Source organism: Shouchella oshimensis (assembly GCF_004375095.1).
Classification (GTDB): domain Bacteria; phylum Bacillota; class Bacilli; order Bacillales; family Bacillaceae_D; genus Shouchella; species Shouchella oshimensis.
The window spans coordinates 173,015-229,373 of record NZ_SNUX01000001.1; the positions used below are offsets into that span (position 1 = coordinate 173,015).

At 39.5% G+C, this 56,359-nt stretch carries 64 protein-coding genes, 3 riboswitches and 1 other annotated feature (2 of these 68 cut by a window edge); of the genes, 13 read left to right on the forward strand and 51 right to left on the reverse strand.

Annotation, left to right across the window (positions count from 1 at the left end):
• The 9 genes from E2L03_RS00875 to E2L03_RS00915 form a co-directional block, all read right to left on the reverse strand.
• On the reverse strand, nt 1-456 hold the start of the coding sequence (locus E2L03_RS00875) for a Glu/Leu/Phe/Val family dehydrogenase (protein WP_038485691.1). Its footprint begins 807 nt before the window's first position; the window shows 456 of its 1,263 coding nt (coding positions 1-456); the start codon lies at nt 454-456; its stop codon lies beyond the left edge, outside the window.
• Between the two features lie 197 nt (nt 457-653).
• Nucleotides 654-1,277 (reverse strand): hypothetical protein, encoded by a 624-nt coding sequence (locus E2L03_RS00880; protein ID WP_038480325.1) that lies wholly within the window; start codon nt 1,275-1,277, stop codon nt 654-656.
• Nucleotides 1,274-2,722 carry a sensor histidine kinase gene (locus E2L03_RS00885; RefSeq protein WP_038480328.1) on the reverse strand — a complete coding sequence of 483 codons (1,449 nt, stop codon included), beginning with the start codon at nt 2,720-2,722 and terminating at the stop codon, nt 1,274-1,276. The genes E2L03_RS00880 and E2L03_RS00885 overlap by 4 nt, the downstream gene beginning before the upstream one ends.
• The gene (locus tag E2L03_RS00890) at nt 2,719-3,408 is read right to left on the reverse strand and encodes a response regulator transcription factor (RefSeq protein ID WP_038480331.1); all 690 of its coding nucleotides are present in this window, start codon (nt 3,406-3,408) and stop codon (nt 2,719-2,721) included. Before E2L03_RS00890 ends, E2L03_RS00885 begins: the two co-directional genes overlap by 4 nt.
• Before the next feature lie 153 nt (nt 3,409-3,561).
• Nucleotides 3,562-4,164, reverse strand: coding sequence for a genetic competence negative regulator (locus tag E2L03_RS00895; RefSeq protein ID WP_134258444.1), 603 nt, complete (start codon nt 4,162-4,164; stop codon nt 3,562-3,564).
• Between the two features lie 102 nt (nt 4,165-4,266).
• Nucleotides 4,267-5,163 (reverse strand): MerR family transcriptional regulator, encoded by an 897-nt coding sequence (locus tag E2L03_RS00900; protein WP_038480335.1) that lies wholly within the window; start codon nt 5,161-5,163, stop codon nt 4,267-4,269.
• 271 nt (nt 5,164-5,434) lie between these two features.
• Nucleotides 5,435-6,637 carry a M20 family metallopeptidase gene (locus E2L03_RS00905; RefSeq protein WP_166740160.1) on the reverse strand — a complete coding sequence of 401 codons (1,203 nt, stop codon included), beginning with the start codon at nt 6,635-6,637 and terminating at the stop codon, nt 5,435-5,437.
• A gap of 269 nt (nt 6,638-6,906) precedes the next feature.
• Nucleotides 6,907-7,746 carry a helix-turn-helix domain-containing protein gene (locus tag E2L03_RS00910; protein ID WP_051667526.1) on the reverse strand — a complete coding sequence of 280 codons (840 nt, stop codon included), beginning with the start codon at nt 7,744-7,746 and terminating at the stop codon, nt 6,907-6,909.
• A gap of 178 nt (nt 7,747-7,924) precedes the next feature.
• Complete coding sequence (locus E2L03_RS00915; protein WP_038480343.1) at nt 7,925-8,128, reverse strand: helix-turn-helix transcriptional regulator; 204 nt, start codon at nt 8,126-8,128, stop codon at nt 7,925-7,927.
• A gap of 157 nt (nt 8,129-8,285) precedes the next feature.
• On the opposite strand from E2L03_RS00915, the gene E2L03_RS00920 reads away from it, so the two are divergent.
• The gene (locus E2L03_RS00920) at nt 8,286-8,582 is read left to right on the forward strand and encodes a type II toxin-antitoxin system RelB family anti-toxin (RefSeq protein ID WP_038485697.1); all 297 of its coding nucleotides are present in this window, start codon (nt 8,286-8,288) and stop codon (nt 8,580-8,582) included.
• Between the two features lie 14 nt (nt 8,583-8,596).
• On the opposite strand, the gene E2L03_RS00925 is transcribed toward E2L03_RS00920, so the two are convergent.
• The 4 genes from E2L03_RS00925 to E2L03_RS00940 are packed head-to-tail and all read right to left on the reverse strand — an operon-like array spanning nt 8,597 to nt 11,797.
• Entirely contained in the window at nt 8,597-9,010 is a 414-nt protein-coding gene (locus tag E2L03_RS00925; protein ID WP_038480346.1) for a DUF2663 family protein, read from the reverse strand.
• A 43-nt stretch (nt 9,011-9,053) separates the two neighbouring features.
• Nucleotides 9,054-9,248 (reverse strand): hypothetical protein, encoded by a 195-nt coding sequence (locus E2L03_RS00930; RefSeq protein WP_055737635.1) that lies wholly within the window; start codon nt 9,246-9,248, stop codon nt 9,054-9,056.
• Nucleotides 9,241-10,758 carry a RecQ family ATP-dependent DNA helicase gene (locus E2L03_RS00935; protein ID WP_124742158.1) on the reverse strand — a complete coding sequence of 506 codons (1,518 nt, stop codon included), beginning with the start codon at nt 10,756-10,758 and terminating at the stop codon, nt 9,241-9,243. Before E2L03_RS00935 ends, E2L03_RS00930 begins: the two co-directional genes overlap by 8 nt.
• Nucleotides 10,745-11,797, reverse strand: coding sequence for a YpbB family protein (locus tag E2L03_RS00940; protein WP_166740161.1), 1,053 nt, complete (start codon nt 11,795-11,797; stop codon nt 10,745-10,747). The genes E2L03_RS00935 and E2L03_RS00940 overlap by 14 nt, the downstream gene beginning before the upstream one ends.
• 115 nt (nt 11,798-11,912) lie before the next feature.
• Between E2L03_RS00940 and E2L03_RS00945 the strand changes: the two genes are divergently transcribed.
• Together E2L03_RS00945 and serA are read left to right on the forward strand one after the other, a co-directional pair.
• Nucleotides 11,913-12,167, forward strand: coding sequence for a ferredoxin (locus E2L03_RS00945; protein ID WP_038480357.1), 255 nt, complete (start codon nt 11,913-11,915; stop codon nt 12,165-12,167).
• A 146-nt stretch (nt 12,168-12,313) separates the two neighbouring features.
• Nucleotides 12,314-12,521, forward strand: a binding site (T-box leader).
• A gap of 57 nt (nt 12,522-12,578) precedes the next feature.
• Nucleotides 12,579-14,165: a phosphoglycerate dehydrogenase gene (serA, locus tag E2L03_RS00950; protein ID WP_134258446.1), complete on the forward strand. Its 1,587-nt coding sequence runs from the start codon at nt 12,579-12,581 to the stop codon at nt 14,163-14,165.
• A 45-nt stretch (nt 14,166-14,210) separates the two neighbouring features.
• Here the strand turns inward: serA and E2L03_RS20170 are convergent, their stop codons facing one another.
• The 17 genes from E2L03_RS20170 to E2L03_RS01030 form a co-directional block, all read right to left on the reverse strand.
• Entirely contained in the window at nt 14,211-14,384 is a 174-nt protein-coding gene (locus E2L03_RS20170; protein WP_158318527.1) for a hypothetical protein, read from the reverse strand.
• Between the two features lie 53 nt (nt 14,385-14,437).
• Entirely contained in the window at nt 14,438-14,989 is a 552-nt protein-coding gene (locus E2L03_RS00955; RefSeq protein ID WP_134258447.1) for a cob(I)yrinic acid a,c-diamide adenosyltransferase, read from the reverse strand.
• A 4-nt stretch (nt 14,990-14,993) separates the two neighbouring features.
• Nucleotides 14,994-15,788 carry an ABC transporter ATP-binding protein gene (locus tag E2L03_RS00960; protein WP_055737630.1) on the reverse strand — a complete coding sequence of 265 codons (795 nt, stop codon included), beginning with the start codon at nt 15,786-15,788 and terminating at the stop codon, nt 14,994-14,996.
• Nucleotide 15,789: 1 nt separating this feature from the next.
• Nucleotides 15,790-16,779, reverse strand: coding sequence for a FecCD family ABC transporter permease (locus tag E2L03_RS00965; RefSeq protein ID WP_307188698.1), 990 nt, complete (start codon nt 16,777-16,779; stop codon nt 15,790-15,792).
• A 160-nt stretch (nt 16,780-16,939) separates the two neighbouring features.
• Nucleotides 16,940-17,069: riboswitch (cobalamin riboswitch) on the reverse strand.
• A gap of 53 nt (nt 17,070-17,122) precedes the next feature.
• A complete protein-coding gene (locus E2L03_RS00970; protein ID WP_124742161.1) occupies nt 17,123-18,898 on the reverse strand; it encodes an ATP-binding protein in 1,776 nt (591 codons plus the stop codon).
• Complete coding sequence (locus tag E2L03_RS00975) at nt 18,898-19,614, reverse strand: response regulator transcription factor (protein WP_038480367.1); 717 nt, start codon at nt 19,612-19,614, stop codon at nt 18,898-18,900. The genes E2L03_RS00970 and E2L03_RS00975 overlap by 1 nt, the downstream gene beginning before the upstream one ends.
• A 178-nt stretch (nt 19,615-19,792) precedes the next feature.
• Entirely contained in the window at nt 19,793-20,983 is a 1,191-nt protein-coding gene (gene ccsB, locus E2L03_RS00980; protein ID WP_038480370.1) for a c-type cytochrome biogenesis protein CcsB, read from the reverse strand.
• Nucleotides 20,976-22,634 carry a cytochrome c biogenesis protein ResB gene (gene resB / locus E2L03_RS00985; RefSeq protein WP_055737628.1) on the reverse strand — a complete coding sequence of 553 codons (1,659 nt, stop codon included), beginning with the start codon at nt 22,632-22,634 and terminating at the stop codon, nt 20,976-20,978. The genes ccsB and resB overlap by 8 nt, the downstream gene beginning before the upstream one ends.
• A 15-nt stretch (nt 22,635-22,649) precedes the next feature.
• Nucleotides 22,650-23,177 (reverse strand): thiol-disulfide oxidoreductase ResA, encoded by a 528-nt coding sequence (resA, locus tag E2L03_RS00990; RefSeq protein WP_236702484.1) that lies wholly within the window; start codon nt 23,175-23,177, stop codon nt 22,650-22,652.
• An 80-nt stretch (nt 23,178-23,257) separates the two neighbouring features.
• Nucleotides 23,258-23,986: a pseudouridine synthase gene (locus tag E2L03_RS00995; RefSeq protein ID WP_055737626.1), complete on the reverse strand. Its 729-nt coding sequence runs from the start codon at nt 23,984-23,986 to the stop codon at nt 23,258-23,260.
• 141 nt (nt 23,987-24,127) lie between these two features.
• Nucleotides 24,128-24,661, reverse strand: a complete 534-nt coding sequence (locus E2L03_RS01000; protein WP_038480380.1) for a spore maturation protein — start codon at nt 24,659-24,661, stop codon at nt 24,128-24,130.
• Complete coding sequence (locus tag E2L03_RS01005; protein ID WP_206698930.1) at nt 24,662-25,234, reverse strand: nucleoside recognition domain-containing protein; 573 nt, start codon at nt 25,232-25,234, stop codon at nt 24,662-24,664.
• A 20-nt stretch (nt 25,235-25,254) separates the two neighbouring features.
• The gene (locus E2L03_RS01010) at nt 25,255-26,400 is read right to left on the reverse strand and encodes a D-alanyl-D-alanine carboxypeptidase family protein (protein ID WP_134258448.1); all 1,146 of its coding nucleotides are present in this window, start codon (nt 26,398-26,400) and stop codon (nt 25,255-25,257) included.
• A gap of 210 nt (nt 26,401-26,610) precedes the next feature.
• The gene (gene spoVAE / locus E2L03_RS01015) at nt 26,611-26,961 is read right to left on the reverse strand and encodes a stage V sporulation protein AE (protein ID WP_038480388.1); all 351 of its coding nucleotides are present in this window, start codon (nt 26,959-26,961) and stop codon (nt 26,611-26,613) included.
• On the reverse strand, nt 26,958-27,977 hold the full coding sequence (spoVAD, locus tag E2L03_RS01020) for a stage V sporulation protein AD (protein ID WP_038480391.1): 1,020 nt from the start codon (nt 27,975-27,977) through the stop codon (nt 26,958-26,960). The genes spoVAE and spoVAD overlap by 4 nt, the downstream gene beginning before the upstream one ends.
• Nucleotides 27,977-28,447, reverse strand: a complete 471-nt coding sequence (spoVAC, locus tag E2L03_RS01025) for a stage V sporulation protein AC (protein ID WP_038480393.1) — start codon at nt 28,445-28,447, stop codon at nt 27,977-27,979. Before spoVAC ends, spoVAD begins: the two co-directional genes overlap by 1 nt.
• A 12-nt stretch (nt 28,448-28,459) precedes the next feature.
• A complete protein-coding gene (locus E2L03_RS01030) occupies nt 28,460-28,888 on the reverse strand; it encodes a YhcN/YlaJ family sporulation lipoprotein (protein ID WP_051667529.1) in 429 nt (142 codons plus the stop codon).
• A gap of 158 nt (nt 28,889-29,046) precedes the next feature.
• On the opposite strand from E2L03_RS01030, the gene E2L03_RS01035 reads away from it, so the two are divergent.
• The 4 genes from E2L03_RS01035 to cls all read left to right on the forward strand — a co-directional run bounded on the left by E2L03_RS01035 (nt 29,047) and on the right by cls (nt 33,356).
• Nucleotides 29,047-29,730, forward strand: coding sequence for a DUF421 domain-containing protein (locus tag E2L03_RS01035; RefSeq protein ID WP_038480395.1), 684 nt, complete (start codon nt 29,047-29,049; stop codon nt 29,728-29,730).
• 122 nt (nt 29,731-29,852) lie between these two features.
• Nucleotides 29,853-30,182: a phasin family protein gene (locus E2L03_RS01040; protein WP_241741925.1), complete on the forward strand. Its 330-nt coding sequence runs from the start codon at nt 29,853-29,855 to the stop codon at nt 30,180-30,182.
• Nucleotides 30,183-30,204: 22 nt separating this feature from the next.
• Complete coding sequence (locus E2L03_RS01045) at nt 30,205-31,866, forward strand: ABC1 kinase family protein (RefSeq protein ID WP_134258449.1); 1,662 nt, start codon at nt 30,205-30,207, stop codon at nt 31,864-31,866.
• 29 nt (nt 31,867-31,895) lie between these two features.
• Entirely contained in the window at nt 31,896-33,356 is a 1,461-nt protein-coding gene (cls, locus tag E2L03_RS01050) for a cardiolipin synthase (RefSeq protein ID WP_124742166.1), read from the forward strand.
• Nucleotides 33,357-33,453: 97 nt separating this feature from the next.
• Here cls and E2L03_RS01055 read toward each other — a convergent pair whose 3' ends face one another.
• From E2L03_RS01055 to E2L03_RS01065, 3 genes are all read right to left on the reverse strand, one after another.
• Nucleotides 33,454-34,314: a superoxide dismutase gene (locus E2L03_RS01055; protein WP_243839497.1), complete on the reverse strand. Its 861-nt coding sequence runs from the start codon at nt 34,312-34,314 to the stop codon at nt 33,454-33,456.
• A gap of 118 nt (nt 34,315-34,432) precedes the next feature.
• Nucleotides 34,433-35,017, reverse strand: a complete 585-nt coding sequence (gene scpB, locus E2L03_RS01060) for an SMC-Scp complex subunit ScpB (RefSeq protein WP_055737618.1) — start codon at nt 35,015-35,017, stop codon at nt 34,433-34,435.
• Complete coding sequence (locus tag E2L03_RS01065; RefSeq protein WP_038480407.1) at nt 35,007-35,768, reverse strand: segregation/condensation protein A; 762 nt, start codon at nt 35,766-35,768, stop codon at nt 35,007-35,009. Before E2L03_RS01065 ends, scpB begins: the two co-directional genes overlap by 11 nt.
• Nucleotides 35,769-35,852: 84 nt before the next feature.
• Here E2L03_RS01065 and E2L03_RS01070 point away from each other — a divergent pair, with 84 nt between their 5' ends.
• Complete coding sequence (locus tag E2L03_RS01070; protein ID WP_078440107.1) at nt 35,853-36,335, forward strand: DUF309 domain-containing protein; 483 nt, start codon at nt 35,853-35,855, stop codon at nt 36,333-36,335.
• Between the two features lie 17 nt (nt 36,336-36,352).
• Here the strand turns inward: E2L03_RS01070 and E2L03_RS01075 are convergent, their stop codons facing one another.
• The 4 genes from E2L03_RS01075 to ribE form a co-directional block, all read right to left on the reverse strand.
• Nucleotides 36,353-37,147 carry a formate/nitrite transporter family protein gene (locus E2L03_RS01075; protein ID WP_124742168.1) on the reverse strand — a complete coding sequence of 265 codons (795 nt, stop codon included), beginning with the start codon at nt 37,145-37,147 and terminating at the stop codon, nt 36,353-36,355.
• 147 nt (nt 37,148-37,294) lie between these two features.
• A complete protein-coding gene (gene ribH, locus E2L03_RS01080; RefSeq protein ID WP_038480412.1) occupies nt 37,295-37,765 on the reverse strand; it encodes a 6,7-dimethyl-8-ribityllumazine synthase in 471 nt (156 codons plus the stop codon).
• A 13-nt stretch (nt 37,766-37,778) separates the two neighbouring features.
• Complete coding sequence (locus E2L03_RS01085) at nt 37,779-38,972, reverse strand: bifunctional 3,4-dihydroxy-2-butanone-4-phosphate synthase/GTP cyclohydrolase II (protein WP_124742169.1); 1,194 nt, start codon at nt 38,970-38,972, stop codon at nt 37,779-37,781.
• 14 nt (nt 38,973-38,986) lie between these two features.
• Nucleotides 38,987-39,634, reverse strand: a complete 648-nt coding sequence (ribE, locus tag E2L03_RS01090; protein WP_124742170.1) for a riboflavin synthase — start codon at nt 39,632-39,634, stop codon at nt 38,987-38,989.
• Nucleotides 39,635-39,763: 129 nt separating this feature from the next.
• Nucleotides 39,764-39,905, reverse strand: a riboswitch (FMN riboswitch).
• Between the two features lie 358 nt (nt 39,906-40,263).
• Here ribE and E2L03_RS01095 point away from each other — a divergent pair.
• A complete protein-coding gene (locus E2L03_RS01095; protein ID WP_134258450.1) occupies nt 40,264-41,313 on the forward strand; it encodes an enoyl-CoA hydratase/isomerase family protein in 1,050 nt (349 codons plus the stop codon).
• 39 nt (nt 41,314-41,352) lie between these two features.
• On the opposite strand, the gene E2L03_RS01100 is transcribed toward E2L03_RS01095, so the two are convergent.
• The 5 genes from E2L03_RS01100 to E2L03_RS01125 all read right to left on the reverse strand — a co-directional run bounded on the left by E2L03_RS01100 (nt 41,353) and on the right by E2L03_RS01125 (nt 48,653).
• Nucleotides 41,353-41,553, reverse strand: coding sequence for a DUF6501 family protein (locus E2L03_RS01100; RefSeq protein WP_134258451.1), 201 nt, complete (start codon nt 41,551-41,553; stop codon nt 41,353-41,355).
• 67 nt (nt 41,554-41,620) lie between these two features.
• Nucleotides 41,621-42,877 carry a 2-oxoglutarate dehydrogenase complex dihydrolipoyllysine-residue succinyltransferase gene (gene odhB, locus E2L03_RS01105; protein ID WP_038480427.1) on the reverse strand — a complete coding sequence of 419 codons (1,257 nt, stop codon included), beginning with the start codon at nt 42,875-42,877 and terminating at the stop codon, nt 41,621-41,623.
• 14 nt (nt 42,878-42,891) lie between these two features.
• A complete protein-coding gene (locus E2L03_RS01110; RefSeq protein ID WP_124742172.1) occupies nt 42,892-45,729 on the reverse strand; it encodes a 2-oxoglutarate dehydrogenase E1 component in 2,838 nt (945 codons plus the stop codon).
• A gap of 642 nt (nt 45,730-46,371) precedes the next feature.
• Nucleotides 46,372-47,382 (reverse strand): class I SAM-dependent methyltransferase, encoded by a 1,011-nt coding sequence (locus E2L03_RS01120; protein ID WP_208394322.1) that lies wholly within the window; start codon nt 47,380-47,382, stop codon nt 46,372-46,374.
• Nucleotides 47,361-48,653 (reverse strand): FAD-dependent oxidoreductase, encoded by a 1,293-nt coding sequence (locus E2L03_RS01125; protein WP_134258454.1) that lies wholly within the window; start codon nt 48,651-48,653, stop codon nt 47,361-47,363. Before E2L03_RS01125 ends, E2L03_RS01120 begins: the two co-directional genes overlap by 22 nt.
• A 125-nt stretch (nt 48,654-48,778) precedes the next feature.
• Between E2L03_RS01125 and E2L03_RS01130 the strand changes: the two genes are divergently transcribed.
• Complete coding sequence (locus E2L03_RS01130; protein WP_038480436.1) at nt 48,779-49,408, forward strand: lytic transglycosylase domain-containing protein; 630 nt, start codon at nt 48,779-48,781, stop codon at nt 49,406-49,408.
• A 53-nt stretch (nt 49,409-49,461) separates the two neighbouring features.
• Here the strand turns inward: E2L03_RS01130 and E2L03_RS20800 are convergent, their stop codons facing one another.
• Together E2L03_RS20800 and E2L03_RS01135 are read right to left on the reverse strand one after the other, a co-directional pair.
• Complete coding sequence (locus E2L03_RS20800) at nt 49,462-49,584, reverse strand: hypothetical protein (protein ID WP_269083184.1); 123 nt, start codon at nt 49,582-49,584, stop codon at nt 49,462-49,464.
• A 31-nt stretch (nt 49,585-49,615) separates the two neighbouring features.
• Nucleotides 49,616-50,053, reverse strand: a complete 438-nt coding sequence (locus E2L03_RS01135; protein ID WP_134258455.1) for an OsmC family protein — start codon at nt 50,051-50,053, stop codon at nt 49,616-49,618.
• A gap of 339 nt (nt 50,054-50,392) precedes the next feature.
• On the opposite strand from E2L03_RS01135, the gene sda reads away from it, so the two are divergent.
• On the forward strand, nt 50,393-50,524 hold the full coding sequence (gene sda / locus E2L03_RS01140; protein WP_078440106.1) for a sporulation histidine kinase inhibitor Sda: 132 nt from the start codon (nt 50,393-50,395) through the stop codon (nt 50,522-50,524).
• 534 nt (nt 50,525-51,058) lie between these two features.
• Here sda and queF read toward each other — a convergent pair.
• The 4 genes from queF to queC are packed head-to-tail and all read right to left on the reverse strand — an operon-like array spanning nt 51,059 to nt 53,363.
• Nucleotides 51,059-51,556 carry a preQ(1) synthase gene (queF, locus tag E2L03_RS01145; RefSeq protein ID WP_038480442.1) on the reverse strand — a complete coding sequence of 166 codons (498 nt, stop codon included), beginning with the start codon at nt 51,554-51,556 and terminating at the stop codon, nt 51,059-51,061.
• A gap of 16 nt (nt 51,557-51,572) precedes the next feature.
• A complete protein-coding gene (gene queE / locus E2L03_RS01150; protein ID WP_038480445.1) occupies nt 51,573-52,286 on the reverse strand; it encodes a 7-carboxy-7-deazaguanine synthase QueE in 714 nt (237 codons plus the stop codon).
• Nucleotides 52,279-52,704, reverse strand: coding sequence for a 6-carboxytetrahydropterin synthase QueD (queD, locus tag E2L03_RS01155; protein WP_134258456.1), 426 nt, complete (start codon nt 52,702-52,704; stop codon nt 52,279-52,281). The genes queE and queD overlap by 8 nt, the downstream gene beginning before the upstream one ends.
• Nucleotides 52,701-53,363: a 7-cyano-7-deazaguanine synthase QueC gene (queC, locus tag E2L03_RS01160; RefSeq protein ID WP_124742178.1), complete on the reverse strand. Its 663-nt coding sequence runs from the start codon at nt 53,361-53,363 to the stop codon at nt 52,701-52,703. The genes queD and queC overlap by 4 nt, the downstream gene beginning before the upstream one ends.
• 46 nt (nt 53,364-53,409) lie before the next feature.
• Nucleotides 53,410-53,453: riboswitch (PreQ1 riboswitch) on the reverse strand.
• 111 nt (nt 53,454-53,564) lie between these two features.
• On the opposite strand from queC, the gene E2L03_RS01165 reads away from it, so the two are divergent.
• Nucleotides 53,565-54,794, forward strand: coding sequence for an aminopeptidase (locus tag E2L03_RS01165; protein WP_124742179.1), 1,230 nt, complete (start codon nt 53,565-53,567; stop codon nt 54,792-54,794).
• 54 nt (nt 54,795-54,848) lie between these two features.
• Here E2L03_RS01165 and E2L03_RS01170 read toward each other — a convergent pair whose 3' ends face one another.
• Together E2L03_RS01170 and E2L03_RS01175 are read right to left on the reverse strand one after the other, a co-directional pair.
• Nucleotides 54,849-55,421 carry a TetR/AcrR family transcriptional regulator gene (locus tag E2L03_RS01170; RefSeq protein WP_038480457.1) on the reverse strand — a complete coding sequence of 191 codons (573 nt, stop codon included), beginning with the start codon at nt 55,419-55,421 and terminating at the stop codon, nt 54,849-54,851.
• 18 nt (nt 55,422-55,439) lie between these two features.
• Nucleotides 55,440-55,712: an acylphosphatase gene (locus E2L03_RS01175; protein WP_134258457.1), complete on the reverse strand. Its 273-nt coding sequence runs from the start codon at nt 55,710-55,712 to the stop codon at nt 55,440-55,442.
• Nucleotides 55,713-55,885: 173 nt separating this feature from the next.
• Between E2L03_RS01175 and E2L03_RS01180 the strand changes: the two genes are divergently transcribed.
• On the forward strand, nt 55,886-56,167 hold the full coding sequence (locus E2L03_RS01180; RefSeq protein WP_038480463.1) for a spore morphogenesis/germination protein YwcE: 282 nt from the start codon (nt 55,886-55,888) through the stop codon (nt 56,165-56,167).
• A gap of 43 nt (nt 56,168-56,210) precedes the next feature.
• On the opposite strand, the gene qoxD is transcribed toward E2L03_RS01180, so the two are convergent.
• Nucleotides 56,211-56,359, reverse strand: the end of a protein-coding gene (qoxD, locus tag E2L03_RS01185) for a cytochrome aa3 quinol oxidase subunit IV (RefSeq protein ID WP_038480466.1). Its footprint extends 166 nt past the window's final position; 149 of the gene's 315 nt are visible here — the last part of the coding sequence; its start codon lies off the right edge, out of view — the gene reads right to left on this strand; the stop codon is at nt 56,211-56,213.

Here is a 56,359-nt window from a genome sequence, read left to right on the forward strand (position 1 = left end):
ATCTGGAGCTGGAATATCTTTCGTTGGCCCAACAATTTGACTAATGGCACGTACATAACCTCGGCTTAGTCGCTCTACTTCCCGGAAAGACATCGTTCGAGGGTCACAAACAATGCCTCCCTTTCCTCCACCATACGGTAGATTCACAATACCTGCTTTTAAGCTCATCCAAATCGATAGTGCCTTCACTTCTTTTTCCGTTACATCAGGGTGGAAGCGAACGCCTCCCTTCGTTGGACCAACAGAGTCATTATGCTGGGCTCGATAACCAGTAAAGATCTTAGTCGATCCGTCATCCATTCTTACTGGGATACGAACCGTCATCATACGCATCGGTTCTTTTAATAATTCATACATTTCTTCCGGGTATCCTAATTTACTTAACGCAGTATGTATAATGGATTGAGTTGACGCAAGAACATCATTCGTACCTGTTCGATTCGCGCTTTCGTCCATTGATTCTGTCACCTCACGGAATTTTCCTTTTTTCATTTAACACTTCTAATGATAATGAAACAGGACAGGGAATGCCACCCTTATTTTGTCCAATTCATCATCGATGTCGTTCTTTTATTCTCTATTCCACATATTAACCTTCTCAATCTTCGTAAGCAGCATTCCTATATGCTCACCATTCACCTGACAGCCAACCTTTATTCAGCCTCATTTACAAAGTGATAGGTTTGCTCATCGAGAATGAATACTTCTTCTGGAATAACCGGGTGAATCTTAAAATAACTTGCTTCAAGTCCAATTTGTTCACCATTTACATGTTCCGTTTGTTTTAAAACAACAAGCGATTGCTTGTCAACCCAAAGCTCATATTCTAAAACGTCATCCTGATAAAATTCCACATGAAAGACATTTCGTTTTAACAACTTATTGTTTTTACTTTCACTAAAGCGAATGTCGTGGGTCGAGGAAAGGTAATCAATCTCGTTGACTAAATAGTTGCGACCAGTTGAAATAAGTCCTTCTCGTTCATATTCGTACACTTCTTTTGTTTGATGATCAACTTCAAATAATTTTTGACCATCATAAAGCTCTGAATAAAGCAACGAATCGTCTATATAGGAATCAACTCGTTGTCTTCCCTCACTTTCAGCGAAAACATGCATTTTCCATCCTTCCTCATCTTCTAGAACCAGTTCAAACGGCAAAAATTCACTTTCTTGATTAAATGCCTCCTCTAACAAGGCGTTTGCATCCATTGACGAATAAAAGCAGCCTCCCATGAATAAAAGCATCACTGCCCCTGCGATAGACCGTCCCTTCACTCTATCCCCCCTTTTTTGTTACGATGAGCTAATGGAAGCATAAAATAAAAGGTGCTTCCTTTTTCTAACGATGACTGAACCCCCATTTTCCCTCCATGTTTTTGAATAAGCTCTCGACAAATGGAGAGCCCTAAACCAACCCCACTTTCATTTGATTGATTTCGCGCTTTTTCTACTTGGTAAAACGAATCAAAAACAAGTGTCTGCTCCTCAAGTGAAATGCCTTTTCCTGTATCTTTCACGATAAAGTAAACATGCGCTTCTTCGTACGCTATGGAGTGAGAAACGAGTTTTTTTTCCTGCGTGGTAGCAAGTAATGTAATCCTTCCACCCTCTGGTGTATAGTTCACTGCATTAGCCACAAGATTATCTACGACTTGTATTAATCGATCCACGTCAACTTGAAGTTCTGCATGAGAACAATCTATGTCAATTGTAAATTGGTGGTTTTTCCACTGATCTTTATACCCATCAAAAAGCGTATCGGCAAGCTCTTCTGCATCCACTTGTTGTAAATCCAACAAAAAACTTGTTGCACGGATTTGGGAGTACATTAGTAAATCACCAATTAATCGCTGCATATAGCGGGTTTTAGTTAAAATAACAGACGCATACTCATCTTTCTTATCGTCACTTTCTATTAACCCTTCTGCATAAGCACGAATAGAAGTTAATGGTGTTCGTAAATCATGAGAAATAGAAGCAATAAGTTTTTGCCGATTCCCCTCCACTCGCTGTTTTTCTCGTTCGGTTTCAACTAGTTGAGCCGTCATAATAGCAAAATCATCCAGCAACACCCCTACTTCCGTTCGCCTATGAGTGGAGCCATGTAGTTTAATCTCTCTTTTTCCATCACCAATATGCTGCATCTGTTCTTTCATCCAAGTAAAAGGCACAAGCATATTTCGCTTAAACCAGTGTTGAACAATGTAAAACGTAATGGCGCTACTACATACAAAAAATAAAAACGTTAACAAATAAATCAAGGATGCATCTTGTTGGATATCGCCTTGATGTAAGCGTATTTCGTAATACCCTGTCAACGTATCTTCAATAAAAAGTGGTTCCTTATAAATAAAGGCACCCTCCCGTGTTTGAAGTTCATAAAGGTTACTCATCATATCAGCTGGGCTTAAATAAGATGCAAACAGTCCAGGCTCCGATTGGGAAACAAGTATCCGTTGAGCAGAGTAAAGAGCAAGGTCTGCAACCTCACCATGATGGTGTTGCGTTTGCAACAGAACTGCTTCAGGATCTGTCTTAATAGCTTCTGCTTGTCTAGCAAGACCGCTGCCAATTGCTTTTGCTTTTGCAATCGCTTCAACATAAAGCTCACTTTGCCCTTGAACTGCGCGATTAATTTGTATGCTAAATAAACTAGTTGTGATAAAAGGAACAATTGCCGTAAGAATTAGTAGTAAATTTAATTGTCCTCGGAGCTTCATGCGCCAGGTGTAGCGATAAACTTATAACCAATGCCCCAAACCGTCTCAATGAATCGTGGTGCTTTTTTTCGATCATTTAGCTTATCTCGTAAGTTTTTAATATGTACAGTTACAGTGCGGCTATCGAATCCATCACTGTTCCAAATTTGATTATACAATTCCTCTTTCGTGAATACAGTCCCTCTATTTTCTGCTAGAAATAAAAATAACTGATACTCTTTCGCTGTTAAAACCAGTGGTTGATCTTGAATCGTCAGCTGCCTTCCTCTACGATCAACTTTTACTTCATGAAACTGAAGCTCGTTCTCTCCCTGTAGCGATTGAACAGGAGAATGTCGACGTAATTGAACTTTCACACGAGCCACTAGTTCAGATGGACTAAATGGCTTTGTTACATAATCATCAGCGCCAATTTCTAAACTTTGTATTTTGTCTACATCTGTTTGTTTTGCACTAACGACAATAATGGGAACACTTGAAAAGGTTCGCGCTTCTTTGCATAGCGACAATCCATCTTTTTTGGGGAGCATTAAATCAATAATTGCGACTTTATATGCGTGCTCCTTTAGCTTTTTTAATCCAGTCTCTCCATCTTCGCACCATGTGACGCACAAATTTTCTTTCTTTAAATAATCTGTAATAATTGTTGCTATTGCTTTATCGTCTTCCACTAAAAGCACATCCATAGTCCCACCTCATGTGCAATTTTTAATTCTATTTTACCAAATTTCAGCAATGAAATATAGTTCTTTTCCAGTCGTTCACTTTTCACTAAGGAATGAAACCCATACAAAAAGCTCGTAGACTGTATCGTCAACAAGCTTTGCACGATCTTCATTTTACTTGGGTGCATAAAAGGTTTGGAATAAATACGCAATCGTATTCGATTCAATTAGTTTCTTTCCGTACTCAGCGATGCGATGAAATGAAATAGTAGCAGGACTACCAAATTCAGACAAGATGGCCACTAATGCATCTTCATTTATTTGTTCTAGGTCGTCGTCGGATAGCTTTAGAAAAAAACGATCTTGATAAGAATAAAGTTCTCCTCCATCCATGTCGATTGCGTTTAAACGAGGTATGAGGCCAACAACATCTTCAAAAGATTTAAACTCATAAAAAATATCATCAATTTCATCTAACGTTAACTGCATTTCAATAAAGCCATCTTCATAATCCTCTGTATCATATTCATCTGACTGCGTACCTTTTGTTACAATAAAGACCATCCCTTGCGCTGGCATAGCGAATACTTCAACCGCAATCGGACCATCTACTTTAAAACCTAATTCATCATCTGCTTCAAGCATCATATCACGAAATAAGTCATGTACTTTCGGTACATCTTGCCACAAATCTTCTTTTGTTATTCCTCTTTCTTCCATATCATCAAAGGTTAAAAAAACCTTAAACTTATCAATCGCCAAACGCTCTAATCGCATTCCTATACCTCCTTATGACCAGGCTATCCCATCTCAAACATTTATACGATACTTTATGTTTGCATGCATTAGATGGTTCAACGTTTTTATCTAAAATTAAATCTAATTCATATGCTCTAGCCATAATTCCCAATCTGCTCTTGATTTTCCAACAAAGAGATGCGCATACTCCTTTTTTTGCTCATCCGTTAAACCGTTAAATGCCTCACCAATCATACCACTTTTTTTAATCGATGACTTTTCAGTTATATAGCGTACATACTTAACGGCTTGCTCAAAATGCACGCTCTTCATTGAAGAAACAATGATTAATTCAGGCTGTATTTGCTCCATTACTAGTTCAACATCTTCGACTGGAATCCCTGCATCTAAACAAATCACATCCATACCTTTCCGTTTTAAGTAAAACGAAAAAACACGAAGTAACATGGAATAGGAATCGCTTTCGTACGAAAACAATAACGCTTTAGGCATTTGGTTATTTTTTGGAATACTTAGCATGACATTCTTCACTTTTGCACCAAGTATTTGAAGCATATATTGTTTATGAATGGGCGTCATAGACGGCTGCTTGTCCATTTCTACTATTAATTTTTCCACTTGCATAAACAGATCAATGGTTACTCGGTCTACCGAATAGATGCTGTAGGCTTGATTTAACACCGCCTGCGCTCGATCTTCATCAAAGCTAATGAGCGCATCAGCAATTTCTCTCGCTATTTTAACAATATAATGGTGCCCTTCAGAGGCATGGTCTAAATCCGTTCCATTACGCTCTAAAGACTCCACTGCTTGTTTAATCGTAAACCCTTCGTTTACTCTTTCGATAAGCGTCTGGAGCTTTAGTACGTGTTCTTCACTATACAAACGGTGACCACTTTCATTACGAAAAGGAGCTACCACATGGTAGCGACGTTCCCAAGCTCTTAACGTACCAGGTCTAATCCCGAGCTTCTTTGACACAGCCTTTATATTATAATTCCCTTCTTTAAAGGTCATATCCAATTCGCTCCTTACTAGTTCAACCAGTTGCCTGTTTAGTTTTTCGACTGTTTGCTAATATTCAATCCTATATATCCTTTTTTTCATTAGGTTAATCCTTTTACAGAAATCTTTTCTTAACGAAAAGGTATAGCAGTATCATACCACACTCTATTCAAACCACGCACACATGCACTTTAATGGCTACGATTCGAAATACACGCAGCTTTCAGCGGTAAATAGACGTGCAAAAAAAAGCAGATCGAATAGGATCTGCTTTTTGACGTGCTTACTTTACCGCTTCTGTAGCAGCATTTAGTTCAGCCAATGCATATAACGCAACTGCCCCTAAATGTTTAGCTGCAATAAGCATAGATTCCTCGTCAATCGTAAACTTTGGATGATGGTGGGGATACGTGATGCCTTCTTGTTCATTTCCTGCTCCAGTAAAGAAAAAGGCACCTGGCACTTTTTGCAAATAGTAGGAAAAATCTTCACCGCCCATGACAGGAGGAACCTCGTAGACATTAGCAGAATCAAAAAATGACTCCGATGACTGCTTTAACCACTCTGTTGCCTCTGGATGGTTAATAACTGCAGGATACCCCTTACTATAATGAAATTCATACGAGGCGCCATATGCATCGCATACCCCTTTTATAACATCTTCCATTCGCTTTATTATTTGTTCTTGAACGGTTTTACTAAAGGTCCGTACTGTTCCAGATAAATTGGCTACCTCACTTACAACATTAAATGCACCACCAGCATGAAAAGAAGCGATTGTAACAACTGCCGGTTCGAGGGGGTCCACATTCCGACTGACAACCTGCTGTAAAGCTAAGGAAACTGCTGAACCTACAATAACAGCATCAACCGTTTGATGAGGCATTGCTCCGTGTCCGCCAAAGCCTGTAATGTTAATATCAAATTTGTCTGCGGCTGCCATTAAACGATCATAGGAATACCCAACCTTTCCTTTTGGTATTGGCGTCCATAAGTGGGTTCCAAAAATGCGATCTACGCCATCTAAACAGCCATCATTAACCATTGCAATTGCTCCACCAGGAGCTAGTTCTTCAGCAAACTGGTGAATAAACACAATCGTTCCTTCTACATCTGCTTTTCGTTCAGCAAGCACTTTTGCTAACACAAGTAATGTAGCCGTATGTCCATCATGGCCACAAGCATGCATTTTGCCAGGATGTTTCGAAGCGAACGGAAGTCCGGTTTCTTCTTGAATTGGCAATGCATCAAAATCCGCACGCAAGGCCACAGTTTTACCAGGCTTTCCTCCCACTAACGTTCCGACAACGCCTCTACCACCTACCTCGGTTCGCACGTCAATACCAATATTTCGTAAATATTCTGCTATTTTCGCTGGCGTATGTACCTCTTCATAAGACAATTCAGGTTCAGCATGAAATTCTCGTCTTAATTCAATCATTTCTGGGTAAAGCTCGTCTAATCGAGATAGTATGTCATTCAGCATTCTTCTTTTCCTCCTTATAACTAAAAAGGTATCCCTTATAGGAATACCGCCCATTACATCTATACAGAATCAATCAGAATTCTGGGACATTTTAAGTAACAGAATAGCCATAACTACCGCAAGTACGACAGCCGTTAAACCGATTCCTAAAATTGCAATTAATTGACCCGCGCTCATGCTCATCTTTCCTTTCACTCCTTGAAAGCATTTTCTTCTCTTCCTTAGTATAGCATAAGACAAGGAACTTTCAAAGGTGAGCATCCTCTCTCCTAAGTCCTACATAAAGCTAACAACGCATCAATTTGATCCATTTTCACTCGATTCTTTTCGATATAAAGCAACTTTTTTGCTTTTTTTAAATAGATACGTGCGTCATGATAATGAAATCGTTTTAATAGGCATTGTCCATATATAAAGAAAAATTGAGCTAGTCCAATAAGAACTTGGTAGTCCAAACACATTTGTTCTCCAGCTAAACAATAGTGTTCTGCTTCAGCATAATTACCTTTTTTAAATAAGTATTCGGCGTTACCGAGGTAAGCGCGGATGTACAAAGAAACGTAATGAACGTGAGGCGATTGTTCATCTAACCGATGAAGCAATGTTTGAAAACAATGATACGCATCTTCCTCCATCCCAACCTGATCATAGATAGCACCTAGATCAGCAAGCATATAAAGTTTGTTACACATTGTTTCCTCTGTATCATAAGCCTTTTTTAATTTAGCAATAGCCTCTTCTGTTGCTTGATTCGTGTAATGTGCACAAAGCGCTTCATGCCATAGGGAAAAAGGGTCATCTGAGGATAAATTAGCGGCTTCTAATTGTTCCCGAACGTTTTCGTATTCACCTTTCATTGCATCAAGTCTTATTTGATCTTTAGTCGTTTGAGAACAATGAGCATGTTCAAGCTGGTTTTCGAAGAAATAATTCATGTCGACGTTTAAACGTTGGGCAATGTGAAAGAGCGTTATGCTAGAAGGGTTTAGTACACCTTTCTCAATGTTACTAATTTGTGCTTGTGTGCAAATGCTTTTTGAAAGTTCCGCTTGCGTCAAAGCATTTTTTTTTCGAAGATGACGAACTTTCCGAGCGATTTCCCCTTTCATTTTTAAAACCTCCTGACATTAGGAAAAAGCAGGCACTCTGCTTTTGGAAAAATATTCTTTAAATCTGATTATAAAGGCTCTAATCTAGAATTCCTACCTTTTTTTGAAAAAATAATTAATAAATCATTTTCTGAAAATAATATTAAAATAAAAAAACCTTTAAAAAGGTCTTAAGCTGTTACTTATTTATCTCATCTAGGAATAGATCATCAGGAGTCATCGTAAACACATTGGCAATTTTCACTGCTAATTCATATGATAGCCCTCTTTTTCCATTTTCAATTTGCCAATAAAATGGTGTACTGACATGAATCTGTTTTGCTACTTGTTCCAGAGTCATATGATGTTCTAACCGCACTTTTCTTAATTTAGTCCGCTGCATCTGATCACCCCACTAATTAATTAACCACAAGTTAACTAGATTATACTATTAATTGGTAATGCTGTAAATCATAAGTTTCTATTTAGTTAACAATTGTTTTCGTTAGCGATCTGTTAACTTATAATGAAAGAGACGAAATGAAGGAAGGGTGTATGTGATGGCGATTGATTCTAAGCGATTAAAGCAATTGCGTAAAGAACAGAAATTGACACAAGAACAGCTTGGGCGGCTTATCAATGTCACAAAGGTATCAATCTCAGGCTATGAAAATGGTAATCGAACGCCAGACACAGATACTATTAACCGCATTGCTGATGTATTTGGTGTGACGACTGACTACCTTTTTGGTCGAACTGACCGGAGAAAACCGGCCTTTTTGTACGAACCTGATTTAACGGAAAATGAAGAACAGTTGCTTCGTGAGCATTTACAAACCTTACGAAAGAATAAATAAGTAGTGGCGACTCTTTAAGAGCGAAAATAGAGGTTAATAGAAAATTGTTGTTCCATTTCGTTTAAATAAGCTTCTTTTTCCCTATGGGACAAATGGTCAGGCATTATTTCATCTAAACGATCGATACATTCTTGTCTTAGAGTCTCGAATTCAGATTCTTTTTTGTCTGTTTTTTTCTTGCAGTTCAGCATTTGGCCAATGAGAACGATTAAACATACGAGTAACATCAAAGGAACTGGCGTAATAAGTAGGGTTGAAAATGAGGATGCTCCTGTTTGGATAAGCGGACTTATACTAATACCAAAAAATAAGCTTGTACATAGAGTTGCTCCTGCATAACGCTTGCTTTTCTTTTCAAAACGTTCGAGGATCCGCTTGCGATTAACGAGCTCCTGTGTCATGTGCCCTACTGTATCTACCTGTTGCACTCTATCACCTCTTTTTGTAAAAGGTATGTCTTACAAGTGCAAATTAGACTAAAAAGAGAAACGCCATGACTAAAATTGCTCCAACTAAACTAAAAAATAGGGCAAACAAAATTCTCGGCAAAAATAGTGGCTTCTTTTTCGTTGTTTTGCTTCGTTTGCGTTTTTGAGCATTCATGCGAGATGGTAGCCGATTCTCTTCACTTAACTCCTCAAACTCTTCCATTTTTACCTCATTCACCTTTTGTACCCCTTTCTATATACGGTTGATTAAAGATATAGGCAAGCTCTTCATCCCATTGAAAGAGACCCTTAGCTGGTTGTTTCTTTTGTTTTTGAAACGAATCGAGGGTCGCTCCACAAATATCACAACAATTGGCCTGCAACCTTGCATGCTCATCAAAAGGACGAAGCAATAGGTTACGTCTGCACTGATCGTAATTTTCACTATATACCGTCATCGTATCAAGACGCTGTTGCCTTGTTTGTTCTTGTTTTTCAAAGTACGCTTTTAATTTAGTAATGGTTTCGTGTTGATTCTTCCATGTTCCTTTATCATCTACGATTACGCCCCATTTTTCAAGTAAAAATAAAATCATCTGACCTTGCTCACCGTACGATTGCTCAAGCCTTATTCGCAATTCACTTTTATTGGTAAAAGGCATTGCAAGAATGTGCGGCAATGCTTCTAATGACCCCCTCTCTTCAACTCGATTTTGAATAAGTCGAGATGCATAAAATGGATCTTCAGGCGAAAGAAGAACGAGGGCTAAGCTTGGTAAACCGTCTCGCCCAGCCCGACCAATCTCTTGTAAATAAGATGCAACATCAAGGGGTTGTTGTAAATGAATAATGAAACGAATGTCTTGTTTGTTTACACCCATTCCAAAAGCATTTGTTGCACAGATTAAATCTAACTGATTTGAAAGAAACTGCTCCTGTACGAGCATACGATCCATGCTATCCATACCACCGTGGTAATAGCCTATTGAAAGCTCTGGACAATCTCGCTGAAGTTGTTCACAATACCACTCAGCTTGTGCTCTTGTTTGCGCGTATACTAAACCAGGTAGCTCATATTGTTGAACAATCTGTTTGAGTCGAATTACTTTTTGTTCAGTCGTTTCATACTTTTCAACAAATAAAGTGATATTTTCACGATTCACACGATCGAGAATTTCAACTGGCTCTCGTAATTGAAGCTGATTTTTTATATCTGTGCGAACGGTCTCATCAGCGGTAGCTGTAATGGCTAAAGTCGGTGGATGGTCAAGCAGCGCCTTCACTTCTCTTAACCGTAAATAATCTGCGCGAAAATCATGCCCCCAATAGGAAATACAGTGCGCTTCATCGATAACAAAATACGAAATCTGCTGCTTGCTTAGCGCGTTCAGTACATCTTGTGCTTGGAGCATCTCAGGTGACAAATAGACAATTTTATAGTCATTCACTTGTTGAAGAAGCTTTTGCCGTTCTTGTTTTGAAGAAAAACTGTTAAGCGCTACTACTTGTTTGCGACCTGCTTTTTTTAATTGTGCCACTTGATCTTCCATAAGAGAAAGTAGTGGTGAAACGACAATTGTTAATCCCTCCGCTAAAAATGCAGGAAGTTGGTAGCATAAAGACTTTCCTCTACCAGTAGGTAACATGGCAAACACATCATTACCCGCCATGAACGCTTCAATAATTTCTTTTTGGCCTTCTTTAAATGACTGAAAACCAAACAATCGTTGTAAGTCACGCTCTAACATACTGATTCCTTTCTCTCTTTGCTAAAACGAGGCGAATTTGAAAATAACTTACGTGCTCCCCCATTTTGTTTCGTATGTCTCTAAGTTTCATATCGGCTTGCTGATGCAAAACCGTTTCAATTTGCTTTTGCATAGAGTGATGCACAAACGGCTCGATTGAAAATTGATTGTCACTCATTGCAATTTCAACAACATGATCTTCCACTGTTGCTGGTTTTAGCTTTCGAATCGCTGCGATGCGTTCTAGTTTCATATTTTGATCTAATAGCTGCTTTGTTTTATTTGCAGACGCAGTTAATCGACTCACTTCATTATGTGCAAAGCATTGCGATAAAACCGGATAGGTATCATGCTGGTTGTATGCACAGGAACAAAACGTATGAATGACCGCCTGAGTACGAAGCTGGACCTCTAACGCGTCAAGCTTATAAATCTGTGCAAGCTGCGCTTTTGTTAGGCCTACCCGTTTTGGTCTAGAAAGCTGTCGAACAAATAGTTCAGCGTTTAGTGTAGACTGCTCACGTAAAATGGTGTCACATTCCCAATAAAGTTGATTGTTTAATGGCGTTACATCATGTTCATACTGTTTTAAAATGCCACGTACCCATTGTTGGTTCCAAACATTATGAGTTGTTGGCGCAAATGGCGCTTTTTCATATACGTGATTAAGTGATTGAATGAGCAATGAGAACCGTTCCCAAAAACGGCGTTCCACTTTACCAAACATCCACCCGTTTAATTGATATAAATAAGAATGCCCACGAAGATAGGCATCTTTTTGAGCCTCTGCCTTTTTCGTTGGCACACACACTTCGTTCTCAAACGTAATGATTTGATTCGTCTCTAGGGTTTCAAGTATATGTTGGAATGCTTCTTTTGTTAACTGTGGCAACGTGCCAAAAAGATAGAGTTGATTAAAAAACGTGCCATCTTGAACCGTTTGTATCGTTCGCTTTCCTTGTAGAAGATGATACGCAGCCATAGCTGAACGTTTCCCTCGGAATAACGCAAGTGCTGTAACGATTAGGTCTTCTCTCATAAGTAACCTCCATCCGTCCATCCTTTTATTTTAGCAAAGCTTTTTGCTTTTTTCATTGTTAAAAACTAAATATCTGCTACAATGGAATCCATTAGAGTCAAAGAGGAGTAAAAGGATGACAAACAAATGCTTTACCATTGTAGATATGGATACATGTATTGCATGTGGTGCATGCGGTGCTGTTGCTCCTGATATCTATGATTACAATGATGAAGGGCTGGCTTATGTCTACATAGACGATAATACTGGATCTGCGTTAATCCCGGATATTCTTGTAGACGATGTTATTGATGCGAAAAATGGGTGCCCAACGGATTCAATTAAAATTGCATCAGCACCGTTTGATGGAGACCCAATGAAATACGAATGAAATAAACATAGAATGTGAAATCTTTCGTTATATAAGCAAAATATTCTTCAGAGAACTTGTTTTTTACAATATTAATATCAAATGACGAATAATTAGTGGTTGACGTTCAAACCTTTTATATGGTACAGTACTAAAAACTGAATCGTTTAAATACAATGATGAAGAGATGACAAGATAACGGTTGATGCAGAGAGCTGATGGTTGGTGAAAATCAGTGATACCTTCTTGAATAGCACTTCTGAGTAGGCTTATCGAATAACAGTAGGTAAGTTCCGGAATCTCCGTTATGAATTGAGTTATGTAATGAATGTATTTACATAAATGAGGGTGGTACCGCGCTTAATCGCCCCTCACAGCTTTCAATGGAAAGCTGTGTTTTTTTTATTTTTTTTTAAAAGGAGAGAAACAGAAATGGACAAAGAGAGACAGTATCGCGTTTTAGTAGCAGACAGTATGAGCGAAGCAGGGTTAGCACCACTATTACAAGCATCAGACGTTCGTGTTGATCAAAGAAGTATTCAAGATGCAGACGATCTAGCACAATATGATGCCCTTCTAATTCGTAGCGGAACAACTGTAACAGAAAAAACACTAGCACAAATGCCAAATGTAAAAATCATCGCCAGAGCCGGTGTAGGTGTTGATAACGTTGATGTGCAAGCCGCTACTAAGCACGGTGTTGTCGTCATCAATGCCCCTGATGGAAACACGATTTCAACTGCAGAGCACACATTTGCGATGATGTGCTCGTTATTACGTAACATCCCTCAAGCAAACGCATCATTAAAAGATGGGAAATGGGAACGCAAATTGTATCAAGGAGCAGAATTAAATAAAAAAAAGCTCGGTATTATTGGATTCGGTAGAATTGGTACGCAACTTGCTCGTCGCGCGAAAGCATTTGAGATGGAAGTAGTGGTTTACGATCCATTCTTAACAGTGGAACGAGCGGAGAAATTAGGCATTCAAAAAACAGATTTACACGATGTTTTACGGAAAGCGGATATTATTACTGTCCATACACCACTAACAAAAGAAACAAAAGGTTTATTAAATATGGAAACCATCCCATTAACGAAAAAAGGTGTTTATTTAATCAACTGTGCAAGAGGTGGCATTATTGATGAAAAGGCCCTTTATCATTTTCTAGAAACTGGCCACGTAGCCGGAGCAGCTTTAGATGTGTTTACAGAAGAACCAGTAACAGATCAAGCGCTTATTAAACATCCTAACGTTGTCGCAACACCACATATTGCAGCCTCTACAAAAGAAGCACAGCTAAATGTGGCGTCACAAGTGGCAGAAGAGGTTCTTGCTTTTCTTCAAGGAGAGCCAGCAAGAAATTCCATTAATCTGCCCACTCTATCAAAAGAGCTTTATGAACAAATTAAACCTCAGTATGATTTAGCAAGAACGATGGGTTCGTTATTATCACAACTAATGCGCATTCCTGTCCAAGAAATTAATGTGTACTACAGCGGGTCAACAACTCAAGGAGATACGAGCATTTTAACAAGAAGCTTAATGGCTGGTTTTTTACAGCCACGAGTGGATGCCGCTGTCAATGATGTCAATGCGTCATTAATTGCTAGAGAGCGTGGCATTAATTATGGTGAAAAGCAGCTGACCGATCATTTTGGTTACGAAAATCTTATCCATGCTGTAGCGGTTGGTGAAGAACGTTCGTTTGAAATAAAAGCAACGTATATTAAAGATTATGGTCCTCGTATTGTTTCTCTTAACGAATTTTCTGTTGATATTGTCGCCCACGGGCATATTCTTTATATTCAGCACTTTGATCGTCCAGGTGTTATTGGCAAAATGGGGCAGTTACTAGCGCAGCACGATGTCAACATTGCAACAATGCAAGTTGGTCGGAAATCTGTTGGTGGCGAGGCCATAATGCTCGTAAATGTAGACAAACATGTTGAAGATGGAATCGTAGAGGAACTTGTAAAATTCGATGAAATTAAACTTGTGCATGTGATTGATTTATAAAGATGAAGAAACGGTTCACGCTTATCATGCGTGGACCGTTATTCTTCATGCGTACACATCATCCATTAAAGAAATACTCTTCACGCTATTATATTCGTCACTTCTAACGATTCGTTCTTCTTCTATCATCCATTTTACGCTAAAGAAAAGTAACCCGATAACGAACATCAGCATAAACACAATGCTAAACCGTTTAACAAAATCAACCATTGATGCCATAAAAGCCTCCCACTTTTTTTCTCCATGGGAACTATATGAAAACTATTTGTTTTTTATGAATCGAAATGCTTCTCCCCTTCATAAGCTACATCAACTACTCCTGTTTGTTTATTTGCTAAGCGAGCTAAAGTGAAGAGGTAATCAGATAGGCGATTGATGTACACTTGAAGTTCTGGATGAATACCCGATTCTAGTTGATTTACTCGTCGCTCTGCCTTCCTTGCTTCTGTACGACAAACATGCAGTGCACAAGCAGTGGCGCATCCTCCTGGTAAAATAAAATACTCAAGTGGTTCCATTGACTCTGTGTGCGCATCAATTCGTTGCTCCAATTCTTCGGTGTGAGCAGCAGTGATTTTATACGGGATCGTCTCTTTTACGTTTGCTAAATCAGTCCCGTAATCAAATAATTGATTGGATACAATCATTAATTCTGTTGAGATGTTTGATAAATGCTCCTGATGTGCACAATAGATCGCTTGGCCAATGACGCTATTTAATTCATCGACTGCACCAATCGCCTCAATTCGATTATCTGTTTTATTCAGTCGCCCTCCTAAAACGCTTGTTTTTCCTTTATCGCCACCTCGAGTGTAAATCTTCATGTTTTCATCCTCCGCCATCTACATAATAGGGTAGTACACTAAATTGTTTACGACCTGAATGCTGTTCGATTGTTTCTGAAAACGGCGTCCCATAAAGGGTCCTCAACCTATCCCTTGTTAGTTGTTGCTGTGTTTCGCCATAACCTTGAACATTTCCTGCTTTTAAAAGCAGGACGTTATCACAATATAAACTAGCTAAATTCACATCGTGTAAAATACAGACAACGGTTAAAGCATTTTTTTTGACTTGCTGATGTAAGTAATCCATAAGCACTACTTGGTGCGCAAGATCTAAGTGATTGGTCGGCTCGTCAAGTAATAAAAGTTCGGGTCCTTGCGCTAAAGCTTGCGCAAGCCACACTCGCTGTCGTTCTCCTCCACTGAGTGTCAGCATAGAACGATGTGCTAAGGTGTTCACTTTCGTTTCTTTCATCGCATGGTCAATCATGATTCGGTCTGCTTTAGAAAGCTGTGGGAGCAAACCATGTAAATATGGATAACGCCCCAACTCAACAACACTTTGAACCGTTGTATGAAAAGCGGAAAAAGGTTCTTGAGTTAAAACAGCTAGTTTACGCGCTCGCTGTTTTGCCTTCATTCTTTCAAGGGGCTCATCATTAAAAAGCACTTGGCCTGATTGAAACGACTTAACTCCTGTTATCCCTTGAAGTAAAGTTGTTTTTCCGCTGCCATTCTCACCTAAAATGCCCACCATTTCTCCTTTTTTCACAGAAAACGAAATATTGTTTAACACTGTACGATCTCCGTAGCGAACACTCACCTCTTGAACATCTAACATATTAAGCCCCCTGCTTTCGTTTATTTTGCCGATAAAGCATCCAAGCAAAAATAGGAGAACCAACAAGTGCCGTAATCACACCAATTGGTAGTTCAGCTGGTGCCACGATTGTTCGAGCTGTTAAATCAGCAAGAATTAAAAACCCACCACCTGTTATTCCTGCTAAAGGCAACACATGTTGATGATTAGAACCCCATAAAAGTCGAACCATATGTGGTATAACGAGCCCAACAAAACCGATTGTTCCGGATACTGCTACTGCACTTCCGGTTAAAAGCGTTGCCGCTAAAAGAATAACAAATTTCTTTTTCTTAACAGCAACACCTAAATAGTGGGCACTCATTTCCCCGTACATTAGCGCATTTAATTCATTCCGACAAAACCAAACAAGTATAAATCCAAGTGCTAAAAATGGTGAAATTAAATACACATAAGACCAGCCGCGCATGCCTACACTGCCCATGAGCCAATGAATAATGTGACGAAGCTCTTCTTGTGAAAGAGCCACCATTAATGATAAGCAAGCACCTAAAAAAGAACTTGCAATAATACCTGTTAAAATAATGGTTTCTGTTGCAAGCGAGCGTTGCACAAGACGAGTGAAAGACAGGACGAGGCATAGGGTCACAAAGCCAGAAACGATTGCAACAACCGGTAAGGTCCATATGCCGATAAAGCTAAGTTGAAAAAAAATAACCGTGACAGCTCCCAGTGCCGAACCTGATGAAACACCAATCGTAAAAGGGTCTGCTAACGGATTTCGTAAAAGCCCTTGAAAAGCAGCTCCTGCAATTCCTAAAGAGGCACCGACTAGAAACGCTAGCAGCACCCGTGGCAGTCTGATTTGCATAATAATTTGTGTATGACTATCCGTCAACTCGACACCAAGTGGGAGACGCGCCCCTTCTTGAACAATCGTTAAAAAAACGGTTCGTACTGGGATATGTACACTCCCTAAGCTTATAGCGAGTAGAAAAATAATGACAACCAAACAAATAGAGAAAAGGTAAGGTCCTATCGTCCTTATCCACGTCGTGTGAGCTTTCATTTTTCACTCCTTGCTTTCCTCAAGACAAAAAAAGCAGCACATATGAACGTATGTGCTGCTTCAACATTGCTACTTTTAACAATGGTTCTTTAGTCCACGAAAGATTACGTTCTACATAACGGCAGGTTGTCTGACTTATACGAGTACGTATTTACAGTGGCGGGTCCGTGCTAGATTTTCACTATCTTCCCCTGTTAGACAGCGCTTAGGCTGTATCCGTTTAGACGTTATTGGTTTCTTTTAGACTACCACGGTTTTGTTTCTTATGAAACAAAAAAGATCGTCTTTATTCGCCATCTCTATTCATTTTTCGAGGAATCGTGAACCGAAAGACTGTACCATCCCCTACTTTACTTTGGACTGATATCGTACCGCCGTGGGCTTCAACAATGTTTTTTGCTATTGCTAAACCTAGTCCAGTACCACCGCGCTGTCTAGTCCGTGCCTTGTCCGCTTTATAAAACCGTTCAAATACGTAAGGTAAATCTTCTTCAGGAATCCCAGAACCTGAGTCATGTACAGAGAAAATGTTCGCTTTTTCATCTCGTTCATAGCTAAGGTGCACATAGCCGCCTTTCTCAGTATGACGAATGGCATTATGAATGAGGTTCGTTAATACTTGCTCTATGCGATCCGGATCAAATAATGCGGTTGTATCTTTTTGCTCATACAATAGCTGGATATCAATTTCTTCAGATTTTACGTAACTAGAAAACTTACGGACGATTCGCTCTAAGTAATCCTGGAGCCCCATTTCCTCCATATTTAACTCAATATACCCTGCTTCCATTCGAGCTAAATCTAGTAATTCATTGACTAGCCGCCCCATTCGTAACGACTCATCGTAAATAATTTGTGCTACTTCTTTTTGTTCCTTTTCCGTAGATGTGACGCCATCGACGATTGCTTCACTATACCCCTGTAGCATAGAAATAGGCGTACGTAATTCGTGTGAAACATTCGCGATAAAATCTTTACGTAACTTATCGTGTCGACGCTCTTCTGTCACGTCTCGCACAACAGCTACAGCACCACGGATATATTGACCTTCGTATAATGGCGCCATTAAAATAGCCATGCTTCTTCCTTGAACTGTTTTTTCAAGCAGTTCTTCATGCTCTTGTTCAACAACACGTTCAAAAAGAGGTCGCAATTGTGTTGGTACTTTTACTTTTGACCCTACGTCCGCCTCGCCTTCCTCATACAGCATCATTTGGATGACATGATCAGCTTGCGGGTTGGTAATTCGAATTAAACCGTGTTTATCAAATGTTATGACACCATCAGCCATACTTAATAAAATTCTCGATAACTGTTCCTTTTCCTGATTTAGCTCAGAAATGTTGCGATTCAATTCTCTACGCATCCGATTAAAGGCAATAGCAAGCTGACCAATTTCGTCTTGAGTCAAAATCGGTACTTTAGTATGGAACTTCCCTTGAGCTACTTCTAACGCAGCTTGCCTCATAATTCGTATCGGAGCCGTGATACGTGAGGATAAGAAAAAGGCAAAAATTGTTGTTAAAATAAGCGCGATACCTGCGGACAAATAAATGAGTCTACGCGTTTCAGATGCCGCTTCTTCAATAGCCGATAAAGGCTGATAGAGAAAAATCATGGCGTCTAGTTCATCTGTTTGCACAGGTGCTCCTAAAATAATCATTTCTGTTTTGTCATCTTCGCCTCCAGCAAGTGAGTAACTTTCGGTTTCAATCACACGTTCATCGAAAGAAGACCATCCTTCAATTAATTCAGAAGCAATCATTTCGCCTTCGCGACCTGCAGCTGTACTCCATACTCCTGTTTGGCTATCTACAAGCAATAGATCAACCGAAAACTCCTGACTAATCGTTTCTAAATACTCATATGAACCATCAAGACCATCGTGACTTTCTAGCGTTGAAATAGCCATATTTGCATAGCTATTAAGCCTTGTTTCAGCCTCTTCAATTGTACTAGTTTCCGTAAAGCGAAGCATCATCACCATTAAAACCGTTAATACGACCGTAACAAGTAAAAGAATGGTCAACCAAAGCTTCCCTACTACACTTTGCCAGAGCATTAGCCGCTAACTGCCTCAAATTTATAACCGACACCCCAAACCGTTGATATAATGGCTGAAACTTCTGGTGACACTCGATTCAATTTCTCTCGTAAGCGTTTAATGTGGGTATCCACTGTTCGCAAATCGCCAAAAAACTCATAGTTCCAGACGTCCTTCAATAGCTGTTCTCTTGAGAAAACCTTGTCTGGCGATTGAGCTAAATAATAGAGCAGTTCATATTCTTTTGGTGTTAAATTAATTTCTTGTTGATTTACACTTACACGATGGGCATCGTTATCAATTGATAACGGACCAAAAACAAGCAAATCCTTTGTTTGCGTATCTGTTTGAACAAATTGAGTAGCAGAAGCTCGTCTTAGCATTGCTTTTACTCGCAACACAACTTCCCGTGGGCTAAACGGTTTAACGATATAATCATCTGCACCAACTTCAAATCCTTGTACCCGATTTGCTTCTTCTCCCTTTGCTGTTAGCATCATAACCGGAGTAGATTTTGATAGTCGTAGCTGTTGGCACATTTCGATTCCATCCATACCAGGCATCATTACATCAAGTAAAATTAAATCATAGTCCACTTCAAGTGCTTTAGCGAGAGCCTCTTCACCGTTTGTTGCTTCATCTATTTGATAGTCTTCTCTTTCTAGATACATTTTTAACAATCGTCGAATACGATCTTCATCATCTACAACTAAAATACTTGGTTGATAATCCATTATAGACCTCCTCAATACCTATCTTTATTCATTATGAACATGCTGGAGCTGTTTTAGTATACGATCCTCTTTAGTCTACCACGGTTGAAAAACAAATCGCCAATCTTGAAGCGCAATTTTCCACAAAAAAAAGAATTGCTACAAATCATTTGTAACAATTCCGTCATCATTCGTTTCCTTACGAAGCGTAGGAATGTAACCCAGCAATAACTAAGTTAACAAAAACGAGGTTGAACATAATAATAGCGAATCCAATAACGCATAGCCAAGCGGATTTTTCTCCGTGCCAGCCTTTGTTTAAGCGTAAGTGAAGATAGGCGGCATAGAACAAAAACGTAATTAATGCCCATACTTCTTTTGGATCCCAACCCCAAAAACGTGACCAAGCAATTTGTGCCCAGATCATAGCAAAGATTAATCCTCCGAGAGCGAAGACAGGGAATCCAATCGCAATAGCGCGATAGCTAAATTCATCTAATGTTAAAGGATTTGTTACTTTTAATAGCGGTTGTATGGCTAAACTAATCCGTTTACGAATAAGAAGACGAATCACCCAGTACAGAACGGCACCAATGGCAAACGCCCAAATTAATGTGTTAAAATCACTTGCTTCAATATTGCCCGGTACAGCAAAGAATGGATCCATTCCATTTTCTGTCTGACTTTCCCATTGATTTGGTCCTACAATCGGTGGTACTTCATATACCATCGTTGCCTCTTGTTCATTTTCATCTATATAGCTAAACGTTACTTCATAATCTGCTGCCGCAAAGCCGTGGGCAACAAGAGAATGAGCAACTACACATAGTAGCCCGTACATCATAAGCTCAATAATACGTGGCTTCCAACTTTTTTGCTTTAAATCAAGGGTACGAATTAAATAGGCTAATCCCGCTGCAAAACCAATTGCAAGCAACCCTTGTCCAATTGCGGTTGTAATAATATGTAACTTTAACATGAGTGGCATTTGCAGTGATGGCACAAGTGGTGCAACAGCTGTTGAGAAGGTTGACGCATACACAATGAGTAGCATCACTGTTGGCATCGTAAACAACCCTACCACATCGGCACGAGCTGGATAAATAAAATAAATAATACAAAATGCAAGGGAAATGGCAATAGCTAGCGCTGTCATGTATTCGAACATATTGCTCACAGGTGCATGACCAGAAACCGACCATCTAGCAAAAAAGTAGCCAAGGGAAAGCGCTAAACCAAGTAAAGAAAACACCAAACCCCATTTGCTTGCTTTTGTTTGCTTTTGCTCTTGTTCTTTACGTTGTTTTGCTAATGATAAGGCAAATAAAACCGTTGCCGTTAAAAAAGCAAAAAAAGCAAATAGCAATAAATTAAAACTTAGATTAAGCATGTTTATCTCCTTTTTGCCCCGAAACGTCCGCTGAACCATCTGATTCCTTTTGTTCTTCTTGATCCATCGGAGTTAACAAGTTCGTATCTTCAAGACTTTCACTTAGTTCTTTTTGAAAAGAAAGCCAGTTACGATTCGTATGACCTGCAATCCATACTTTTCCATCTGTTTGCTGAATCCAAACACGTCGATGTGCCCAATAGGAGCCTTGAACAAGACCAATAATAAAAATGCTACCACCTGCAATTAATAGAGGTAATGTTTGATCTTTTCGTACCGTTAAAATACTAACATTCGCTAATTCCACATCAACAAATGTCATTTTGTACTCGTTTTCCTGCAATGGCTCTAAGTTTTGCTGAATTCCAACAACACTTGTCTCTCCTTCAGGCGTGTCTGGTGTTATCATTTCAAATATGAAATACGGATTATCCGGAATATTGTTACGGGTTGACGGCTCATTATTTGAGTTCATATAAAAATTAGGGAAATAGTTTACTAGCCGTACTTCATAGCCGTCGCCTAAATCATAGGTTCCTTCTGGATTAATAAGGTTAATCGTTAACTCGCCAAACGTTTCATTTGTTTCTTTTTGTTCCAATGTAAACGTCATTTCATGCAGTTCATTTTCACGATAGTCGGTTTGATAAAGAGAAAAGGAATCAAACTTTAGCGGATCGTTTACAAAGATGTTTTTTTCATCTACTTTTTCAATTGAATCATCCCCAAGAATTCCCGATCTCTTGTATAACACTGCGTCGGTCATAAATGATTCTGTGACAAGTCCATTACTGTTGGCGAATGCATCTTGGAAACGATCATCTTCAGGGTCATAATAGTCAATTGAAAAGCCACGGTTTTCCACGAGATACTCCGACGCCTCCGGAACAGGCGCACGCTCTCCTTCACGAATCCACATCGTCGTATCCACATACATACCTGGTAAATAGCGCATTAAGCAACCAGCTAAAAATAAAATTAAGCCTACATGATTGACATAAGGGCCCCAACGAGCGAACCGATTTTTCTCAGCTAATAAATTGCCATTTTCTTCGCGTATAGTATAACGCTTCTTCTTTAACGCTACAGTCACTTTTTCTAAATCGTCTGAGGTTGATGCTGACGCTTTTGTTGCAGCAAACAGACGTTGACGTGTCATAAAATGAGCGTGACGTGTTACTCGCTGAGCTTTTAATGCTTTGTATAACGGAATGCCCCGGTCAAAACTAGCCACAACAATGGAAACCGCTAAAGCAACGATTAAAGCTATGTACCACCAAGAACTGTAAAGTTCGTTTAATCCTAGATTATAATAAAGTAAACCAATCGATCCATATTCTCGCTCATAAAAGGTCGCAGCATCTTCTATACCAGGACGGAGATTTTCCTGAGGAAACAACGTCCCTACTGCTGAAGCTACAAGTAGAATGATAATAATCCATATACCGACTTTTACTGATGAAAAAAAAGCCCAAATCTGATCCAGTATCGTTCGTCTTTGTTTTTTAGAACGGATGGCTGCCCCTTCATAGCGCATGTTAACACCTTCGGATTTGGCCTCGTCTGTTAGAGGTTTTCCGCAAGCTGCACACATGTCTGTTCCTTCTTTATGAATATGACCGCATTCACACGTTTTAAGTTTGTCTTTCATTTTTTCACCCCCGTCTTACCCCTCGGGTACTACCTTTTCAAAAAACTCCCTTACCATTACCTCTGTCATTTCACCTTGATAATAGTGTTGAACTTCACCATGTTCATCAATGACCAGTGTTGCTGGCAAAGGTCGAATACCATAAGCTCTTGTAACCTCTTGTCTTCTGTCAATAGCAATGGGAAACGATAACTTATGGCGAGATACAAATGTATCGACTGTTAACTCAGACTCGTCCACATTGATGGCAATCATTTCAACGTCACCTTTATAGTCTTTATATACATTTTCAATATGAGGCATTTCTCGTTCACATGGTTCACAATAAGTGGCCCAAAAATTAACAAAGACCCCTTTTCCTTCTTGCTGTGCCATTTCAAAGCGATTATCGTCTAAATCCCGCAAAGCAAAGTTTTCAGCTTGATCTCCTGCGCGAACGACCCCATCGTTTGATTGAGAATTGGCATAAAACGTATAGCCAACTGCACCCGCAATGATTAGTAAAATCATTAGTCGAGTGATTGAACGCTTTTTTTTACTCAACGGATGCGCCCCCCTTTCCATTTGTGAACGTTTTCGTACAGTTCTATTATAACGTGGGACAGAAATGAATTAACATTTTTTTATGACGGTTTCGTGACAGCCATTTCTTTTAATTGTTTGACTTCCATTGGTTTAATGACGCGATAGTCACCTGAATTTAAGTTACCTAATGTTAAAAAACCAAACCGTTCTCGCTTTAACTTTTCTACTTGGTAACCGAGGGCTTCCATCATTCTACGAACTTGTCGATTCTTTCCTTCATGAATAATGATACGGATAATCGCGGTGTTTTTTTTGCGATCACTTGATAGCATTTTGACTTTTGCAGGAGCTGTTACCCCGTCTTCTAACTTTATGCCAGTTTCAAGCTGTTTTAACTCTTTTCGATCAGGTATGCCCTTAACTTTCACAACATATTCTTTTTCAATTTTAAATTTTGGGTGCATTAATAAATTGGCAAATTCGCCGTCATTTGTTAATAACAATAACCCTGATGTGTCATAATCCAAACGACCAACAGGGTAGATACGCTGGGATACATCAATTAAATCCGTTACCTTTTTTCGTCCTTTCTCATCGTTTGATGTGGAGATAACACCAGTGGGTTTATAAAGTAAATAATAAACAGGCTCTTCTTTGTCCAAGGGAACACCGTCTACTTCAACTCGATCTTTATTTGGATTTACTTTCACACCTAATTCTGTCACCTTTTTGCCGTTCACTTGTACACGACCAGCCGTAATATACTCTTCTGCTTTTCGTCTTGATGCCACGCCTGCTTGAGCGATAACTTTCTGTAATCGTTCCATCTTTCTCACCTCTTGCATCATCATAACGACTTTTCTTTACTGTTACAAGTAGCTCGTAAAAGAATACGCCTTCAAAAAACAAAAAACGCGTTAGATAGAAGCCTCCTTGCAAGCTTCCTTCAAACGCGTTTCATCTAAATATTACGATCCAAAAATAAGGCTGACAATAAAAATAGCGGCAATAATGCCTACTAAATCTGCAAGTAAACCTACTTTTAACGCATCACCCATCTTTTTAATCCCTACTGCTCCAAAATAGACCGTGAGAATATAAAAAGTCGTATCTGTACTTCCTTGTAAGGTCGCTGCTAGTCGCCCAATGTAAGAGTCAGGTCCATGTACAGCGGTTAAGTCCGTCATTAACCCAAGTGCACCTGTACCAGAAATGGGTCTTAACAACGCTAAAGGAACAATATCAGCAGGAACGCCAAACCAAGACAGGAATGGCGCCATCGCCGAAACGAGAGCTTCCATTGCGCCCGAAGCACGAAATACGTAAATAGCAACGAGCATACCCACTAGGTAAGGAATAATAGAAACAGACATTCCAAAGCCTTCTTTTGCACCTGAAACAAACGTCTCGTATGTAGGAACTCTTCGAAGTGTAGCAATAAGAATAACCGCACCGATAAGTACAGGGATCATCCACACCGATAGCGCCGTTAACCATTCCATTTAAGAGGACCGCCCCTTTCGGCTACGTAAGTAATAAAAAAACCGATCAATACAAATCGCGCCAATCATTGCGCACCCAGAAGCAAAAATAGTCGTGCTGACGATATCTGTCGGCGCTTCAGATTCATACGACATCCGAATGGAGATGACAGTTGTAGGAACAAGAGTTAAACATGCCGTATTAAGAGCCAAGAGCGTAATCATTGAACGACTTGCTTCGTCCTTCCCTCCGTTCAATCGTTTCAATTCTTCCATCGCTTTTATCCCCATCGGTGTAGCTGCATTCCCTAATCCAAATACATTAGCAGTTAAGTTCGACAAAATGTAGCCCATTGCTGGATGATCCTTTGGTACTTCTGGAAAGACTTTTCGGGCAAGCGGATGGACGAGTTTGGCTAATTGCTTTAAAATACCTGCTGTTTCGGCTACTTTCATTAATCCTAGCCAGAAAGTTAGGACGCTTATTAGTCCGATACAAATCGCAACCGCTTCTTTTGCACCTGTAAAAACCCCTTCGGTTACTTCGCTCATCGTTCCATTTATCGCTGCATACACTAAGCCAATGAGTAACATTCCTGCCCAAATATAGTTAATCACGTAGTACCAGCTCCAATAACAACCGTAAACAGCTGTCGAATGGTTTGCAAAAACGAACGCTTTTCTTCTTTCTCCCCTTCTTCATAATAAAGAGGGGTACTTTCTAGTTCTTCTCCATTCGCCACAAACATCATTTTCCCTACAGGATGTTGAAGTTCTTCATTTGTAAACCCTTCTTTAGGAGGAGCTTTTAGTTCAAGTTTAGGCTTTATCGCCGTTTTTTCATTTTCACTTAACGGGTAAACCAGTGGATGTTTTACAGTGAGATGATCTTCATAAAATGCATCTGCCCTTACATTAAGCGGCCCAGCTTCGATTAAAGTGTGTAGCTTAAATTGCTTAAAACCCCAGTTAAATAAGTTCATGTGATCGTCCCAATCGTTTGGATCGTTGAGAGTAACCGTAATTAAGTTCAGTCCGTCTTTACTAGCTGTAGAAACAAGAGTACGTTTTGCAAGCTTCGTATAACCTGTTTTTCCTCCTGTAGAATAATCATACTTCTCTGTTAACAACCGATTCTTATTATGAAATACACGTACATGTTCACCTTGAGAGCGGTATTTTTTTGTAGATGAAATCGTTTGAAACGTTTCATTTGTCATTGCATACTGGGTTAATATGGCCATATCATAAGCGCTAGACAAATGGTCGTCGTGCGTATCTAATCCATGGGGATTACGGAATAACGTATTAGACATGCCAATTTCTTTTGCTTTTTCATTCATTAAATAAACAAATCCATCTACACTGCCACCAACGTGCTCAGCAATCGCAATTGCTGCATCATTTCCACTTCTCATCATTAACCCGTAAACTAAATCTTCTAGCTTCATTTTTTCTCCTGAAACTAAATAGAGAGAAGATCCTTCTGTCCCTTCTGCATGCTTTGAAACAAGAACAGTCTCATCTAATTTGCCTGATTCAATAGCCAAAATTGCCGTCATGATTTTTGTGATACTAGCTATTTTTAATGACTGGTGTTCATTTTTACCATAAAGGACACGTCCTGACTCTTGCTCCATTAAGATTGCAGCCTGTCCAGATATAGGAAATGTCACTTGCTCTTTTCCATACATACTGTCTATCGGTAAGTAAAGTAAAAAGCACCAAATAAGTAAACATACCGTTCCTTTTTTTATCATGAGTCCGCTCAACTCCCGCACAGTTTATATAGAAATTTATGCGGCCAAGCCTTATTTATGACTAGCATCTTTCTACTTAACTTACTGAATGATAAAGCGATATGCGGTTTAGAACGTACTGGTTAAGCTTTATCGAGCTTTTCTTCGACAAAAACATTAAAAAGCTAGTCCAAACAGTTAACCCATTTGAACTAGCCTATGTCTATTTTTTCATCCTTTTGGTTTAAAAATAAGAGCAGCAATAAAACCGAAAATGATTGCCGCCGAAATACCGGCACTCGTTATTTCAAAAATACCTGTGATAATACCAATTAAACCAACTTGATTCGCCTCTTCCATTGCACCCTGAACAAGGGAATTACCAAAACTTGTGATCGGCACAGTTGCTCCCGCTCCTGCAAAATCAACTAACGGTTCATATAGACCAAAACCTGCTAGAACAGCTCCACTAACAACTAAAGTGGACATAGTATGAGCTGGCGTTAATTTGACGACATCCATTAACAACTGACCAATGACACAAATAACTCCTCCAACAAGAAACGCCCACAAAAAAATCATAATGCGCCTCCTTTTGGTGATTCAATAACAACAGCATGAGCAATACATGGAATAGTTTCTTTTTGCTGGAACGATAGTGGTGATAAAAGTGCGCCGGTAGCAACGACGAGCAAGCGGCGAATCTCTCCTGACTTCACTTTATTTAGTAAATGTCCATACGTCACAACTGCAGAACAACCTGGCCCACTTGCCCCGGCTAATACAGGCTGATCCTCTTTGTAGAGCATTAACCCACAATCTTGAAAGCGATCGTGCCCTAATTCATAGCCTTTTTGTTTGAGCAAGTCCCGGCAAATCGGCAGTCCGATTTGACCTAAATCACCTGTGACAATAAGATCATAATCATCTGGACCTCGGTGGAACTCTTTGAAATGAGTCTCAATCGTGTCGGCTGCTGCGGGCGCCATTGCTCCACCCATATTAAATGGATCAGAGATACCCATATCAATCACTTTTCCCATCGTCGCCCCAGTCACTCGTGGACCATCACCTGTTTTAGCCACAAGTGCTGCACCTGCAGCCGTTGCTGTCCATTGAGCTGTTGGTGGTTTTTGACCCCCGTATTCAGTTGGGTAACGAAATTGTTTTTCCGTTGCTGCATTATGGCTCGATGCGACACTTACGACATGATGAGCACCACTTCCATTAATTAGAAATGAGCCTAGCGCAAGCCCTTCCATCGAGGTGGAACAAGCACCAAACATACCTAAATAAGGAATGGCTAATGATCGACCTGCAAAGCTAGACGGGGTTAATTGATTCACTAAATCCCCGGCTAATAGAAAATTTACATCTTCTTTTTTAACAGATGCTTTCTTTAATGCTGTTGTAACAGCGCCTTCTACAAGAATCGTCTGCGCTTTTTCAAATGATTTTTCGCCAATCCACAGTTCATCATGTACCAAATCAAATGCCTCTGGAATAGCGCCGTTCCCCTCGAATGGACCACCAACCGTTCCAGTAGAAATAATGACAGGCTGGTTATCAAATCGCCAACTTTGTTTTCCAACTAACATTAGATCACCCCCGCATTAATAAGAAGGGTTTTTATTAATGAAATAACGAATGCAGCTACCGTTCCAAAAACAATAACGGAACCAGCTAACTTAAACATGTTGCCACCAACGCCGAGAACATAACCTTCTGTTCGATGCTCAATGGCTGCGGACGCAACCGAATTGGCAAACCCTGTAACAGGCACAGCGGTTCCAGCACCTGCAACTTGGGCAATACGATCGTAAAATCCAAGACCTGTAATCAAAGTCGCAATAAAAATTAATGTGGCAACAGTCGGATTACTAGCGCTTTTTTCTGTAAAATCAAAGAATGTGTAATAAAATACTTGTAAACACTGCCCAATGACACAAACGGCACCGCCAACGAAAAATGCGATGATACAGTTCTTTAATACGGGCCTTTTTTTCTCGTATTTTTTTGCTACCTTTTGATACTGTTCTTGCTCTGGTGATTGCTTTTTCTTAGCCACTCATTTCCCTCCTTACTCTTTTAAATGTTCTTCAATCCGTTTTAACTGTTTTTTTACTTCTGATTTCGCTAAATGATCGGTTTTAATCGCTTCCTCTGCTTTAGCTAATTCCTTATAAATTTTTTTATCTGTTGAAATATGGATAGTCGCATTCGGATAGAGTGCTTTAACAGAATCAAATGCTTTTTTACGTACTTTTTTCAAATGGAAACGATCCTTCTGTTTTATGTGAAGTGCCATAATCATATCTTCTTCGTGTTGAATGCCTCGCACACTTACAACTTCGTCCATTTTCAGCAATTCTTCCTTTACACGATCAGATTCTGCTTGTTCTTTACCAGCAGAAGACTGTAGCATAAATGCTTTCCCTTGCTCATCTTCATAAGCTGTACAAGCTGTAAGTAGCGTAATAAGTATAATGGCTAGTGTTTTTTTAAACATGTCATCACCTCCAAGTATTCAAGCTTTTCGCTTATTAGGGTGTATCAGTTACATTTATTTACACATGAAATTATTGACAATTGTTTCATGGAATAGCAGCCAGACTAGGTAAGACACTAACAGTAGAAAGGATGTTACTAACATAGGGTGAGAGCATCATGCAAAGCTATATATCATTAACAACCGAACTGATTGTAGGTTTTTTCGCACTATTAGTGTTATCTAAAGTTCTCGGTAAAAATCAAATTACTCAGCTAACACCGTTTGATTTCATTTCCGCACTGGTCATTGGCGAGCTATTAGGAAACGCCATTTATGATGACGACATCCACCTTGTCTATGTGCTTTACGCGATTTTTATTTGGGGTTCCCTCATCTATTCCATTGAAATGATTACGCAAAAGTTTCGATTTACAAGAGGTCTGCTTGAGGGGTCTCCTTCCATTATTATCGCAAAGGGTCGTATTCAATTTGATGAGCTACGCAAAAACAAATTAGATTTAAATCAGCTTCAACACTTATTAAGAGAGAAGGGCGTTTTTTCAATTCGAGAAGTTCAATATGGGATCTTAGAAACAAATGGAACGGTCAATATCCAGCTTAAACATGCCTTCCGTTCACCATCTAACCAAGAGATGGCGATTAAGGGTGTTGATCAAAGCTTACCTATTCCTCTCATTATGGACGGTGAAATTATTTATGAAGGGCTTAAAAAAATCAAAAAAAACGAAAGCTGGCTACATGAGCAAATTCAAAAGAGAGGCTTTCCTTCTCATAAAACAATCTTTTATGCAGAGTGGCTAGACGATCACTCCATTTACATGCAGAACTATACACCATAAATTCAGCTGAAACTTTTGATTGAAAAAGTCGTATTAAGGGTAGTAACGAGAATATAATTGTGTTCATCTCCTTTCTTTGTATACAATAGAAATAAGATGACAGAAATAAGGAGGAAACAACGATGGCAATGAGAGATGTATTAAATAATGTTTATTCTTTAGGGGTTGGAGCGGCATCTGCTAGTAAAGAGCAAATCGAAAGAACGGTAAACGAACTTGTTCAACGAGGAGAGGTAAAACGTTCAGAATCGAATCAGCTTGTTGACGACTTAATGGAAAAAGGTAAAAAAGCGCAAAAAGAAGTGGAATCAATGATTACTGAGCGGGTAAAACAGTACCTAGTTTCCATGGATATTCCTACTCAAGCAGAGGTGGATGCACTGAAAGCGAGAGTCGCTATTCTTGAAAAGACCCTGGACAAACAAAATCAAGTGCACTCAAATGATGATTAAATAGCAAGAGAGGACCGTACCAATGCTAAAAAAAAGAATGCGGTATCTATCAAGGTATCAAGATATTATTACAGCTCTTTATCACTATGGCTTTGGTCAAATTGTCCGAGACATGGGTTTGCTTGAAAGACGTAAACCGAAACGTTCTAAGAAAAAGAAAGACACTGACCTCTCTGTAGCAAAGCGAATTCGTTTATTGCTAGAGGAGCTTGGTCCAACTTTTATTAAGCTTGGTCAACTCGCTAGTACACGTGCTGATCTCTTCCCTCAGCACGTGTTAAATGAATTAGAAGCGTTACAAGATAATGTGCCGAGTTTTCCTTATGAAGACGCAAAAGAAATTCTTGAGCAAGAGTTGGACACTCCCATTGAACAATTATTTCGCTCTTTTAACAAAGAGCCTTTAGCAGCAGCGTCTATTGGGCAAGTACATGAAGCGGAGCTGCCGACAGGAGAAAGCGTCGTTGTCAAAATTCGTCGCCCCTATATACAACGTATTATTGAAACAGACTTGGCTATTTTAGAAGACTTGCTTCTACTAGCTGAGGAACGGGTTACGTGGGTAAAAAAATTCCGTCTCATTGACTTGTTTCACGAATTTGCAAATGCGTTAAAAGAGGAGATTAATTATAAAAACGAAGCGCAAAATGCTGAGCGTTTAAAACGTCAATCTAAAAATCAACCAACCATGTACTTTCCTGTCATTTATTCGGCTTATTCATCTATGAAAGTGCTCACTATGTCAAAGGTTGAAGGAACGAAAATTACTGAAGCTACATATGAAAAAGGCTATGACCAAGAACTTGTTGCTGAGCGACTTGCCACTGGTATGTTTGAACAAATTTTCGCTCATGGATTCTTTCACGGTGACCCTCATCCAGGTAATATCTTTGTCACTAAAAACAATGATATTATCTTAATTGATTTTGGTATGGTCGGTCGATTATCAGATGACATGCGTCATAGCCTTGCGCTACTCGTTCAAGGATTAAAGAGTAGACATACAGATCGAGTGATGAAAGCATTATTTGCAATGGATATTGTTCATGAAGGAGTCGATCAAGCGCGCCTCCATGACGACTTAGATTATCTTCGCTTAAAGTACTATGATGTTCCGATGGCGGAGATCTCTATCGGAGAAGCTGTTCAAGACTTATTCGCCGTCGCTAACCAGCATGATTGTTTAATTCCTCCAGACTTGACGATGCTAGGAAAAGCGCTATTGGCAGTCGAATCGATTGTTTCCCATATTGCTCCCTCCATTGCGATTATCGATATTGTGGAACCTTTCGGGAGAATGTTAATTAAGGAGCGTTACGATCCGAGACGATTTGCACGTAAAATGCAAAAAGAGTCACAGGAGAGCTTTGAAACCATTCGCCTTCTTCCAAAAGACTTAAGTCAGACATTAAAAGAAATTCGAGACGGGAAGTTAAAAGTTTCCATCTCAATCGGAGAGATAAAAGATTTAATAAAAAAAGTTGACCGCATCAGCAACAAGCTTGCTTTTTCGGTTGTATTATTGTCTTTTAGTATTATTATGACCGGGGTTATTATTGGAGGATCATTAACAGCTGAACCAACTATATTATTACAAATTCCTGCAATTGAAGTTGGTTTAACGATTACATCACTTATGTTCCTTTGGATTATTTGGGCCATCTTTCGATCTGGTCGTTTTTAGATACAAAGAGAAAGTAGAAGGTTGATACTATGGTTATTGAATTTGCAATGCCAACTTATTTATTTGCAGCACTGCTTGTTGTCAATATTTTATTTGCGGTCATTCTTATCTTTATTGAACGAAAAGATGCACAAGCAACGTGGGCTTGGCTACTTATTTTGTTTTTTATTCCTCTTGTTGGCTTCATCATTTATATTTTACTCGGTCAAACGTTGACAAGAAGAAAGATTTTTCAATGGGAAGGGATTAAAAAAGTCGGTCTCGATCACCTCATTGAACAACAAAAAAAAGACGTACTTGATGCCAATTTTCGTTTTAAAAGTAATACAGTGGATGAAAACCGTGACCTCATCTATATGCATTTAATGAACAATGATGCTATTTTAACAAAAGAAAATCACATCGACATTTTCACTGATGGAGAAAAAAAGTTCAATCAACTGCTTACGGATATACGTAACGCAAAAACGTTTATTCACATTCAATATTATATTTTTCGGTACGATGGCATCGGTAAAGAGATTATTGATGCCCTTACAGAGAAAGCGAAAGAAGGCGTAAGAGTAAGGCTTTTGTATGACGATCTAGGATCTCGATCCATGCGAAAAAAATACTTAAAAGCGTTTCGTGAAGCGGGTGGAGAAGTTGGGGTATTCTTTCCTTCAAGATTTACTATCGTAAACTTACGATTAAATTTTCGGAACCACCGTAAGCTTGTGAACATTGATGGTGTATGTGGTTATGTAGGTGGGTTTAATGTCGGTGACGAATATTTAGGTAAGAAGAAAAAATTTGGCTACTGGCGTGATACCCACTTAAGGATTGAAGGGCCTGCACTTGCAGCGATTCAAACAAGATTTATATTAGATTGGAATCAGGCAGCAAAGGAATATCATATTTCCTATCACAGTCGCTATTTTCCTGATATCCCTCCGAATGGTCAATCAGCGATGCAAATTGTATCAAGTGGACCTGATTCTGAGTTTGAACAAATTAAAAATGGTTACTTAAAAATGATTATGGATGCTAAGAAATCGATCATTATTCAAACACCATACTTTATTCCTGATAAGACGCTACTTGATGCCCTTCAAGTGGCAGCCCAAACTGGAATTGAAGTCAAAATTATGATCCCGAACAAACCGGATCATATGTTTGTTTATTGGGCAACAACATCACACATTGGTGAAATGTTAAAAGTCGGTGCTAAAATTTATATTTATGAAAATGGTTTTATTCATAACAAGGTGCTTGTTGTAGACGAACGGGTTAGCTCTGTTGGAACCGCGAATATTGATCAACGCAGTTTCAAACTAAATTTCGAAGTAAACGCCTTTATATATGATTCTTCTATCGCTAGACAGCTCATCCATGATTTCGCTGAAGATGTAAATGTGTCCACACTTGTTACAACAGAACTCTATGAAGCTCGAGGGAAACGTGTGCGGTTCAAGGAATCGATCTCTCGTCTGCTTTCGCCCATTTTATAGGTAAAGATCCTGTAAACTCGCTTGGATATGTTAACTAAAGCAAATCGGCTCTCCAACGTCTCAATAGTGACGTTGGAGAGCAATTCTGAAGCTAACCTTATGCTTTTTTCCACTTCAGTTCCTTTGCTTTTCTAAACCTCTCCTCAACAGCTTTCCAATTAACGACCTTCCACCAATCACTTATATACGCTTCTCGTTTATTTTGGTGCTTTAAGTAGTAAGCATGTTCCCAAACGTCGAGCACAAGAAGTGGAATTTGATCTTGTTGAGATAATTGCTGGTGCTTTTCAGCCTGTAAAATCTCTAGCTGTTGGCCACGAGGTGCCCATACTAGCATGGCCCAGCCGCTCCCCTCGACTTTAGCCGCAGCAGCTGTAAAGTGTTTTTGCATCTTCTCAAATGATCCAAATGAAGCCTCTATCGCCTCTAATAGTGTTCCAGCTGGCTTTCCACCACCATTCGGTGCCATCACTTCCCAAAATAATGTATGCAAGTAATGCCCTGCACCATGAAAAGCAAGCTCTCTCTCCCAATGTTTAACTAACTCGTATTGATCGGTGTCTCTCGCTTTGACTAGTTCCAATTCAGCTTTATTTAAGCCATCTACATAGCTTTTATGATGAATTTGATGATGCAGACGCATTGTTTCCTCATCAATATAGGGCTCTAATCCATTATAAGGGTACGGCAATGGTGGTAATACATGATTTCCTGAGCGATGACGAAGCGTCACAGGACATTGTTCATTCATCTCTTGCCAGACTTCATATACAACAGCAGCCGCTTGATCGACAGATGGGTCATTTCCTACTATGGCTTCGTGTAGCTGTGCTCTCGCATGATAAAACTGCTCAAGCAATTCCCGATTCGTTCGATTCACTAACTCCTGCTGTTGCTCTCCCCAAAGATGGTCTAAATGGTCACACCACTGTCGGACAGCTTGTAAATGTGTATCCACACGTCTTCACCTACCTTTTCACTAAAACGATATGCGCAATAGCTCGTTCCTGTGATCATTGCCTATCCTTTTATAAAAAAGATGAGTCCCTTCTAAAGAGACTCATCCTGACTATCGTTTATTCATCTTCTAAATGATGGAGCTGTTCAAAGAAGAGATCGGTATCTTCTTCTACACGATCACTTGTCAAATCTAGTTCTGCTAGACTAGGTAAATCTTCTAATGATTCTAAATTAAAATGATCAAGAAAATAACGTGTTGTCCCAAAAAGAATTGCTCGTCCTGTACCGGATACACGACCTTGTTCTTCGATTAATAATTTTGACAGAAGGGATTGAATCGCTTTATCCGATTTAACGCCTCGAATGTCATCGATCTCAATTCTCGTAATGGGTTGCTTGTATGCGATAATCGCCAACGTTTCGAGGGCAGCGCGTGATAATCCCCCTTGAATAGGTGAGGCTGCTAACTTTTTATACAAATCAGCATGCTCCACTTTTGTAGTCAAACGGTAACGATTTCCTAGTCTTGCCAAACGAATACCGCGGTTTGTTTGGTTCATATCTTGCTTAAGTTGCTCTAAACAAGCAAGAATATCTTCTTCTTCTGATTCTATAAGGCTTTTTAATTCTGCTAAAGAAATTCCTTCGTCTCCAACAACAAACAAAAGACCTTCGACTTTTGCCAATAATTCAGCGTTCATGCTTGTCTCCGTCCCGTAAAAAAATCGTAATTTCATCAAAGCTTTGATCTTGAACACAATAGATGGTAGATGTTTTAATTAACTCTAGTATAGCTAAAAACGACACAATTGTTGATGAGCGATCATCCTGTTCAACTAAATCTGAAAAACGTGTCGGACCAGACATCTCATCTAGTTTATCCAGTAACTCAACAATACGCTGTTCAACAGACTGCTCTTCTGTATGTACCACTTTCGTTTTAGGACGATTCCACGCATTTCGTTGAAGCATCTTTTGAAATGCTCCAAGCATATCAACAAGAGTAACATGCTGAATTTGCAGCTGTCTCTCTTCTTCGTCTGTTAGAAAGTGATCTAATTCTTCTGGTTTTCTCGTATGTAAAGAATGGCGTACTTCTTCTTGATCTTTTAAATGTTTCGCTGCTTCTTTATATGTCTTATATTCAATAAGTTGTTCAACAAGCTCGTCTCTAGGATCCTCTTCTACCCATTGCTCGCTTTCATCAAATAGCTCTTCTGGCTTTGGAAGTAGCATTTGACTTTTGATTTGTAACAACGTCGCCGCCATTACGAGATATTCACTAGCAATGTCTAACTCAAGCTCCTGCATCGTGTGAATAAACTCTAAATACTGATCTGTAATGGTTGCGACTGGGATATCGTAAATATCCACCTCAGCCTGTGAGATTAGATGCAACAATAGATCGAGGGGGCCTTCAAATAATGGCGTCTTTACGTTATAAATCGTCATGTCTATTCTCACCAATCATTTTATGTTAAGTATACCATAATCAATTTTTTGTACCTTTTCAAGAATAAACTCGAAAGGAGTCGAATGTTCGTGTATCCACCTCATTATATAGCATTTCTTACCTATTTTCATGTTGAACGTGACTATTTTGAATGTCATGAAGTCTTAGAGTTAGAATGGAAAAAACAAGCCGATCCAGATCGTTTATCTCCATGGGTGATCCTCATACAAATTGCAGTTGGCCTTTATCATGAAAGACGCGGAAACGAAAAAGGAGCAAGAATTCTCTATAGTCGAGTTGAAAACCGCTTAAGGGAGCGCTGTTTTCACCTTGAAGACTTAGGTATAAATGAGAAGCAAGTACAGCAAGACATGCACGAACGCTCTCATTCAGTTGGTCAAGCAACGTTTACTGATTATGACTTACCACTTTGTGATCCTTTCTTAATAGCCATCATCCAGCAAGCAAAACGTTCTAAACAAACCTCTGTCCTTACATATGAACAACTCGTTCATAAACACCGTTATCATCATAACAAAAAGGAAAAAAGGAAGAAACCCAACTAGGTTCTCTTCCTAACTTTTCATTTTATGTCACTAGTGGGCTCACTTTTTTTAGAAATATAATAATAAGCCATCCCTACAAAGACACTACCACCAACGATGTTTCCTAACGTCACAGGAAAAAGATTAGCAACATAGCCTGATAGAGAAATCGCCTCAACACCAGGGTTGTGTAGGAGCGCTAAGTGAAATAAGCCCATGTTGGCGACACTATGTTCATAACCAGATGCAAAAAATGCAAAAATAATCATAAACACAACAAACAACTTCGCCATCTCGTTCTTTAAACGCATTGGTGTCCAAATCGCTAAACAAACGAGCCAGTTACAAAAAATGCCTCTAAAAAACAATTCAAGCGAATCGGTCGTCATTTTTTTCTCAGTTACATATAGTAAGTAATGCCCTTCTGTCATTCCCGAAAAAATACCGGTCATATAGACAAGCCAGGCTATAAACAATGCCCCAACAAGATTGCCGCCATACGTCCATAGCCAATTCCACAACGTATCTTTTAACGTTGTCTTCTTTTGAAGCGTTGATACGGTGTAATAAAGAATGCTGCCTGTGAATAAATCAGAGCCTGCGTAAATAACGAGCAACAGCGCAATTCCAAAAGCAAACCCCATTACAAGGGGTGTTAATGCAGGAAGAATTTGAACAATCGGGTCTCCAATAATATAGACTAAAACAACTGCTACTGTAACATAGCCTCCTGCCAGCATGGCCGATAAGAAAAACGCTAGTTTACTATGTGCCAGCAACGCTTTTTTCTTTATAGCTAATGTGATAAGTTCATTTAATGTTTCTTTGTAAATCGTTCTCCCCTACTTTCTCTTAGTTGACCATTTTTTATTGTAGCGTAGGATTATCCTTAATGAGAACGAGAATATGACAATTTCCGCAATCCATTTAATGGAAAATACTCTTTCCAGATTACCTGCAAAGAGTATAGATGAAATCATTTATTTTGAAAATTGCTTTGCTAAATTTACCATCTCAATTGCCGCAGTCGCTGCTTCCCAACCTTTGTTCCCTGCCTTCGTGCCTGCTCGTTCTACTGCTTGCTCAATGGAATCCGTAGTCAAAACGCCGAAAATAACCGGGATACCACTCGTCATATTTAACTGAGCGACCCCTTTTGACACTTCTCCACATACATAGTCAAAATGAGGGGTTGAGCCTCGAATAACCGTTCCAAGTGTGACAATTGCATCATACTTTCCTGAATCCGCCATTTGTTTCGCGGCAAATGGAATTTCGAATGCACCTGGAACCCAAGCAACATCAACGTCACTTTCTTGAGCGCCGTGTCGAATAAATGCATCTTGCGCACCACTTAATAATTTACTTGTAATAAATTCATTAAAACGTCCTACTACAATTCCAATCTTTAAATCTGTTGCCACTAAATGACCTTCAAATACTTTTCCCATTTGTTTACTCCTCCTATAAATGAAGCATATGCCCTAATTTGTCTTTTTTCGTCTTTAAATAGCGTTCATTTTCAGCAAAGCCTGCCAGCTGAAGTGGTACTCGCTCTACAATTGTTAGATCGTAGCCTTGCAAGCCTGCAATTTTCCGCGGATTATTCGTCAGTAACTTTAATTGTGTCACACCTAAATCCTTTAAGATTTGCGCTCCAACACCATAATCCCTTAAGTCTGCTGGGAATCCTAGTTTTTCATTTGCTTCAACAGTATCAAACCCTTTTTCTTGGAGTTCGTAAGCTTTGAGCTTGTTAATAAGTCCAATACCTCGCCCTTCTTGTCTCATGTACAAAAGAATGCCTTTCCCAGCCTCTTCGATTTGTTTAAGAGCTGCGTGAAGCTGTGGCCCACAGTCACAACGCTTTGAACCAAAGACATCCCCTGTTAAACATTCTGAATGGACACGTACTAACACAGGTTCTTCGTTCGTTATATCGCCTTTAACTAGCGCAATGCTTTCTTTGTTATCTAACGTGTTTGTATAAGCAACTGCTCGAAACGTTCCAAATTCAGTTGGTAAGGCAAGATCTGCTTCACGTTTAATAACAGACTCTTGTTTACGACGATACGCAATTAAATCTTTGATCGTTACAAGTGGAAGCTTGTGTTTTCGAGCAATCTCTTTAAGCTGGGGGACACGTGCCATCGTGCCATCATCATTCATAATTTCACAAATGACTCCAACTGGCTCAGCACCGCTAATTCTAGCAAAGTCAACTGCCGCTTCCGTGTGTCCTGCTCGTCTTAAAACACCTCCGTCTTTTGCAACAAGTGGAAAGATATGGCCAGGGCGTTTAAAATGAGCTGCAGTAGCCTCTCGATTGACAAGAGCTTGTACTGTATACGCACGCTCTTGTGCAGAAATGCCCGTTGTTGTTGCAACATGATCAACACTGACAGTAAAAGCAGTCCCATGAGAATCGGTATTTTGGCTGACCATCTGTTCTAGCTGCAGTCGCTGTGCTTTTTCTTGAGAGATTGGTGTGCAAATGAGCCCGCGCCCATAGGTTGCCATAAAATTAATGGTTTCTGAAGTGGTATGCTCCCCAAGAGCGACAAAATCACCTTCATTTTCACGATCCTCATCATCACAGACGATAATAATTCCGCCAGCTTTTAACGTCTCAATGGCTTCCTCTATTGTATGAAACATAAGCACTCTCCTCTTTACATATACCCATTCTGTTGTAGCAGTTCAGCCAAATTATGCTTAGGAGCAGATTCGTCAGATACCGTTACTAATCGCTCAACATATTTTCCAATCAAATCACATTCAATATTTACTTCATCGCCAATTGCTAATGTTCCCATAATGGTTTCATCCAGTGTGTGCGGAATAATCGAAATCGTAAAATGACTGTCTTTAAGACCAAATACCGTTAAGCTCGTGCCGTCAACCGCCACTGAACCTTTTTGAACGATATATTTTAAAATACGTTTAGGTGCTTGAATATCAAAGTAAACGGCGTTATCCACTTGCTTTCTACGAACAACGGTTCCTTTTCCATCAATATGACCAGAAACCATGTGCCCGCCAAATCGGGATAGCGGCGACATGGCTCGCTCTAGATTAACCGGTGTAGACGTACGTAATTGACTTAACGTAGTCCCTTGAAACGTCTCTGGCATAACATCAACAGAGAATTCCTGGTCGTTAAATCCAGTGACTGTCAGACATACACCATTAACAGCAATACTATCCCCTAACGACACATCTTCAAGAACCTTTACCCCTTTAATACTCAATTTCATTCCTTGATTTTGTTTTTTTATTTCTGTAATCGTTCCTTTTTCTTCAATAATACCAGTGAACATTGAACCCCTCCTCCATACAAAAAACCCCCAAAGCTTTTACTTCGGGGGTTCACTAAATAAAACGACACTCATTGCTTAGGATTACAAAAAATCCCATACACAAATAAACGTCCATTCGACTGTATTCTCGTTAAACTTCTCCCATCCAGACTTTCACTGTCGGCTCTGGAGTTTCACCAGATCCACCGTATAAAAAATACGGGTCACGGACTAAAAGGCTTTTAGCCTTATCACCGCCGGTAGGGAATTTCACCCTGCCCCGAAGTTAAGTATATTTAGTTGTCTTGTTATCATAGTTCATTGCAGTCGCTTAAATGCATATATATCAGTAGTTTAAGCGGCTTTTCTATCTGTTTTTCGTTGCTTCTGTAAACTGCGACCTATCACAATATACGGTAGTTTCCTGCCGAGAAGTCTACCAATTTTCCTACTACAGAGCTATCAGTTCATTGATCGCTAACTCGATTTGATCATAGCATCGGTCAAATAAAAATGCAAGGCATACGTTGTTAGAAGCTATACTTATTTGAAAAATATGGTTTATTCGTTCGATTTCGTTGCTTTTCTTATAAAGATAGGTCAAAATAAGAGAGTAAACGATTTCATTCTTGTGGGGTGAATAGATAAAAATGACTGAACAGATCATGTTTTCAAAAAAAGAAAATGGAGTTGGAATTGCGACACTTTCTAGAGAAAAAGCACTACATTCGTTAACATTTGACATGATTTCAGCGCTCTATACACAACTGAAGCGGTGGGAAACTGATGAGAACGTACGTGTCATTCTTTTAGAGAGCACAGGAACTAAAGCATTCTGTGCTGGGGGTGATATTAAGGCCCTCTATCAAGCAAAGAACAATAAACAAGCATTTGATCAAGCAACAGCCTTTTTTACCCTTGAATATGAATTGGATCTCTACATAGCGAACTACCCTAAACCAATTGTAGTCCTTATGGATGGCATTGTAATGGGAGGCGGAGTAGGCTTATCATATGGAGCAAGTCACCGTATTGTTACAGAGCGTACAAAATGGGCAATGCCTGAAGTAAATATTAGCTTTTTTCCTGATGTTGGTGCCTGTTATTTTCTTAGCCAAACACCAGATTATACAGGACGATATGCTGCATTAACAGGGTCTGTCTTAACTGCCTCTGACGCGATTTCCATTGGTTGCGCAGACTATTATATAGAAAGTGACACACTAGAAACATGTAAACAAGAACTCGTAACCCACCATTGGGACGACTATGAAGAAGTCACTTCTCAAAGCGTGCATTTATTTTTGCAGTCGTTTATTCAAGAACCGACACAAAGTGAGCTTATGATGAACAAAGATGACATCCATAAACATTTTTCTTTTAAAACGATTGAAGACATTTTAACGTCGCTCCATAATGATTCAAGTCGATTCGCTCAAGATACGTACACATTATTGGAGAGTAAATCGCCGTTGTCTCTAAAAGTAACCCTTGCGCATTTGAAGCAATCAAAAGCGTCTTCACTTGAGGAAACGTTTGAAACCGATAAAACCTTGGCTAAGCATTTTCTTCAGTGTGACGATTTCTATGAAGGGGTGTATTCGATCTTAATTGATAAATCTCATAAACCAGTTTATTCGTATGAGACCGTCGCTGAAGTCCCTGATGAGCTTGCGCTTTCGTTTTTCCGCGAACATTAAAAAACCAGGATGGGCTATCTCCATCCTGGTTTTTTAGTGCTAGCCTTCAAAATACTCTTTATAGAAACCAGCCATTTTGCCAGTGTTATCAATGACAAAATAAAACTCGTCGGTTTCGTTCTTTAACTCATACTGCTTTCCTACTGTTAATACTTCATTTACAACATATTTCTTTGCATCTGTATGAACACAAGTTAACATCCGAAGTGTCGGTGTGTCAGTCCATTGCTGGTGTATCATGACTTCATTCCTCCTCTACCTCGTTTATTGTACAAGAAAGAAGGCTAGCATGCTAGCCTTCTTTCCATTACCCTTCTAATAACAATTGTTCTGGGTCTTCGATCATATCTTTAACTTTTACTAAGAAACTAACTGCTTCTTTTCCATCAACGATTCGATGGTCGTATGAAAGGGCAAGATACATCATCGGACGATTTTCAAAACGTTCATTATCGATGGCTACCGGTCTCATTTGGATTTTGTGCATACCTAAAATACCAACTTGAGGAGCATTTAAAATAGGCGTTGACCAAAGTGATCCAAAGACTCCACCGTTTGTAATCGTAAATGTACCACCCTGCATATCGTTTAGCTGCAGTTTATTATCACGCGCTTTCTTACCTAAATCACCAATGCCACGCTCAATTCCTGCAAAACCTAATCGATCTGCATCTCTTAATACAGGAACAACTAAACCAGTATCCGTTGAAACGGCAATACCGATATCATAGTATTTTTTAATGAGGAGCTCATCTCCTTGAATTTCCGCATTAAGCAATGGAAATTCTTTTAAAGCACCAACAACAGCTTTTGTGAAAAAGCTCATAAATCCTAGCTTCACACCGTTTTTGTCTAAAAACGCATCTTTACGACGTTTACGTAAATCCATAACGGCTGTCATATCGACTTCGTTAAATGTTGTTAACATTGCAGACGTTTGCTGTACTTCTACTAAACGTTTAGCAATCGTTTGACGACGACGAGACATTTTCTCACGCTCAGTCGGCTTCGTTGGATCGTCCGCTGATTGCGTTAGTGCCGGCTTCTGTGGAGATGCCGCTTTTGATTGCGCTGGTTTGTCTTGGTGCGCTTCTACATCCTGTCGACGAATTTTACCTGTAGGATCTGTTGGTGTAATGGCATCAAGGGAAATGCCTTTTTCACGTGCTAACTTACGCGCAGCAGGTGAAGCCAAAGGACGATTGGTTGTCGATTGTGCTTCTTCCTCTTGCTTAGCAGGCTCTTGTGACTTCGTGTCTGCCTGCTTTTCAGTAGCCGGTTGCTTTTCGTTTGTGTCTTCACTCGTTGACGAGCTGCCTCCAGCTTGGCCACCTTCATCAATAATAGCGATGACTTCACCAATTTCTACTGTGTCGCCTGGCTCCCGTTTAAATTCTTTTATAACGCCGGATGTTTCTACCGGGATTTCAGCATTTACTTTATCTGTTTCAAGTTCAGCAATAAACTCACCTTGTTCAACGTAATCGCCTACTTCTTTTAACCATTGTGAAATGGTTCCTTCCGTAATCGATTCACCTAGCTCTGGTACTTTAATTTCAGTCAATGTAAAATGCCTCCTTAGTTTTTGCGCGTCACCGATTCTGTGATGATTCGTTTTTGTTCCACTTTATGAGCGTTTGATACGCCTTCCGCTGGACTTGAGCGGAATGTACGTCCAATGTAACTTAACGGGACATCTTTCGGTAAAATTTCTAAGATTCGTGGTTCCATAAAGGACCACGCTCCCATGTTTTTCGGCTCCTCTTGCACCCATTTTACTTCTTCTAAATTAGGAAACTCTTTTAATAGTTCACGAATGGCTCGACGTGGGAACGGATAAAGTTCCTCTACTCGAATGATATGGAGCCAGCTCCAATCCTCGTCGTGCTTTTTAATATGATCTTGCAGTTCAATCGCCAATTTTCCACTTGTTAAGATAATTCGCTTCACTGCTTGACGATCTTTTCCTAAAATCGGTTCTTCTAAAATAGGCTTAAACTCGCCATCCGCAAATTCAGCTGTTGTGGAAGCAATGTTTTGATTTCGCAATAAACTTTTCGGCGTCATAATAATAAGAGGACGGACTGTATTTTTCTGCAAAATTTTTGCTTGTCGTCGCAAAATGTGGAAATACTGGGCTGCCGACGTACAATTAGCAATCGTCCAGTTATTTTCAGCTGCAGAATTCAAGAATCGTTCTACACGCCCACTTGAATGCTCTGGTCCAGCTCCTTCATAGCCGTGTGGTAAAAGAACAACTAATCCAGATTTCTGGCCCCATTTTGCCCGTCCAGCAGATACCCACTGGTCAAACATTACTTGTGCACCGTTGACAAAATCACCGAACTGAGCTTCCCACAGGACTAACGTTTCTTTCGAAAAGACATTGTAACCGTATTCAAAGCCTACACATGCCTGCTCGGATAACGGACTATTGTAAACCGCAAAGGAAGCATTTGCATCATCAAACGATTGGAGCGGTGTGTACGTTTCGTTTGTTTCACGATCATGTAAGACAAGATGACGGTGAGCGAACGTACCTCGCTCCGTGTCTTGACCGCTTAAACGAATTGGTGTACCGTCGTGAATGATAGACGCAAAAGCTAACACTTCCGCTAATCCCCAGTCAACACTACCGTCTCCATCAAACGCATTCGCACGTCTTTGCAGGATTTTCTTTAGTTTTTCGTTTGGATTAAAGCTTTCCGGCCAATCAAGTAGCTGTTCATTAAAAGATTGTAGTTTGTCTTTTTCTACATTCGTTTTTACTTTGGGTAAGCCGTCTACAATAAAATCAGGTGGACTTAATTCGTAGTTTCGCTCGGCTTTATCAGCATTGACCTTGTTGTATTCTTCAAGTAAATAATCATACATATCTGTATCGAGTTTCTTTACTTCGTCTTTCGTTAACACATTCTCTGCTTGTAGTTGTTCAGCATACAAGGCTCTTGCTGTAGGGTGTTTACGAATTATAGTATAAAGCTCCGGTTGTGTAACCGCTGGTTCGTCTCCCTCATTATGGCCGAAGCGACGATAACCAATTAAATCGACTAGGAAATCCTTCTTAAACTCTCTACGGTATTCAACAGCGAACTGGATTGCTTTCACACACGCTTCAGGATCATCTGCATTCACGTGGAGAATAGGGATTTCAAAACCTTTTGCAGGATCACTTGCGTATGTAGTAGAGCGAGAATCGTACGCTTCTGTTGTATAACCTATATTGTTGTTTGCAATAATATGAAGGGAACCACCAACTTGATACCCATTTAAACGACTTAAATTTAACGTTTCAGTGACAATTCCTTGTCCAGGAAAAGCTGCATCTCCGTGTATTAAGATGGAGTATGCACGACGTGTATCTTGTGTCGGTTCACCACGCTTACTACGATCCTCTTGAGCTGCGCGAGCATACCCTTCGACAATCGGTGAAACAAACTCTAAGTGACTTGGATTATTCGCTAGTGAAACGATTGTTTCAGAACGCTCATCATCGACAATTTGGCGATCAGCACCTAAATGGTATTTTACATCGCCTGTCCAGCCCGAATAAGTTTCACCAAGTCCTTCAGATGGCGCGATTAATTTGTTTGGCGCTTGCAAGAATTCAGCAAAAATGGCTTTAAACGGTTTTCCTAAAGTGTGTGCAAGCACATTTAAGCGACCACGGTGTGCCATACCAATCATGACATGGTCGGTTTTTTCTTTGCGGACTTCATTAATCGCCATATCTAACATTGGCACCAATGAGTCTACCCCTTCAATGGAAAAACGCTTTTGCCCTACAAACGTACGGTGAATAAATTTTTCGAAGCCTTCTACGGATGTTAATCGCTCTAGTAAGCTCCGTTTTTCCTCTGTAGACAAAGCATCTGCAAACGTTCCTGATTCCACCTTGTCTCTTAACCACTTTCGCTCTGTTTCGTCTTGTACATGACCAAACTCACATGCCATTGTTTTGGAATAAACATTGCGTAAATGTTCGATAGCTTGCAAACCGTTTTTGACATGCGATGGAGCTTGTGGACAAATATAGTCCACTGGTACATTCTTAAGTTGTTCTTCAGTAACATTAAAGCGTTCATAACTAATAAGGTCATCATTTTTATGAGTTTTCCATATTGGTTGAATGTCCGATGCTAAGTGACCTTTGGCACGAATAAAATCTGCCAGCTTCACAGCACCGACAACGGCGTTTATCATGTCCGAGCCTATTTCTTGATTCACACGATCTTTAGTGAAACTAACAGATTCTTCTAAAGAAGGTGGTCCCCATTTTTCAAAATGTGCTCTTGTTTCTTCATCTACGGAATTTGGATCTTCCGTATATTGCTCATACAGCTCTATTACAACTCCGAGGTTCGGACCATAAAATCCTTGCCAAGGTTTTTCCGGGCTGTTTTCCTTGCTGGACATGTGTGATAGACCTCCTAAAACAATAGTTTGCATCACAAAAGCGCAAACGTCTATTTTCAAGCGCTTACAGAAATATAGTACCATTTCCTACTGGTTTACTCAAAACATTCGCATTGGATTATTTTATTGCGCCAGTAAAAAACGGTCACCTAAATTTTAGCGCTTTTGCGCAATAAAATCTAGCCTTTTTAACGATGATTCTTGCAATTTCGCCAAAAAGCGCTTTCTTTTTTATTGAAAATGAAGAATTTCGAAGCAAAAGCATACTCACTCCTCAAAAACAGTCGGTGAAGCGATCCCGAAAAAACATACTTTTTAGCGACTGCAGTAAAACAAGCCCTCCCTTTATTTTTAAGAAAAGAGCGTGTGTGTAATTCGGGAAAATTGAACATACTAACGACCTAGTTGTGGATACTACTTATCGAGGTGATCAGATGTACGAATTCGAGCTTCACTCTGTCCATAGCACTATTCCCTGTTATGTCATTAATGATAATGAATCAAACCGATATGCGATACGTACGTTCGATACAAGTGGAGCGGTGTTTGACTCAACACACGCTCTCCTACAATGGGTGAAGCAAGAGTGGAAGGCGGAGGACTTTATTGACAAACAGGCTTTTCAAACGATGTTGTCTGAACTTACTTCTTCTTTAACCGAATCAAATACCAACCACCTTCTTTAATTAATGCCCGTTCTTCGACGACTTTTACGTTCGCTTGTTTTGCCATATAGGCGACTTCTTTCCTTGTAGGCAAAGGGTGCATCTCATTATGAGCCGTCATAAAGCTATTAAACGCACTGGCAAAGCGTTTGCCATGCTTTCCATCTGCAAGTGGTGTGATGAGGATCATTTCTCCTTTTTTTCTCAACACATCCGTTGCTTTTTTAATAAGAGCAAGCCTTTCTACAACTGTGAAATAATACAAAATATTATTTAACATGACGGTGTGATAGCCTTTTCTAAAACGCATTTCTTTAAAATCTCCTTGATCGATGCTGACGTTTTCGAATGAATTCTCCTCATTCGCTCGTCGGCAGACATCTTGATCAATTTCAACACCGTGAAATTGAATCGTTGGAAACTGCTTTGCCAACGTCATTATATAGCCACCTAAGCCGCATCCTACGTCCAGAACCGTCTTGCTTTTTTGCTTTTTTAAGAGGGATGCGACTTTTGGAAGTGTAACGGCTTCCAGAAGTTTTGACGTTTCTGCTACCATGCTTGCGACAGGTGTTGACATAGTTTTTTCTTGTCGAACAAGTTCTTTTTTATAGTTTAGTAACGTGGGAATGTGCAGTTCAAACATTTCCTCCAGTAAGATTCCGACTGATCGTTCACTTTCTTTTGTTAGATACGTGACCATTTCTCGTTTACTTTGTATCTTTTTTTTGCTCTTTTTCTTCAAATGACCAACGGCTATACCTACTTCAACCCATCGGCTAAGCAACACTTCATCTAAGTCGTACTTATTTGCTATGTTCTCAACTGTCTCTGGCTTTTTAAAGTATTGAAATAAGTTTAAGCTGTAGCCTAGGTGAGCATGCCAAGTCATAAGAAAGGGTTCGGTTTGCTTCATCCATTTTCGTGCATGCCACATTCTTCTTAAATGAATATTTTCCACTTCTCTCACCTCATCTGTTGTCTCCAAGGGTAATCGTCGTCTAGTCCGTATTGATACTGCTCCATTTGGTTTACAACCCTTGTGGTTTTACTACGCTTTACTAATGTGACACTATCTTTAACTGAAAACGGCCAAAAACCGAGCCCTGATATGTTAAACAAATATTTTGCTAATAATGTTTCATTATTTAAAAGTTGTTTTAACGCAAAGGTTCGACTTCTTTGCCACGCTTTCCCTTCTTTTCCATACGCTAGTCCACCTAAATGAGAGAGGTTCATAATCGCCTTCACTCTTTTTCTATGAACAGATTCATAATAGGTTAAAAATTCATTGCCCTTTCGTTTTTCATATAAGTCAATTAATAATTCACCTAGACAATCAGCACCTTGAATCGCTAAGTTCATGCCTTCACCTGCCATTGGATGGACACTATGAGCTGCATCCCCAATTAACGCAATGTTGTCTTTTACATAGTGGTTGGCATGTTGACGAATTGGGACCATGAGTTGAATGGCTCTCCATTCTTTCACGGTTTGTACATGTCCATCTAATGCTGGAAATAGCGAGACATAATGATCATAGAACAATTGTAGTGGTTCCTTTCGCCACGCTTTATATTCCCCTTTTCGAATGAGGTAAACCGTTCGCACATACCCATTCGGTAATGGAAATAAGCCTAAGAAACGATCTTTCGTTGCTATTAAATGTCCATGCTTTACTACATCAGGAGCAGGAAAGGATACCGTTAAAAAATCATGCTCGTATACGTGCCTTTTCCGTTCGATTCCAGCTTGTTCTCGCACTCGTGAATTTACGCCTTCTGCTCCTATAATATACTCAAATGCTACAGTCCTTTTTTGTTTCCCTTGTTTAATAAAGGCTCTATTCTCTTCCATTTTCTCAAATGTTGCAGGCTGGAGAAGAGTAAAAGTGTCATACCGTTTAACTTCTTTAAGCAATAACCGCTTAATGTCACTATGGGGCAGCATAGCAGCGTACTGGAAAGGTGCTGGTAACTGTTTATAATCCATTGAGGATCGCAACATCGGCTGTAAGTGCACATTCAGTTCAGACGTTTCAATCGTAGAAAAAGTCGTCCAAGCAGTTGAGAATGATTCATAAATACCTGCACGCTCAAACAATTGGATTGTCTTTGGTTGAATAAGCTCGCCTTTATACGCATGACCAAGGTGAGGGCTTTTTTCCACCATGATGACATCTATACCACGCTTTACTAACTTTAGTGCTACGGTAAGACCAGCAACACCTCCACCAACAATGAATACTTGGGTTTTCATCTTCTCACCTCATTTACTCCCATGCACATTCCCTTATTTTTATAAAACCAAACGATAGCCATTGTTACAACGCTTTTACTCGTGGTAAGATGGACAAGTACTTTTTCAGTGGAAGAGGTTAGACAATGAAAAAATGGCTCTATTCCATTCTCATTTTGATGGTTGTCTTTGTTGGTATAGCGATTCTTCTTTTTGAACAAAATGATCGTTTTCGACAAGGTCTTTACAAAGCAATCATTGCAGAAAATCAAATTCCAGAAGACTATATCCCTGTTTATCATGAAGCTGCAGACACGTATAGTATTCCTTGGGAGCTTCTTGCTGCTGTTCATCGAGTAGAGACGATTTTTTCTACAATGGAACCAATGGAAAGCCCTGTTGGTGCTCTAGGTCATTTTCAATTTATGCCTAGAACTTGGGTTGGTTGGACGTATCCCGGTGTAGATGACATTGGCAATGTAGCTGACGATGTAGACATTACAGACATTGAGTTAATTGAAGAGCACAACGGTTATGGTACAGATGCTACTGGTAACGGAGAAGCCGATCCTTTTAATTTGCACGATTCAGCTTATGCGGCAGCTCGTTTTCTCTCAGAGCATGGGGCAGTAGACGGCGACTATGAAGATGCGTTGTTTTCTTACAATCGAAGTGATGCATATGTAGAGGAAGTGATGCATTATTTTGAAACCTATAAAGAAAATTATGATCCTATACAACTCTATGGTAAACAAGAAGCAGATGAAGCGAAATAAACGAAAAAAAGCAGTCCAACCATCGTCATAAAAAGACTTGGGTGGACTGCTTTTTATTGAGCTATAACTGGTTCCTCTTTAACAAATTCAATAGGTGATGAGGGAATATAGCCGTCTGGCTTTTGCTTATAACCGATTAAATCGTTGTCCGAATCGCATGCGGTTACGATTAACATTGACAGAATTCCACTAACAAGGATCCATTTTCTAATTCGCCAGTTGTACAACTGGCTCCACCACCATGTTAACATTGCCAGCCAATGCTCTTGAAATCATACACGATTTCTCTGCCTGATGCGCGATCTTTTCTGCTCGCTCTTGATCACTCTGTTTCTTTAATGTGACAATTGGTCGATGAATAATTTCTTTAAACGTAAAAACATTATTTGTCACATCCACTTTTGCTTCAGAGGAAAGTGTTAATGAAACTTTTTCGATATTGGCTCTTTCTAACATAGCTGCGTACGTAATAACGAAGCATGTCGCTGCTGCACCTAACAGCATCTCATCAGGGTTTGTTCCCTTCCCTGGCCCATTCATCTCGCTAGGAATAGAGATTGTAGACTCTAATGCACCGGTTTTTATTACCCCTGTACTATTCCTACCTCCATTCCAGCTACATTCAAGATAAAAATGATGCACCATATAGAATACAGTCCCTTCCTTTACTAGTCATCTCTTTCGGAATAGTTCTAGCATAGCACGCTCATTGGAAAGCGAGCAATCCCTCTAAAAAAGTGCCTCCTTCTTTTCAAAATAGCTAACACTAGTAGTGGACTTGTACGATAATAAAAAGGAGTAATTAAAACCCAAGAAAGCAAGAACATTTTAATAAGGTCGTACATTTGCTAGGCTAAAAATAGTACTGTCAAATTGTTAAGCAGACTTTCAACTAAATTATTTTTCTGAAAAAGGTTTCAAATCAGACAGAGGGGGAAAGAGAACGTATACTGTAAAAATGTTTATGAGCGGGGGATTTGAAGTATGTTACAACAATTAAATGATCAATTATTAATCGAGGCTTGTGAGCTTGCTGAAGAACGAAATTTAAATCGTGATTTTGTAGACATTTTAAAAGAAGAGTTAGAAAGAAGAGGTCTTGGTGTCTCTAGCTAACGTTTATAAAATTTCTTTTTTTTTACATGTTACATTTTGACTCAATTTCTCAGTACATTCGTTTAATAGCATGTGAAGTATGTTTAATAGAATAATTTGTTTCTTTCATGCGGACACATCCGTAATTGTAATCATCGACACTCCTAGACAATATTCCCGATATCTCTACATCTAAACCTTTATTAAGGACTTTTTTAAAAAAGTCCTTATTTTTATAGCCTGCCAATCTTCTGCTATAAGAAATCATCTTATCCTAAAGGTTCCATTTCTTTAGAAAGAGGTTGGGACAAAAGTAGATAGACAGACCAAAATGACGAACATTCCTAAAATAGGAACGTTCGTCGTTTGTTTTATATAAAATTAGCGGAAGGAGAATCCAAGACTCCTGGGGGATCAGCACGTGTCTGAAGACTCTGGAGTGGCGGTTTTCCACGGAGGAGGCTGAGGCCGTGTCCCCGGAAAGCGAAGGATTCTCCTGTAGCGCTGCTACTCTTTTCAAATACTACTTTTCGTTATGTCCCAGCCTCTTTTTACTTATCGATTCGTAATTGTTTCTGGGTACATATCATGATTCATTAAGCGATAGTTCGCCATTTCTTCAAATCTTGTTTCTTTTTTTCCGTAATTGCAATAAGGATCGATTGAAATACCGCCTCTTGGCGTAAATTTTCCCCATACTTCAATGTAACGAGGGTCCATCAGTTGGATTAAATCATTCATAATTGTGTTAACGGAGTCTTCATGGAAGTCACCATGGTTTCGAAAACTAAATAAATAAAGTTTAAGTGACTTACTTTCAACCATTTTCACATCAGGAATGTAGCTAATATAAATCGTTGCAAAATCTGGTTGATGGGTTTTTGGACATAACGTCGTAAACTCAGGGCAGTTAAATTTAACAAAATAATCACGATTTGGATGTTGGTTGTCAAAGGTTTCTAGCACACTAGGATTATACGAAAACGCATATTCAGTTCCTTGGTTTCCTAGTAGCGTTACATTCGTTAAGGTTTCTTCTTTTCTTCCTGTCATGTCTACTTTCTTCCTCCTACACGCCTCTCTTGTTTCCCCACAGCAATGTATGTAGCTGCGGTAACACACGAACACGATTCATTTCTTTATCATTCATTGTCCAGTCAATTAACTGTTCATACTGTTGTAATAAATCCTGCATTAGCTTCTGCTGATCAGCCGTTGTTGGATCTTCATTTCCAACTTGTAAATAAAACTCATATGCCGGAAAACGATGATGAACTTCTTTAGCAAAACGATAGTCTGTTTTATTAAAGACGACTACTTTTAAACTTACTTGTCTTGTATCGAGTTGCGTTAAGCACTTGTTTAATGTTTCCCAGTTTGTTTTCATTCCAGAACTTGGAGGCTTAGGGCTGATTGTCACGGCATCAATTTGTTTGAGCCAATCTTGCCAAAACGTTCCTTGTGTTTCTACCGCCGTTTGAATACCTCTTGCTTGCAAAAGGTTCACTAATTGGCCGATTCCCTTATGCAACAATGGATTTCCACCAGAGATGGTGACATGACCGTAAGAGGCAGGGGCAAGTGTATCTAAACGCTCAATAATTTCTTCAGCTGTTAAGGCTTCACTTTTTCCTGTTCCGTCCCATGTAAAAGCTGAATCACACCAAGAGCAACGATAATCGCAACCACCTGTTCGAACAAACATGGTCTTTTGGCCAATGACCGCTCCCTCTCCTTGTATCGTAGGGCCAAATACTTCAAGTACGGGAATGACACTACTCATGATGCGCTCTTTTCGGACGATAAACCACATAGCTCGTTGGCGTCTCACGAACAAATACTTGTATACACGTTGGCGCATTTGCCATTGTTTTTAGTAAGTCTTCAATTATCATATAAACGATTTTAGCCACATTCTCTGTTGAAGGCAGCACATTATGAAATAAAGGGTCTTCATTTAAAAGCTGGTGATCAAATCGATCGTGAACGAGTTGTTTTAACTGCTTAAAATCCACAAGAAACCCAGTATCATTTAAATGATCCCCAGCAATGGTAATATTGATCGTATACGTATGACCATGAACCCGCTGGCATTTTCCAGCCTCTTCATGATCGATATAATGAGCCGTTGCCAGCTGCATATCCTTATTTAATTCAAATGCATATGAATGGGGGGTAGTTGGATAGATTTGTTGGATCATACAGATGCCTCCCCTTTTTGCAAATAAGCTTGAAGACCATTCATTCTTAATTTACAAGCTGGACATCTTCCACACCCATCTCCGATTACACCTTCATAGCACGTTAATGTCTTCTCACGAATAAAGCGAAGTTTTCCTAGCTGATCTGCCATCGCCCATGTCTCTTCTTTATTAAGCCACATCAAAGGTGTATGAATCACAAATTGTTCATTCATTGCTAAATTTAACGTGACGTTTAACGATTTAACGAACACGTCTCGGCAATCTGGATAACCGCTAAAATCCGTTTCACAAACTCCTGTGATGATGTGCTTTGCGCCAAGATCTTTCGCCACTACCGCTGCAAAAGATAGAAATAAATGATTCCTTCCTGGTACAAATGTGTTTGGTAATTCGCCTTCTTGTCCTTCTTCAATGGCAATCGTTGGGTTTGTTAGTGCATTGGCATTTAACTGCGAAAGTACTTGTAAATCAATTACTTTTGCTCTCACACCAGCCTCTACTGCAATCGATTTTGCCACTTTAATTTCATTTTTGTGCCGTTGTCCGTAGTCAAAAATGAGTACCGATACATCCGTAAATTGTTCGAGAGCCCAAAAAAGACAAGTGGTGCTATCTTGTCCACCACTAAACACAACAATGGCTTTTTCTTTCTTCATGCTTCATTTCTCCTTTTCTTGAGAACGAGCATTCGATCACTCCTGTACTTGCATAGTTTTTTATAGAGGGAGTTCGCGAACCTCTTTCTTTTTTGCTGAACCTTTATTGTACCATTTCAGCCAGCTCATTTGTTTGCAAAACATCATTCTCTCCGTTATTCTACATATAGATCTTCACGAATTTGACAATGAGGTGAACTAATGAGCTTTAATGAAAAAATAGAGAAATATGCTGATCTAGCTGTTCGAGTCGGCATAAATATTCAAAAAGATCAAACATTATATATTCGGACACCGATGCACGCTGCCGCATTTGTACGAGTTGTAGCAAAAAAGGCCTATGAGGCAGGCGCTAAGCACGTACGCGTTGAGTGGAATGATGAGGAACTGACAAAAATTAAATACCAACATGCACCTCAAGAAGCATTCTCAGAATTTCCGCAGTGGCAAGCAGATGTCCTCGTAAAAGAAGCTGAGCATAATGCAGCATTTCTAAGCATTGCTGGGTCCGATCCTGACTTACTAAAAGGAATTGATCCTGAACGCATTGCAGCAGCAAACAAAGCATCCGGTCAAGCTAATAGTACGTTTAGACGATACATTCAATCTGATAAAGTGAGCTGGTCTATTGTTGCCGTACCATCTGAAAAGTGGGCTGAAAAAGTATTCCCTGATAAACAAGGAGAACAAGCGATTGATGCATTGTGGGAGGCTATTTTTGCGGCGACTCGTATTCATGAGCAAGATCCGATAGTAGCATGGCAAGATCATCTTGCTTTATTGGATGAAAAAATGGTTACTTTAAATGAAAAGCGTTTCCATGCTCTTCATTACACGTCTGATAAGACTGACCTCACCATTGAATTGCCACCAACACATATTTGGGCTTCAGGAGGATCAACAAGTAAAGCTGGCGTTGATTTTGTTGCCAATATGCCTACAGAGGAAGTTTTTACAGCGGCTCAAAAAGATGGCGTGAATGGGACGGTAGCAAGTACAAAGCCTCTCAATTACGGCGGAACGTTGATTACGAATTTCACCCTGACCTTTAAAAATGGGCAAGTCGTCGATTTTTCTGCAGAAGAAGGCGAAGAGACTCTTAAGCGCTTATTAGAGACAGACGAAGGATCTCGATCTATTGGTGAGGTAGCGCTTGTCCCCCATCGCTCTCCTATCTCGAATACGAACCTCATTTTTTACAATACGCTGTTTGATGAAAATGCATCTAATCACTTAGCTCTAGGTAGTGCCTATGCGTTTAATATCAAAGGTGGAAAAGATATGAACGAGGAAGAGTTAAACGATGCTGGTATTAATCAAAGTATCACTCATGTCGATTTTATGATGGGATCAGCAGAAATGAATATTGATGGCATTCATCAAGATGGTACAAAAGAAGCCGTATTCCGGAACGGTGAATGGGCTATTTAATGACTTAAAAAGAGTAAAGTCACATATGTGTCTTTACTCTTTTTCATGTTCACACTAGGTAGAGCGAATACCTTTAACAATAAGTTCGCTAATCGCTGATGCCCACTCCTCTTTTGTTTCTGTTTTTCGGGCTTTATTGAGTGAAATAGATTGGAAGATCAGCGTTTCTACAAGATGAGCAGGTACATCCTGACGTATTTCTCCAGATTCAATTCCTTCAGCCACTAACCTGCGAATGTAATCAAACACTTGGTGATGATGAGCCCATAGTTGTTTTAAGACCACTTTAACACGTTCATTTGCTTTCTTTTCAATATGTGGTGTTAAATCGATGGCAAGCAAGATTCGATCGTGCTTCATAAATAGGTAAATGAGTTTTTCTAATTGAACAAAAAACGTCTCTGCTTGAGAGATATGCTTTTGATCATGAACAAACGCTTCCATAATATGTGACATATAAGCCGCTAATAATTCTTCCTTATTTGGATAATATTCGTATATTGTACTTCTGCCTACATCTAATGACATAGCTAATGGTTTAAAATGAAACCCTTCATAGCCTGATTCCGTTAGCAAAGCGTCGGTTGCCGCAAAAATATCTTCTTTATTTAGCTTTCTTTTTGCCATCTACACGCTTTCCTCTCTTTAATAAACAATTCGAAAGCGATGTTCATCTTTTTTCACATCTAATTCTTCAGTTTGTATAGCTGTTATATGCGAAAAATGATTTCCTTGTTTTAAATCAGACATAAACATCGCAAATGCCTTTTTCTCACCTTGCACTTCAACCTGTACATTTCCGTTCGTCAAATTCCGCACTGTTCCAGTCATATTATGACGATGACCAATTTGCTCAACAAACGCGCGAAATCCAACACCTTGAACACGTCCCTCTACGATTAAACCATACCTATCCATACATACTCACCTCAAACGCCTTATTCCCGATTTTCATAAAAGGAAAACATACAAAATAAAATCTAAAGCGCTTCCAATTGTGACTATTTTGTGATACTATAATAAAAAGACACAAATCAGACACAAACTAACGATACGTTCCATACACTTATTTTATAGAAGGAGTGACATCAATGGATATGTTTTTTGCTTATATGTTTGTCGCAAGCGCCACTCCGTTATTTTTATGGCTAGAGCATAGAAAAATTGCGATCAGTAGCATTCCATTTATTTTAATCATGTGGTTGTTAGCCATTGCCTTTTTATTCGAAGGTTTCTTATTCCATATTACTGAATCGACCTTTGTCATTGCCGTGCTTATTAATGTAGTTATTGCTCATGTCGCTGCGCTTATTTTGTACACTTCACCTTTGGTTATAAATAAAGCAAAGCGGCTAACAGGTACATCTGAATAAATACAATAAAAACGGATCTCCCTATAAGGAGATCCGTTTTTTTTTACAAATGACCAGTCATTAAGACAAAGTACGAACCAATTACAATAATGACCGCAATGGCAATAGCAAACACCGTGTGACCAATTTGCCATTTTCCATCCTTTCCTTCTCCAATGTGCATGAACATGAAAAGCTGAACACCCATTTGAA

What these genes read in the sequence shown, in the direction of transcription:
- E2L03_RS01045 (WP_134258449.1), top strand. Translation starts at nt 30,205, where the DNA reads ATGCTAAAAAAAAGAATGCGGTATCTATCAAGGTATCAAGATATTATT.
- E2L03_RS00895 (WP_134258444.1), bottom strand. Translation starts at nt 4,164, where the DNA reads ATGCGATTAGAGCGTTTGGCGATTGATAAGTTTAAGGTTTTTTTAACC.
- spoVAD (WP_038480391.1), bottom strand. Translation starts at nt 27,977, where the DNA reads ATGTTAGTTGGAAAACAAAGTTGGCGATTTGATAACCAGCCTGTCATT.
- E2L03_RS00885 (WP_038480328.1), bottom strand. Translation starts at nt 2,722, where the DNA reads ATGAAGCTCCGAGGACAATTAAATTTACTACTAATTCTTACGGCAATT.
- queD (WP_134258456.1), bottom strand. Translation starts at nt 52,704, where the DNA reads ATGATCCAACAAATCTATCCAACTACCCCCCATTCATATGCATTTGAA.
- serA (WP_134258446.1), top strand. Translation starts at nt 12,579, where the DNA reads ATGGACAAAGAGAGACAGTATCGCGTTTTAGTAGCAGACAGTATGAGC.
- E2L03_RS01010 (WP_134258448.1), bottom strand. Translation starts at nt 26,400, where the DNA reads ATGATAAAAAAAGGAACGGTATGTTTACTTATTTGGTGCTTTTTACTT.
- E2L03_RS01005 (WP_206698930.1), bottom strand. Translation starts at nt 25,234, where the DNA reads ATGTTACTCATTGGCTTAGTGTATGCAGCGATAAATGGAACGATGAGC.
- E2L03_RS00940 (WP_166740161.1), bottom strand. Translation starts at nt 11,797, where the DNA reads ATGAGAGAAGACCTAATCGTTACAGCACTTGCGTTATTCCGAGGGAAA.
- E2L03_RS01130 (WP_038480436.1), top strand. Translation starts at nt 48,779, where the DNA reads ATGAAAAAATGGCTCTATTCCATTCTCATTTTGATGGTTGTCTTTGTT.
- spoVAE (WP_038480388.1), bottom strand. Translation starts at nt 26,961, where the DNA reads ATGATTTTTTTGTGGGCGTTTCTTGTTGGAGGAGTTATTTGTGTCATT.
- ribH (WP_038480412.1), bottom strand. Translation starts at nt 37,765, where the DNA reads ATGGGAAAAGTATTTGAAGGTCATTTAGTGGCAACAGATTTAAAGATT.
- E2L03_RS00915 (WP_038480343.1), bottom strand. Translation starts at nt 8,128, where the DNA reads ATGCAGCGGACTAAATTAAGAAAAGTGCGGTTAGAACATCATATGACT.
- E2L03_RS01175 (WP_134258457.1), bottom strand. Translation starts at nt 55,712, where the DNA reads ATGGATAGGTATGGTTTAATCGTAGAGGGACGTGTTCAAGGTGTTGGA.
- E2L03_RS01065 (WP_038480407.1), bottom strand. Translation starts at nt 35,768, where the DNA reads ATGACGATTTATAACGTAAAGACGCCATTATTTGAAGGCCCCCTCGAT.
- E2L03_RS00910 (WP_051667526.1), bottom strand. Translation starts at nt 7,746, where the DNA reads ATGAAAGGGGAAATCGCTCGGAAAGTTCGTCATCTTCGAAAAAAAAAT.
- E2L03_RS20170 (WP_158318527.1), bottom strand. Translation starts at nt 14,384, where the DNA reads ATGGCATCAATGGTTGATTTTGTTAAACGGTTTAGCATTGTGTTTATG.
- E2L03_RS01125 (WP_134258454.1), bottom strand. Translation starts at nt 48,653, where the DNA reads ATGAAAACCCAAGTATTCATTGTTGGTGGAGGTGTTGCTGGTCTTACC.
- E2L03_RS00970 (WP_124742161.1), bottom strand. Translation starts at nt 18,898, where the DNA reads ATGCTCTGGCAAAGTGTAGTAGGGAAGCTTTGGTTGACCATTCTTTTA.
- E2L03_RS00900 (WP_038480335.1), bottom strand. Translation starts at nt 5,163, where the DNA reads ATGACCTTTAAAGAAGGGAATTATAATATAAAGGCTGTGTCAAAGAAG.
- E2L03_RS01110 (WP_124742172.1), bottom strand. Translation starts at nt 45,729, where the DNA reads ATGTCCAGCAAGGAAAACAGCCCGGAAAAACCTTGGCAAGGATTTTAT.
- E2L03_RS00890 (WP_038480331.1), bottom strand. Translation starts at nt 3,408, where the DNA reads ATGGATGTGCTTTTAGTGGAAGACGATAAAGCAATAGCAACAATTATT.
- E2L03_RS01040 (WP_241741925.1), top strand. Translation starts at nt 29,853, where the DNA reads ATGGCAATGAGAGATGTATTAAATAATGTTTATTCTTTAGGGGTTGGA.
- E2L03_RS20800 (WP_269083184.1), bottom strand. Translation starts at nt 49,584, where the DNA reads ATGTTAATCGTAACCGCATGCGATTCGGACAACGATTTAATCGGTTAT.
- E2L03_RS01170 (WP_038480457.1), bottom strand. Translation starts at nt 55,421, where the DNA reads ATGGCAAAAAGAAAGCTAAATAAAGAAGATATTTTTGCGGCAACCGAC.
- E2L03_RS00935 (WP_124742158.1), bottom strand. Translation starts at nt 10,758, where the DNA reads ATGTTAGAGCGTGACTTACAACGATTGTTTGGTTTTCAGTCATTTAAA.
- ribE (WP_124742170.1), bottom strand. Translation starts at nt 39,634, where the DNA reads ATGTTCACTGGTATTATTGAAGAAAAAGGAACGATTACAGAAATAAAA.
- ccsB (WP_038480370.1), bottom strand. Translation starts at nt 20,983, where the DNA reads ATGCTTAATCTAAGTTTTAATTTATTGCTATTTGCTTTTTTTGCTTTT.
- E2L03_RS01070 (WP_078440107.1), top strand. Translation starts at nt 35,853, where the DNA reads ATGTTCGTGTATCCACCTCATTATATAGCATTTCTTACCTATTTTCAT.
- E2L03_RS01180 (WP_038480463.1), top strand. Translation starts at nt 55,886, where the DNA reads ATGGATATGTTTTTTGCTTATATGTTTGTCGCAAGCGCCACTCCGTTA.
- E2L03_RS00955 (WP_134258447.1), bottom strand. Translation starts at nt 14,989, where the DNA reads ATGAAGATTTACACTCGAGGTGGCGATAAAGGAAAAACAAGCGTTTTA.
- queF (WP_038480442.1), bottom strand. Translation starts at nt 51,556, where the DNA reads ATGACAGGAAGAAAAGAAGAAACCTTAACGAATGTAACGCTACTAGGA.
- cls (WP_124742166.1), top strand. Translation starts at nt 31,896, where the DNA reads ATGGTTATTGAATTTGCAATGCCAACTTATTTATTTGCAGCACTGCTT.
- resB (WP_055737628.1), bottom strand. Translation starts at nt 22,634, where the DNA reads ATGAAAGACAAACTTAAAACGTGTGAATGCGGTCATATTCATAAAGAA.
- E2L03_RS00975 (WP_038480367.1), bottom strand. Translation starts at nt 19,614, where the DNA reads ATGGATTATCAACCAAGTATTTTAGTTGTAGATGATGAAGATCGTATT.
- E2L03_RS01035 (WP_038480395.1), top strand. Translation starts at nt 29,047, where the DNA reads ATGCAAAGCTATATATCATTAACAACCGAACTGATTGTAGGTTTTTTC.
- E2L03_RS00995 (WP_055737626.1), bottom strand. Translation starts at nt 23,986, where the DNA reads ATGGAACGATTACAGAAAGTTATCGCTCAAGCAGGCGTGGCATCAAGA.
- queC (WP_124742178.1), bottom strand. Translation starts at nt 53,363, where the DNA reads ATGAAGAAAGAAAAAGCCATTGTTGTGTTTAGTGGTGGACAAGATAGC.
- E2L03_RS01100 (WP_134258451.1), bottom strand. Translation starts at nt 41,553, where the DNA reads ATGATACACCAGCAATGGACTGACACACCGACACTTCGGATGTTAACT.
- scpB (WP_055737618.1), bottom strand. Translation starts at nt 35,017, where the DNA reads ATGAACGCTGAATTATTGGCAAAAGTCGAAGGTCTTTTGTTTGTTGTT.
- E2L03_RS00960 (WP_055737630.1), bottom strand. Translation starts at nt 15,788, where the DNA reads ATGTTAGATGTTCAAGAGGTGAGTGTTCGCTACGGAGATCGTACAGTG.
- queE (WP_038480445.1), bottom strand. Translation starts at nt 52,286, where the DNA reads ATGAGTAGTGTCATTCCCGTACTTGAAGTATTTGGCCCTACGATACAA.
- E2L03_RS01085 (WP_124742169.1), bottom strand. Translation starts at nt 38,972, where the DNA reads ATGTTTCATACAATAGAGGAAGCCATTGAGACGTTAAAAGCTGGCGGA.
- E2L03_RS01030 (WP_051667529.1), bottom strand. Translation starts at nt 28,888, where the DNA reads ATGTTTAAAAAAACACTAGCCATTATACTTATTACGCTACTTACAGCT.
- E2L03_RS00945 (WP_038480357.1), top strand. Translation starts at nt 11,913, where the DNA reads ATGACAAACAAATGCTTTACCATTGTAGATATGGATACATGTATTGCA.
- E2L03_RS01000 (WP_038480380.1), bottom strand. Translation starts at nt 24,661, where the DNA reads ATGGAATGGTTAACGGCGCTATCGGTGTGGATGATCCCTGTACTTATC.
- E2L03_RS00905 (WP_166740160.1), bottom strand. Translation starts at nt 6,637, where the DNA reads ATGCTGAATGACATACTATCTCGATTAGACGAGCTTTACCCAGAAATG.
- E2L03_RS01135 (WP_134258455.1), bottom strand. Translation starts at nt 50,053, where the DNA reads ATGGTGCATCATTTTTATCTTGAATGTAGCTGGAATGGAGGTAGGAAT.
- E2L03_RS01165 (WP_124742179.1), top strand. Translation starts at nt 53,565, where the DNA reads ATGAGCTTTAATGAAAAAATAGAGAAATATGCTGATCTAGCTGTTCGA.
- E2L03_RS01095 (WP_134258450.1), top strand. Translation starts at nt 40,264, where the DNA reads ATGACTGAACAGATCATGTTTTCAAAAAAAGAAAATGGAGTTGGAATT.
- sda (WP_078440106.1), top strand. Translation starts at nt 50,393, where the DNA reads ATGTTACAACAATTAAATGATCAATTATTAATCGAGGCTTGTGAGCTT.
- E2L03_RS00920 (WP_038485697.1), top strand. Translation starts at nt 8,286, where the DNA reads ATGGCGATTGATTCTAAGCGATTAAAGCAATTGCGTAAAGAACAGAAA.